The organism is Tychonema sp. LEGE 07196, from assembly GCF_963890365.1.
GTDB lineage: Bacteria > Cyanobacteriota > Cyanobacteriia > Cyanobacteriales > Microcoleaceae > Microcoleus.
Genome location: NZ_CAWPRX010000143.1, coordinates 1 through 57,671, shown reverse-complemented (window position 1 = coordinate 57,671; position 57,671 = coordinate 1). Strand labels below are relative to the sequence as shown.

Here is a 57,671-nt window from a genome sequence, read left to right as displayed (position 1 = left end):
GATGTCGATAGTTTATCACGTTTTTTTGGAATAACTAACCGCGAAGACGCGAAGCGGCGCGAAGAAAGAGTAGAGAAGGAAGAGTAGAGAAGGAAGAGTTTTCACGATTGATTTAAATTTGTTGCGGGTTCGATATTAAGCGGGAACTGTTTGCTGATGTTCCAGCGGCTGCTGTCGTGGTGCAGCAATGTTAATGCCACAGCGGTAAACTCAAAGTGGAGTTGGCGCCCTGAGAATTCCAACCAAGCAGCTTGAAAATTCTCTTTGGTTAAATCGCGAAATCCTACTGTCATGTGCGGTACAAATGGGCGATTCTGATTAACTGGAGGGACAATTCCCAAATTCGCCTCAATATAACTGATCAAATCTGTTTGGATTTCTAGCAATTCGGGGGATTTGACAACATCTACGTAAATGACGCGGGGCGCGAAAGCGGCAAAACCGCATAGGCTAACGGGAATTGACAGCCGGTGTGCGGAAAATTTTTTTAAGCTTTCCTCTAATTTCGGAAATTCCGCCGCTGGCCATTCAAAAGGAGGTTGCAGGGTGATGTGGGGCGGTGACTTCAAGGCACTGCGGCTGTTGTAGTGTTCGGCAAAATACTGTTTAATCTCATTAATCTGCTGTTGAATTTCCGGGGGCGGCACTAGAGCAATAAAAAATCGCTGTTTTGACTGGTTCATAGGGTAGCATCGCAGTAAGGAAGGAGTGGCTGAGTACGGGCGATCGAGTATTTACTCAATTCCTCGTACCAAAAACCTCATTCCCAATCTACAATCCCCAATCTAAAATCTAAAATCCAAAATAAAAAATGCCTTGGTTTGTCAAAATTGAGCAAGGAATTGTCGAAAAGCCTGTATTTGACCAGTATGTGCCCGCTCACAGAGCTTATGTCCGAGAGTTGATTTCTAAAGGACACCGAGCTAAAACTGGCTACTGGGCGAGGCGGGGCGGCGGTATGTTGATGTTTGAGGCGGGTTCGATGGATGAGGCAAGGGCGATCGTTGCTGAAGACCCCCTGGTGAAAAACGGTTGCGTTATTTATGAAATTTATCACTGGTGTGTGGTTGAAGAATAAATAAATGTGTTATACTCACAAATGAACTGGACCCACGCGATTCCAACGCCCAAATCTTGTCAGGACCGGAAGGTAGCAGCAACACGGGATGCTTGTAATAGGCGTGGTCTCCGGTTCACCTTGTTTTATGAGGTGTAGCTCCTATGCCTGGTTTCGGAGATATTTTACAAAAGGCAGTTTATCTTGGTGTCGGGCTAGCTTCCTATGCTGGTGAAAAAGCAGGCAGCAAGTTGACTGAATTGCGCGCTGAATCCCAAAAGCTGGCCGATGAATTAGTCAAGCGGGGCGAAATGTCAACGGAAGAAGCACGCCGCTTTGTCGAAGACATGGTGCAACAAGCTCAGCAGCAGCAACCGCCAGTAGAAGTAACTGGGGACAAAAAACCGGCTGAACCTCGCCGGATTGAAATTGTTTCTGAGGAAGAAGAGGTTTCGGCACCAGATGCTAAAGAAACCGGCGGCGTAGATAAACTCCGCGAACAAGTACAGAATTTACAAGATGAATTGCGAAAGCTGAAGCGCGATTAAGCTCAAAAAAAGCTCGCAAAGCAAAGCATAAAGGGAACTCAAGATAATACTCTTGAGTTCCCTTTACAATTTTAGATTTTTCGATTTTAAATTGGGGATGATTGACTGGATGCGGGTTTGGAGTTGACCTACAGTTGGATTGTTTCAGGAAAATGGTATCCGATGTGGATGGATATAGAGCAATAGGTAATAGAATTGAGAGTAGGTGCGATCGCTTCGCATGAGGCTGGCTGCACTTATCTGTGATAGTCCCGGACGTGGGGGTAGTCAGAAACCGAGTTTTTTTACTACAATACGCCCGTTGCAACCTGATGAGAGTAAAAAACCGGGTTTCTTGGGCTTGATGTGTCCCGGACTATGTTAAATACTTTGCAATAGTAAGCTGTCAAATTCATGGAAGATTGGTCAAAAGGTTTTTTTGAAGTAATGGAAAATGCTGCTTCTGACGTAGAGCATTTTTTCAGCGATGTTAGCGATGAATTTGTCGAAATGCTGGACGTTTTGGCAAAGATTTCGGAAGAGTTTACAGAACAAGTACAAAATAACCTGATTGCTGAATTTGACGGTTATTTTAATGAATTCGACGGTTATCTCAATGAATTTCTAGAACCGATAATTGAAATTGTTCGGGAGTTCGACCCAGAGTTTGATGAGATAGATTGGTCGGTGGTGACTTATGTAGACCCTTCGACCACTCAGCAGCCGGCTTGTCGCGGTTGCACTAACTATCACGGCCAAGTTTACGGCGGAAATTTGTTGGTTTGTGCCATGCACCCTACTGGTGTGGAATCGGAGAGTTGTCAGGATTGGGAAGGTGACAGCGACGTTAATTGATCGGAGTTTTTGAGGGTTTAATCGCTTATGTTAACGTCAATTCAGTCTCCGTCAAAGATTTCTCTGGAAGAGTTTTTGCTACTGCCAGAAACTAAGCCGGCTAGCGAGTATGTTGACGGTAAAATTCATCAAAAAGCTATGCCGCAAGGAAAACACAGTACACTGCAATTCGAGTTTCCATCGATTATTAATCAAGTTGGTAAACCGCAGAAGTTAGCTTATGCTTTTCCTGAATTGCGCTGCACTTTTGGGGGACGTTCTATTGTTCCAGATATAGCAGTGTTCGAGTGGTCGCGCATTCCTCTTAATGCTAGTGGAGAGATACAAAACAAGTTTAAAATTGTCCCTGATTGGACAATTGAGATTTTATCGCCGGCTCAAAATCCAACTCGGGTAATCAATAATATCTTGTTTTGCTTAAATCACGGTGCTAAGTTAGGTTGGTTGATTGACCCGGAAGAAAAATTAATTTTGGTTTTTAAGCCGCAGCAGCAACCAGAGGGGAAGGAGAATCAGGATATTTTGCCGGTGCTCGATGTGCTGTCAGGTTTGCAAATGTCGGCGGATAATTTGTTTGGGTTGTTAAGTTTCGATCGCGTGTAAGCTACATTGGAGTATAGGGACTTTTGCATCTAACTAAATCCATCTAGTTAAATGTAAAATACGACTCGCGAAAAAAACGTTCCTGTGTATTTCTTCCTTCTTCCGACTTCCATCGGACTGATGACGTTGGACGTTCGATTTGGGAACACCGCCCCTACTGACTAATGACTAATGACGGCAGGAGGGCGGGCACGCACCATCCACCGCCCCTACTGACTTCTTCCTTCTTCCTTCTTCCTTCTTCCTTCTTCCTTCTTCCTTCTTCCTTCTTCCTTCTTCCTTCTTCCTTCTTCCTTCTTCCTTCTTCTTAACGGCATTTAAAGGTAAATCGCAATGGCGGTAAATCATTTGCAATCTGGGTTTCCGAGAATGCCGCCATCGCTGGAATTGCGACAATATCAACGGGCGGCGGTTGATAATTGGTTTGCGAATCGGGGACGCGGTACGCTGAAGATGGCGACTGGTAGCGGTAAGACGATTACTGCACTGGCGATCGCCACTGAATTATATAATAAAATTAACCTTAAAGTATTGCTCGTAATTTGCCCCTACTGCCACTTAGTGAATCAGTGGGCGCGCGAATCGGAAAAATTTGGTTTAAAACCTATTTTAGCCTTTGAAAACGCCCGCAGTTGGCAAAATAAGCTGGCTGCGGGTTTGTATGAAGTGCGAGCTATCGAGGGACTATTTCTGACAATTATCACCACAAATGCCACCTTAATGTCGGATAGCTTGCAGTCGCAAATCCGCTATTTCCCAGAAAAAACCCTAATTATTGGAGACGAAGTTCACAACTTAGGCGCACCCCGTTTGGGACAAAGTTTGCCGCGCAATATTGGACTGCGCCTCGCCCTTTCCGCCACCCCACAAAGACACTTTGACGAACAGGGAACCGAATCTATTTTCGATTATTTCGGCCCGGTTTTGCAACCAGAGCTTACCTTAGCCGATGCTATCCGACAAAAAGCCTTAGTACATTATTTATACTATCCGATTTTAGTAGAATTGACAGAAGCTGAAACCCGCAAATATTCCTATTTAACTAAAAAAATTGGATGGGCGCTTTGGGGTGATGAAAAAGTAGCAGAAAACGATATTTTAACAACTTTACTAATGCAGCGCTCTCGGTTAATTGGGGCGGCGGCTAATAAATTAACAGCTTTGCGAAAATTAATGAGTAACCGTCTCGACACGGCCCATACTTTATTTTACTGCGGCGATGGCGCGATCGAAGGAAGTGCGCGCCGCAATAACAACCGCCAACTAACAGAAACCGCAAAGTTATTAGGTGCAGAATTAGGCTATCGAGTTAACACCTACACGGCGGCGACTCCGTTAGCAGAAAGAGAAAGATTGCGCCAGCAATTTGAAAGTGGAGAATTGCAAGGTTTAGTCGCGATTCGCTGTTTGGATGAAGGCGTTGATATTCCAGCAATTCGCAATGCTGTTATTTTAGCAAGCAGCAGCAATCCGCGCCAGTTTATTCAGCGCCGGGGACGCATTTTGCGGCCGCATCCGGGAAAGGAAAGAGCCACTTTATTTGACATGATTGTTTTGCCTCCCGATTTGGGCAGAGAAACCTTAGAAGTCGAGCGCAATCTGCTCAGAAAAGAGTTGAAGCGGTTCTTAGAATTTGCTGATTTAGCTGACAATGCTGGGGAAGCTAGGGTAAAGTTGCTGCAACTTCAAAAGCGTTATGGCTTGTTAGATATTTGACATTTATTCCGGTTCGGTTTATCTTAAAAAGATAAAATTATTTTATTGCAGTTTGAGTTGCTAGTTTCGTGAGCGATCGCACTTACGAACTCAGAAACCCGGTTTCTTCGTAAATTCCTCGTTTTTCGTCACAAAAATCCTAGAAACCTGGTTTCTTTACAGATTTCTCGTGACGCGATAACAACACTCGTAGAAACCCGGTTTCTCACCCCATACGTAACCCTGTAGTTTGTGATTTTTGCAATAAAATAAGTAAATCCACTTAATTAAGCGTCAAATAGAGATGACAAAAAAGCTAACTATAGCCTTTCGAGCGTAACATGAGGTGCTAGGAGTGAGGATAGGGCATAGGCCAAACCGGGCATACCTCACCAAGCTTGAGAACCGCTATATATAAGCATTCTACCTTCTACCTTCTTCCGACGGACTGACATCCGTTACATCCGTTACATCCGTTACATCCGTTACATCCGTTACATCCCGTACATTGCTCGTTGCCGAACTTCCTTCTTCCTTCTTCTAATTATGGCTGAAAATTTGAATGAAAATTTGGTAATCGCTTTTACATATGAAGATAGTGCGATCGCACCCGTACCGATCGGCATTTTAGCAGAAAAACGTTCTGGCTATTACACAGACAAAGACTTGAGCGACGTACAGCAACCGATTACTAGCGCGCCGCCGGAAGTCCGACAAATTATCGAGCGGGTATTGGAACTAGAAAAAGATAAACTATATATGAAATCTCCCCGCTATATTAGCGATGACATTTTAACAATTATTAGGGAAGCAATTGTATGAAGTTAATTTCACTTACTCTGTGCAATTTTCGGCAGTTTTTCGGCAAAAGTCCCGAAATCAAGCTGGCTTGGGGCGAGCAAAATATTACAGTAATTCACGGTAATAACGGTGCTGGAAAAACTGCACTGATGAATGCTTTTACCTGGGTGTTGTACGGAAAATTTAGCACGGCTTTTGCGGCGGAAGAACAATTAGTAAACAAGCGCGCTCTTGCTGAAGCCGAAATGGGAAAAGCAGTAGGTTGTTGGGCAGAAGTTGTGTTTGAACACGACAGCAAACGCTACCAAGCAAGGCGTGTTTGCCGTGCTTACAAAAGTGAAAATGGTGTAGAACACATCAAAGGCGAATTGTTCCTGCAAGTAGCAAAAGATGACGGCCGTTGGATGCCAACAGCCCAGCATCCCGATGATATTATCGGACGAATTTTACCAGTAAATTTACATCAATATTTCTTTTTTGATGGGGAACGAATCGAGCAAATTGTTCGCCACGATAAGAAAGCAGAAATTGCCGAAGCTACTAAGGAATTGCTGGGAGTAGAGGTACTGAATCGCTCGATCCGACATTTGGGAGACGCAAAAAAATCTCTAGAAACAGATTTGAGCATGATTGGCGGTTACGAAATCAAAAAACTTTTAAAAGAAAAGCAAACTTTGCAGAAAGAGGTAGACCAACTTTCACAAAGACAAGTAGAAATTGAGAAAGAATTGACTAATCAAGGCGAATTAAAAAAAGCAGTTAACGGTGATTTGCTGGAACGCAGCGGTGCTGCTGAGTTGCAACAGTTGCGAGACGAATTGGAAAAGCAACGGCGTTTATTTCACGAAGAAATTGATCGGGCTTCATCAGCGCTTCAACGAGCAATTTCCGGGCGCGGTTACGCGGTATTTTTGTCGGATGCTGCGGCTGAATTTAACTCGATTTTTGGAAATTTGCGCGAAAAAGGTGAGTTGCTTTCGGGGATTGGGCGGCCGTTTTTGCAAGAGTTATTAGTGCAGCAGCGCTGCATCTGCGGTACGGAATTAACTCCCGATTCTGTTGCTTGCGAAAATGTGAGTGGTTGGATGGATAAAGCGGTTGTTGGCGATGTGGAAGAAACTACTATTCGGATTAGCGATCGCGTTAATGAAATTGATAGACAAGTGGCTGATTTTTGGGAGGAACTTGACAGCCAACAAGCCAATATTCATCGCGGTAGAACAGAAATTTCGCGGGTGGAAAACCAGTTAGACGATATTCACAGCAAGCTGAAAAATTTCCCTGACGGCGATGTCAGCCGCTTGCAAAAGCGCTTGGATGAAATTGAGGCAAACCTTGGCGATTTGCACCGGGAAACTGGCTCTAACCAGCAGCAGATTGAGAGTTTGAACGCGCAGGTTGCTGCTTTGGACAAGCAAATCGACAAGCAGCAACTGAACGAGCAAAAGCAAGTATTGGCCCAGCGCCGGATTGCTGCGACTCAGGATGCGATCGATCGCCTAACTGAAGTGCGATCGCGCTTAGAAAAACAGTTTTGTTCTCAGCTAGAAAAGCGAGTGCAAGATATTTTTAGTCAAATTTCTTTTACTCCTTACCTCCCCAAATTAAGCGACAAATACGAACTGACGCTAGTAGAAAATACATCGGGAAACGAATCTTTAGTCCCCGCTTCTACAGGAGAAAATCAAATCCTCAGTTTGTCGTTTATCGGCGGAATTATTGAGGGCGTGCGCGAGTGGAGTCAAAAAAATACTTTGATGGGCCCCGATAGCAGTACGTTTCCGATTGTGATGGATTCTCCCTTTGGCAGTTTGGATGAGATTTATCGCAAACAAATTGCGAATAAACTGCCTAAATTAGCGAATCAATTAGTAGTTTTAGTAACAAAAACTCAGTGGCGCGGAGAAGTTGCTAGAGAAATGGAAAGTTCCATCGGTAGGGAATACGTGTTGGAGTACAATTCTCCGAAAGCTGATTGCGAAGAAGATGCGATCGAATTGGGCGGAACGCGCTATGCTTTAGTTAAGCGCAGTTCAGATGAATTTGAATATACGAAAATTGTAGAGGTGGATTATGGCTTCTAATTCGGCAATTACACAGGTTTTGGAAACGGATATTTGGGTGAAGGCGACATGGGAAGAGTTTCTGGCATTCGCTGATGATTTAACTTTGGAAAAGGGAAAATTTTATTATTATCAAGAACAAATAAGGGTAGAAATGTCACCAGTAGGGCCATTGCACGGGCATCAACATTCAATCCTTGCATCTGTAGTCAGTCTGTTTGCTACATTGAAAAATATCCGAGTAGTGCAGTTGATTAATGCCAGTTTTCGGAAAACAGGTATTCATGAGTTTCAACCCGATCTAGCTTACTACATTGGTTCCGATTTAAGACTGCCTCCTAATGACAGCAATTCACCTGTTGATTTAAATGAATACGATCCGCCGAATTTGGTAATAGAAATTGGTGCATCTTCTTTTAACGATGATTTGGGTAGCAAGCGGTTGCTTTATGAAGATGCAGGAATTAGCGAATATTGGGTGGATCGTGCAAATACTGGGGAGGTTTTTGCCTTTGCGATTAATGGCGGAGGTAGCGGCAGGATTCAAGAGTCGCGGGTTTTACCGGGGCTGGAAATCGCGTTAGTTGAGGAAGCTTTGAACCGAAGTCAAACTCAAGATGATGGGGAAATTAATCGCTGGTTGATTCAAACTTTTAGTCAAGGTTAAAGGGAGTTTGACATGGAAAAAGAGTATCATAAGTTGGTGCGCGATCGCATTCCTGAAATTATTCGCCAAAGCGGGAATGAATGCGAGTTTGTCATTTTGTCCGATCGCGAATACCGTCAAGCTTTGCGCCAGAAATTGATTGAGGAAGCGGGGGAAGCAGCGGTGGCTGATGAGGATGATTTGGTGGCGGAATTGGCGGATTTGTCTGAGGTGATGGATGCGGTGACGATCAGTTTTGGCATTTCGGGCGATCGGCTTTTAGCCGAAAAAATCAAGCGCCGGGAAGCCAGAGGAAGTTTTGCCAAAAAAATTATGTTATTACGAACATTCTAAAAACTATCTGCGTTAATCTCTGTTGATCTGCTTGACATCTGCGGTTACTCTATCAATTTAAAAATTACATATTAATCCCAATGGCTGCTAACAGAATTAGAATTGCTAAAGACAAAGCCGATTTAGTGAAATCCTTAACTTTATTGGATAACAACTCCGGCCCTTTTCAGACTTACGCCGATGTCATTGTCTTTGCCGCATCCTTGGGAAATCAGCGGAAAAAGCGATCGCCCTTGGGGGAAATTTCTAAACGAGAACCCGGTGCCATTGATATTGATATTTTTATATCCAGGGGTTACGATATGGCGATCAAGCTAATTGCGATCGCCGAAACTAAAAATCCTCAAATCCTCTCCCATCTCGATGCAGAATTGGAAGCACAGCGCTTGCAAATTTTTGAAGAATATGCTAACGGCGGGCTGGAAATTTTGCGAGAAGAATTTCGAGGTGCGGCGGATTATACCGATCGCCTTTTGTTGTTTTTAATCTCTGAAAGAGACAACCAACATCGGTCAAATGAAGAATTCGATTTAAGCAAGTTCTTATTCTAACAAATTCCCCATGCCGCACCTACCCAAAAATCTCATCAACCGAGGCTTCAAGCAATCTGTAAAAATTTTCGCTTACAGCTACTCAGCATTACTTATTTGCTATTTGATTCTCAAACTAATTTTTTGGGATAGGCTGTGGATTATCGCCTTAATTAGCACTTTTATCCCCTTGATTTTCTTCCCAATTTTCCTGCTTCCCCTCATCGGATTGTCAATTATCAAAAAAAGATGGTTTTCAATAATTTCGGCGATCGGCTGCATTCTCCTAATAAGTTGGTTGCACGTCAAATACTTTTCTCCCGCACCCCTCGACATCACAGATTCCCAGCCCAGCATCAAAATTTTATCCCATAACGTCGGTTGGTATACAACACAGTCACCAACTTTAGTTAAACTCATTCAACAGCAAAAACCCGATATTATATTTTTACAAGAAATCGTTCAAAAACATACCGAAAGAGCTTTCACCTGGCTAAAAACAGACTACCCCTATCAAATTGGCATTCCCCCGGTAGGAATTCTCAGTAAATATCCGATTGTATCCAGCGAAATACTGCACTTAGCAGATCATCCAGAAACACAGCAGCGGGCAGTTATTAACTTTAACGAACACGAAGTAGTGATTTATAATATGCAAGCTACCGGGCCGTGGTTGAAAATATATAAAAAATTTCGTTTTCTCAAAATTCCAGTTTACAAATATGGCAAACGATCGCGCGAAATTCAAGATTTAGTAGCTCGCCTTCAAAAAGAAACTCTGCCAGTAATTATCGCGGGGGATTTTAATATGACAGACGAAACTCAAGACTACAACAACGTGCAGCAAGTCATGCAAGATTCTTTCCGAAAATCGGGATTTGGGTTTGGTTTTACCTGGCCTCACGGTTGGGAACTTAAGTTTTTGGTAAAACGCTCGAATTGGAAATTAAACTATCCGGTTTGTCGGATTGATTATATTTGGTATTCCCAGCATTGGGGTGCAAAATCCGGTGCGGTTTTGGATGCCACTGAGTCCGATCATTTGCCCGTGGGAGCGGAATTGGTTTTGTTAAAATGAAGTGGTACAATATATCTAAATTCAGAGGATAATTTTGGTGCAATCGCGATCCGTAGTAGTGTTCGATTGACAAAATGGGGAGTTTGCTGATGAGCCAAGTTAACTACAACGCAATGTCGAATACTGCATTGAAAAATTATTTTCTCAGACATCGTGGAGATCGAGCCGCTTTTGGGGCGTATTTAGATAGAATCAATCAGCATCCGCTGAGGATTATTGCAACTCCCGGCGATCCTGATTTCGATGAAAAAGTTCAAGCTGCAATCCGTCGCAAATTAGAAGCGGCAAGAAGTCGCAGCAGTTAGCCATCTAATAAAATTGAGAGGCACACCCCATGCAAATTAACCTCACCATTACCGATCGCTTAGAACAGCAACTTCTTGAGAAAGCTAGCCAACTCAACCTGCCGATCGAAACCCTGATTTTGCAATCCCTACGCCAAGTGTTTCAAGAAGACGAAGAAGATATATCTAAAGAAGATATCCTTAACAGCCTTCGGATTGCGCTTCAGGAAGTAGAAGACGGCAAAGTTCACCCAATCGCAGAACTTTGGGATGGTATTGATGTCTGAACTACCCAGCATCCAGGTTCTGTTTGCGGATAGGTTCAAGCGCCAACTCCGAATCCTCGCTAAACGTTATCGTCAGATTCAAACCGACTTGCAACCCCTCCTACAGCAGTTACAAGCAGGCGAATGTCCAGGCGATCGCATTTCCGGTACAGGCTACACTGTCTTCAAAGTAAGAGCCAAAAACAGCGACATCAGTAAAGGGAAAAGTGGAGGCGATCGCATTATTTATCAAGTCACATCAACCACTCGTTTTATCTTGCTCATCATCTATGCCAAATCTGACCAAGAAACGGTTGCTGTAGAAGAAATTAATGATCTTATCGATAGCTTCCGCAATCGGCAACAATCATAATCAAGAAATAACGTTAACTAGGCTCAAAATTAAGGGATCGCACTTTACAATCCCCGTAGATTTCAATCCCTGACGGCTGCCACTATCAGCACATAAACTTAGCTAAGCACCGGCGGCAATCCCACCTCTTGCGGCCGCACAAACCTGCCATTAAAACTAATAGCTTTATCCTCAAAAGTTCTCGCTTGCGCCACAGCTTGCCGCAAATGAGCCCGATCCATATCGTCATCAATTCCCGCCACCAAATATACAATTAACTTCGCTGCTAAATCCCTTCCAGAAACTAACACTCGCTTTTTATTCGGATCGTACAAAATCCCGTACCACGCAGATTCAGGATTGTCCATGTGGCTAAATCCTTCATCCACATCGAATCTGCGGAGTTTGTCGAAAATAGATTTCAGCGAAATTTTCTTTCTAAATGCTAGAATTCCCAAAGCATTAGCTAAGGCAATTTGACCGACTGGACGGAACAAAATATTTCCTTCGCCCCCCGGCTTTTCAAAACTAAATCGGCGCAATTCTAAGGTTTCTTCGCTGCTTTCAATTCTTTGATAGCTTGGTAAAGTTGCTAAATTATCGAACAACTTCTTAAACTCTTCAATTCCCTCTTTTAGTTCATCATCTTCGGGACGCATGGGAATTAAACCTTTTTTTTCCGGCTTCCAATGGGGGAATTTGTATTCTAAATACCGTTCCGACATATCTTGCAGCGCTTGCAATGTTGTGAGTACAGTTGATTTGGCGGCGACTGTGGCGCTGTCCCAATTGACGCGGGGATTTCTGTTATCTTGCTCTTTTAATAAAGGATGGGTGACGGCAATTTTGCGGGCGCAAATTGCAAATCCGTTGTCTTCGTTTAATAATGCTAGCTGGCCCTGACTCAGCGTTACCGCCATGAGGTTAACGTGCACAAAGATCGATCGCACGCGCCGTTGTGCTTGCTGTCGGGTTTCCCCAGCCACAGCCGCCGGGATAAACTCAATCCCGATTTTTTCGTAAGCTAATTTGTGTACTTCGTCGGGGTCAATTTGATACTCTTGGGCTAAATCTTCGAGAGTAATTGCAGCGCCGACAGGTTTTTTATTTTTGTTGTATCTTTGCAGGATTCCGGTTTTAATTAAACTCATTAAACCTTGAATTCCCATCAGCCGGTGCTGGCCGTCTAAGGCAAAAACAGAAATATTTTTAGATATATTCAATAGCCCTAAATTCTCGTTTTTATCAAAGGATGTGAATTCAGCGGCCGATTTGGTTGCTACGCCGTTTTTATCCCATTCTTCTGCTAGAGGGTTGTCTACCCAAGGGGGGCTGACGACTACTAAAACTGCGGGGAATTTGTGGGATTTTCGGGCTGCTAAATATTGAGTTAGTGGGGCTTGGCGCGACCAATCCAAGGGGCGCTGGATAATTTCGTCAATGGTTTCGTCGTCGCGGACAATGTTGTTAGTTTTGAGGTCAAATTTTTGTCGGAAAAGCGGCATTTGTGAGGCGAAACGGACGCGGGAATCTAACCATTCTAGGGTGACTGAACCGATGTAGGCTTCGGTGTTTCCCATGTGGGTTTTTTGTACGAAAATGCGATCGTCTTTTCCTAAATAATTATCTAATAACAGTGCGATTTCCTGCCTTTCGCGATGTTCTTTTTCCAAAAATTGGTTAGCGAGGTCAGCCGCTGGGTTGGTATTCATTCGCAGTTTTTATATAATTACGCTATTTTTTCAAAAATATCATGGGTTAAAATTGATGTCAAATCTTGTTTTTTAAAAAGTTTTGTGAAATACTTGACTTATCTTGCTACAGCCCGGACAAATACCACAAGCCAGACCAAAAGTCAATAAATGTTAATTCCCGATGCCCGGTGCCCGATGCCCGATGCCCGATGCCCGATGCCCGATGCCCAATTCCCAATTCTAAAATATGTCCACTCCTTCCTTTGAATACATTTTGCCGGTAATTCGGGGCATTCAAGCGGGCCGCGAATATTACGTGTCGATGTGTCCGGTGCGTTTTTTGCCGAAGTTGTTTCCTTTAGATTCTGAAGAATTGCCGCCGTTTTTGCGGGCGAAACGGGCGCTTAACTGGGCTAGAATTCCCGAAATTGCTGATTATTTGGTCAATAATTCTGGGAATTATACTTGTGGGGCGATCGCCGCTTCGATCGATGCGGATATTACTTTTGAAGCTGTGGGAAATGAGGCGGAGGAACGCAAAATCGGTCGCTTGCGAGTGCCGATGGATGCTAAATTTACTATTAATGACGGACAGCATCGCAGGGCGGCTTTTGAGATGGCTTTGCAGGAAAATCCGCAGTTGGGATACGAGACTGTGGCGCTGATTTTGTTTCTGGATATTGGGTTGGAAAATTCGCAGCAAAAGTTTTCCGATTTGAACAATTTTCAAGTTCCTTTGGAGTCGTCGCTAAGGGTACTTTTTAATCACCGGGGCGATCGCGCTTTGGTTGTAAAATCGGTTGTTAAGCAGGTTGATGTGTTCCGGTGTTTGACGGAGATGGAGAAGGGGAGTTTGAACGGGCGATCGCCCAAATTGTTTGCGCTAAGTGCGATCGATCGTGCTATCATGGCTTTGCTGTCCAACATTCACAGCAGCAAACAAACAAAACCCTCTCATTCTGGCACTACAAAACAGAAAAAAGAGGAAGAACTTGCTCAACAAATACAACAGGCGGTTAATTATTGGAATGCAGTTAGCAGTTTTATGCCCGATTGGCAGTTAGTTCTGCAAAAGCAAGTTGCGGCGGGGGAAATGCGCCGGAATTGCGTGCACTGTCACAGTGTGGTGTTGGAGAGTTTGGGGGAAGTTGGGGCCGCTTTGTTGTCGGTTTTTCCTGAGAGTTGGGAGGAACGTTTGAGCCTTTTGCTGCAGGTTGATTGGTCGATTTCTAATCCTGATTGGGAGGGAGGAATTTTGTTGAAAGGGGGAATTTCTAAGTCGAGGGCTAGTGTTAGTTGGATGACTGATTATTTGAAAAATCGGTTGGGTTTGGAAACCGCAGATGCAGCCAGAAAGTGATATAATTATCTACGGTTTAGGCTGGAAAATTACTTGTGATTCTGCTGACACTGCTTAACTTCTCTAGTTTCTGCGTTATGGTTTTAGTTTGCGGTTCTTAACTTTTTGTTAAAAAGAGTGTAAAATTTTAGCTCTGATTATATTTAATCATAGTGGGAGGAAAAAATGACTGCAGGAGAAGAGTCCGAAAATAAAAATCTAGCGTACTATCGCAGTTGTTTTTCTCAGATTAAAGTAGGCCAAGTAGACAAGTATACAAAAAGAGTCGAGGCTCTATATCAGCCTATACTACTAATGTCTGTAATTGATTTAATTGCACAAGGTTTGATTGAGGAGAACAAGATTACGATTTCTGATGAATTAACTAACACTTTTAACAAATACTTGTCTGTGCTGAGTCCTAATTCTTCCGAGGAGGTGAGTTTTTCTATTGCGTTTTTTCATTTAAACAATAAAAAGCCTCCATTTTGGTACGTTAAATTTAACCAAGGATACGAAGGAAAGCGTGCTCAATCAATCACCACCTTAAAAAGAAATGTTGACAGTGCCAAACTGGACGAGGAACTATTTAATTTATTACAAGATAGTAATGCCAGAAAAGAATTAATAGATGAACTGCTTTCGGTCTGGTTTTCATCTACAAATAAACAAATTGAAGATATTTTAAATATTAACCAGTCTTTTCAAAATTCAACATTGGATGAATTAGATACTATTGAATCTAGTAATACACACAGACAACCCAAGGTGTATTTTAAACAATCTGTGGTTAGAGAGGCTATTTTTCGTAAATCTGTCGTGCATTTGTATAATTACCGATGTGCTTTTTGTCGATTGAAAGTCACACGTTCACTCAGTCAAAGTATTGTAGATGGCGCACACATCAAGCCCTTCTCCGAGTTTTATGATAATAAAGTAGATAATGGACTCTCATTGTGTAAAAATCATCATTGGGCATTCGATCGAGGATGGTTTGCTCTTGACGACCGTTATCAAATTCTAGTTGCTAGTGATTTAGAAGAGGAATCACCACACTCTAGATTAATACAAGAGTTTCACGGAGAACTTATTCTTTTGCCAAGTTCAGAGCAATATTATCCAAGAATAGATGCAATTCAGTGGCATCGTAAAAATGTGTTTACTCTAAAAGCTAAAGGGAGCTCTAAAAAATGAATGATTTACAACAAATGTCACTATTTCCGCCCCGCAATATTGGCGATTTAATTGCAGACATAGAAATCTTAAAAAAGGAAATTCAAGAGCTTTATTGTCAAGATGAACTCCCACTTGTAATCGGTTGGAGTGGTGGCAAAGATAGTTCGGCAGTCTTACAGCTTATCTGGTATGCGATTGCTGAGTTACCAATTGAGAAACGGCATAAAAAAATTCATGTTCTTACGAATGATACATTGGTAGAAAACCCTATAGTATCTGCTGGAGTACATAATTCTCTAAAACGGATGAAAGTGGCAGCCCAAGAACAGGGAATGCCAATAGAAACTCATTTAACTTATCCAGCCGTTCAAGATACCTTTTGGGCGTGCTTAATAGGTAAAGGATACCCAGCACCTAGAAACCGATTTAGATGGTGTACGGAACGATTAAAGATACAACCAACCGGTTCTTTTATTCGTGAAATAATTAGAACTAGCGGCGAGGTGATTCTTGTTCTAGGTACCCGCAAAGCTGAAAGTGTTAAACGCGCCGCAAATATGGCTAAACATAGGGAGTGGCGGGTAAGCGAACGCCTTAATGCTAATCCCACTCGCCCTAACTCTTATATTTACCTTCCCATTGAAGACTGGCGAACAGATGAAGTTTGGCTTTACTTGATGCAGTGGGATAATCCTTGGGGAAATAACAATAAAGATTTGCTAACTATGTATCGAGGTGCAACAGCAGACAATGAATGTCCTTTAGTTGTTGATACTTCTACTCCAAGTTGTGGAAATTCTCGCTTTGGCTGCTGGGTTTGTACGATGGTAAGCCAAGATAAATCAATGGAGGCAATGATTCAAAACGATGAGGAAAAAGAATGGATGCAGCCACTCCTCGATATTCGCAACGAATTAGATATAAAAGACGATCACCCAAAAAGAGACTTCCGACGCATCTACGGTAGAGTAGAACTGTTTGAACGCAACATGGGCGACGACAAAACCTCCGTCGAACCCATCCCCGGCCCGTACACTAAATTCTGGCGGGAACACTGGCTGAGACGAGTCTTGGAAGCACAAACCCACATCCGCAAAACCGCACCCGAAGAAATGCGCGACATCACCTTAATTACCCCGGAAGAACTTAGCGAAATCCGCCGCATTTGGTTGGAACAAAAGCACGAATTTGACGACAGTTTGCCCCGGATTTACGAAGAAGTCACGGGGGAACCCTTTGAAGATTCCCGCCCCGCCGCCGAAAGAAAACTCCTAGGTAGCGACGAATGGACTGCGATTGAAGAAATTTGCAGCGATGACAAAATGCACCTGGAATTGATGGCTAAACTCCTCGACACAGAACGCCAATACTACACAAAACCCCGCCGTACAGGCATTTATGCCGATTTGGACAAGTGTTTTGAAACCAGTTCGCGATCGCAGGATGAAGCTATTGGTAACGCCCACTATCAACGCAACTTAAAAACAGCGGTGGAAGCTGTTAAAGCAAATCCGACTGAGAACATTCAGCAAGTCAAAAGTGCGATCGCCCAAACCAACACTTCTGCCAAAAATGATACGGCAGATATTGCCAAACTCAAACAAGAACTCGAAAGCAACAGCAGTGAAGGCAGGCAATTGTCTTGGGCGGATCTTAAATATTCAACCCCAAATTCAGAAGAGGGAAATAGCAAAGATTAGGTCGAATAATGTCGATCGGGCGATCGGGCTTACCCGCAGTCCGCCGGGGATTTCAATCCCTGTCGGACTCTCCGACTGTCGGACAAATCGATCGCGCTTACAAACACTCATCCATCTCAACAACATCTACAATGCAATTCCTCGAACTCGTCCTCAAAAACTTCGGCCCCTACACAGGCACCCAAACCATCAATCTCCGCCCCGAAAAAGACGGAAATCCTTCCCCAGTCATCCTATTTGGCGGCATGAACGGAGGCGGCAAAACCACCCTTCTAGACGCCATTCGCCTCGCCCTCTACGGCGGCCGCGCCCAATGTTCCACCAGAGGTAACTTAAGCTACAGCGACTTCCTCAATCAATCCATCAACCGCCACACTCCTGCATTAGAAGATACCCGCGTAGAATTAATTTTTGAACAAGTACAAGACGATAAATTAACTCAATTTAAAATCGTTAGATATTGGAAAAAACTAGATATTAAAGATAGCCTCAGTATTCTCATATACAGCGAAGTAGTAAACGATTGGTGGTCGGACAAAGCCATTACCAACACCTGGGACGAGTACATCGAAACTCTTTTACCAGTCGGTATATCCAATCTATTTTTGTTTGACGGCGAACAAGTAAAAGAACTCGCAGAACTCGAAACACCGCCGGAATTTGTGATCGGGGCGATTAAATCTTTGTTAGGCTTAGAATTAGCAGAACGCCTCGCCGTCGATTTAGAAATATTAGCCAGTCGCAAGCGCAAAGAAATTGCTGGCAAAAAAGATTTAGCCGCTTTAGAAAAAATTGAACAAACTTTTCAGACAATTACTGCTGAAATAGACTTAGTTAAAGAAAAACAAGCTAGCTTAAAAAACGAATTAGATAAAGCTGAAACAAACCAGAAACAAGCATCTGAGAAATTTATTTATCAAGGTGGGAAAATTGCAGCCGATCGCAGTAAACTAGACCAACAGCTAAACGACTACACATACCGGGCAGAAACAACCCGCAAAGCCATGATGGAATTGGCATCAAATACGCTACCACTAGCCCTAATTTCGCCCCTGTTAACTGCAGCCAAAACCCAAGCAGAAACCGAAGCCAGCCAACAGCAAGCACAAATTGCCCAAAATGTTATCCAACAAAGAAGCGATCGCCTCCTGAACTACATCGCCGAAATCTCATTAAATCCCCAACAGCTAGATCGAATACAAGACTTCATCCGCCAAGAAAACCGAGAACTCGAACAGCAAGCAGCCCCAGACAGCCCGCCCTGGCTGAACGCCGACAACAACAGCATCCAGCAACTAGAAAACCTGCTAAGCTACCAAATCCAAGCCCAGCAAACCCTAGCCGCCGAAAAAATAGCTGAAATCAAAAACATTGAAACCGAAATCGACTTCACCGACAGACAAATCGCCGCCGCCGCCTCCCCCGAAGCCTACGAGAAACTAGAAGCAGAGGTGAGGAATGCCCAAAAATCAGTTGCAATTGCAGCCGCCGCCTACGAATCAACTAACAACCGCATCGCGGAATTAAACAAAGAATTAGAGAAAACCCAGAAAGAACTAGAAAGCTACAGCAGCGAATACATCACCATCAGAAACAGCCAACACGTCATCGGTTCGATCGCCAAAGCCCAAGCTACCCTCAAACTATTTAAAGAAAAACTCACCCTCAAAAAACTCAACAAACTCGAAATAGAAATTACCGACTGTTTTCGCTACCTCTTGCACAAAACCGACTTGGTGCACAGAGTTGCGATCGACACTGACACATTTAGCCTTTCGATTTACGATCCAGAAGGTAAACCTGTACCGAAACACCGACTTTCTGCCGGTGAAAAACAATTATTGGCGATCGCCTTTTTGTGGGGATTAGCCAGAGTATCCGGGAGACAGTTACCAGTCGCGATCGACACTCCCCTGGGCCGCCTCGACTCATCCCACAGAAACAACCTAGTCGAACGGTATTTTCCCTCAGCCAGCCACCAAGTAATCCTGCTTTCTACGGACACGGAGATTCGCAAAGTAGAATATGATAAGCTGCAAGAATTAGAGGCGATCGCCCGCAGCTACCTCCTCAACTACGACTCGGCTAAACGCCAAACCACCGTCGAACCCGGCTATTTTTGGGACTAAAAAATCGCGCCAAAATTTTCCGCAACCCCCTTGACTTTTGCCTGGGAGTTGCGGTACTATATATATCATAATGGGATGGTTGCGAAAATTTTATTTTTGCAACCATCCCATTATATTAGGATATATCCTATTACAATTAGAATACCAAAAAACGCTGAATATATCAAGTCCGCGCCGTGTAAAAAATTGTTACTTTTAGTTCTTCAACTCTGTCAAAAAAGGTAATTTGAGAGGCTGAGCTTCCTAGATATTAACACTCTTTACAAAATATCAAAACACTCTCAACCTATGGAACCACCAGTCGATCGCATCCTTTTATCTCAAACAGCCAAAGACCAACTGTCAAAACTCAAACGATCGACTAAAATCGATCGCTGGAACGTGCTGTGCAGGTGGGGGTTTTGCCGATCGCTCGCCGAGCCCAGCATACCATCCCCAGTGCCAATTAAGAGCGACAGCAATGTCGAACTAAGCTGGGATGTTTTTGGCGGCGACATGGCGGATGTCCTGATAATTGCCCTCAAGCAGCGGTGTTACCAAGATAATTTGGGCACGGAAAAGGAAACTCTAGCCAAACAATTTCGCCTGCACTTGCATCGAGGTATTGGTTATTTAGCTGGCGATCCGAATCTTAAGAAAATTGAAGATTTGGTGGCGATCGCTCTTTCGCCTGAAAAATTAAGAAGTTAACTCTCGGTTGACTGTTGACTGTTGACTGTTGATTGTTGACTGTTGACTGTTGACTGTTGACTGTTGACTGTTGATTGTTGATTGTTGACTGTTGACTGTTGACTGTTGATTGTTGATTGTTGACTGTTGACTGTTGACTGTTGACTGTTGACTGTTAAGCAGCCCCAAACAAGTAACAAATAACCAATAACCAATAACAAATAACCAATAACCAATAACCAATAACCAATAACCAATAACCAATAACCAATAACTTCTTACTTGAGTAAAAGCGGGAAGAAATGCCCTACTGGCCCTTGTCCTTCCCCAATATCTAAAGCATATTTCAGAGCATTGGTAACATAATTTTTAGCCAATGTTACTGAGGTAAATAAATCTTTACCTAATGCTAAATTAGCGCAGATCGCAGCACTCAAGGTGCAACCAGTCCCGTGGGTATTTCCAGTCTCAACATTCTCAGTTTTCAACACTTCTAACTGCATACCGTCAAACCAAACGTCAATCCCGCGCAAATCTCCAGCCATCCCGCCGCCTTTGACTAAAACAGCTTTTGCGCCCGATCGATAAATCTCTTGCGCCGCCGCTTTCATATCATCTAGAGAAACAATCTGTAAACCGCTCAAAATCTGGGCTTCAAACCGATTCGGAGTCACCAAAGTTGCCAAAGGAATCAAATTATCCCGCAAAAATGCGATCGCCCCATCGTCAATGAGTCGATCGCCCGATCGAGAAACCATCACCGGATCGACAACCAAATTCCCCATCTTCAAACTCTCCACCTGCGAAGCCACCACCGCCATAATCTCCCGATTCAGCAGCATCCCAGTCTTCACAGCATCCACCCCAATATCCCCAACCACCGCCTCAATTTGAGCCGCCACAGCCTCCGCAGCCATCGCGTCCACCCGCATCACTCCCAAGGTATTTTGAGCCGTCACGCAAGTCAGGGCACTCGTACCGTGGACGCAGTGAAACGCAAAAGTCCGCAAATCCGCCTGAATCCCGGCACCGCCGCCGCTGTCTGAACCGGCGATCGTCATTGCAACTGGTATTTTTGATTTCTTGATTGCCGGCATAATTATCTCAAAAATTAACAACCCATAGAAATCTTAAATCAGATTTTATTGTTACGGTTTTATTCAATTACCGCTTCAGTCAATCCCAGAATTTTTTGTGCTTGTTCAGTTATCCCAAATAGGCGATCGCCATGACAAAAAATTTCCCAAGCACGAATTCCCATAAAACCAATACCAGCAACTGCCAACGGCACCGCAGCAGCGCCTAAAACTCCTGCAATGGGAGGAAATATCATGCAAAGCGCTAACAAAATCCCCGTAATTGCACCGCCAGCAATACCAGCTTTAGCAGTATCTGCAGCCACTTGTTCGATTAATTGGGACTGAGTAATTTTGCCTTCAACACACAACAGCGAGTTTTCTAAGATCGAAAATACTAATTCAATTACTGCTGCTGCGATCGCCCCTTTTGCTACTGCCCCAACGATTTCGGCAACCGCCGCCTTAAAAGCAGCAGCCTCTAAAACTTGCTTAGCGGTTGCTAATTCTTCCGCCGTCATGTCTTTACCACCGCGAGCGCGATTCACCCAAAAATATTCAAAAATCCCGTTAGCAGCTTCGTTTCCCCCTCCATTGACGCGGGCTTGAATGTGACTCCAATCTTTATCTAGACAAAAGTCGCGAATTGCTTCCGGGCCTCTGGCGCGAATTTGGGCGGGGATGGATTCAAATACTTTTGCGGTTTCTAGAACATTTCGCATTCCGTCACGCACGCCCGCCCTAGCAAATTTGACTTGCAGATTTTTGGGCAGATTTTCAAAACGGATGTTGTGCGAGACTTTGAAAGCTTCTTGAGCGGCGATCGTCCCAGCACTAACAATTGAACTTGGTGCTGATTGTACCCACGCCGTTACAGCAGTTGCACTTTCTTGAACTTTACCTGATATTTCGTTATCTAAATTTTGGATTTCGGCAACAGTTTGTTGTACTTTGAGCGTTATAAATTCGAGCGGATTCAGGTTAATTTCCATGTTCCAGCTTGCATTGTTAATGATTCAATTATTCTGAATATAACATTCCTCTGGCGTAGTTATTCTTCGCAATCTTCCAGTCCGCGAAGGCGGACTTTGTTTGTGTAGACCCGAATTCCATTCGGCGGCTATCTTGGCATAAGCTATGATTAAACTAAATGTAAAGAATTATTGCAAACAACTATGAAACTCACCCGAATCGACCTCAACTCCTGGATTTTCCACATCGCCGGCCAAACCATCCTCGTCGATCCGTGGCTAATCGATCCCCTGGTATTTTACGGTCAACCCTGGCTGTTCACCGCCTACCACAACACCCCCGTCGCCTTCACGCCCGACACCTTACCGCCGATCGACCTTATCCTCATTTCCCAAGGCTTAGACGACCACTGTCACAGACCAACACTCTCCAAGCTCGATCGCACCATTCCCGCCATCGCCTCCCCCACCGCCGCCAAAGTCCTCAGCAGTTTGGGCTACACCAATATCACATCTTTAGCCAATTGGCAAGAGTTTAAATTTAAAGAATTATTACAAATAATCGCCGTACCCGGAGCCGAAATCCAGCCCGGACAAGAAGAAAACGGCTATTTGTTAAAAGATTTAAACAGCGGCGAGACACTTTATTACGAACCGCACTTACCCCCCTTAGAAAAAGTCAAACAGAAAATAGACACGGTAGACGTAGCCATCGCCCCAGTCATCGGTCAAATCTTCCCATTCCTCGGACAAGTCATCATCGGCCCCAAAGAAGCCCTCAAACTCGCCGAAACTCTCAAACCGAAGTTTTTCTTACCGACAACAGCAGGAGATATCCGAGCCACCGGTATTTTACCAATGTTAGTGCGATCGATCGGCAGCATCCCCGAATTTCGCGATTTACTTGCAAAATCCGAACTCTCCACCCAACTCCTCGAACCAGAACCCGGACAAACCCTAGATATTTTAGATTTTAGATTTTAGATTTTAGATTTTTTTGGATTTTAGATTTTTGATTTATTCCAAATCCACAATCTCAATAGATTGTAGATTTTAGATTTTTTTGATTGGAGATTTTTGATTTATCCCAAATCCCAAATTCCCATCCCAAATCCCAAATCTAAAATCCAAAATCTAAAATTATTTGGGTGGGCGACGGTTACGCAAAAACTCAGGAATATCTAATCCCAAATCTTGCGGTTTAATTTTCGTATCCTGCGTCTGTTGAGCAGGAGTCACCGGCACTGTTGCAGCGCGCCAAGGAGCATTCACATTTTGAGTGCGCCCCGGAACGGGAGGAGGCGGAACTTCTCCCGAAAAACCAGTAGCGATCACGGTAATCTTAATTTCTCCCTGAAGCCGCTCGTCAATCACCGCTCCAAAAATAATATTCGCATTCGGATCGACAACTTCGTAAATCGTCTCAGCCGCTGCATTCACCTCATGCAGAGTCATGTCAGTACCGCCAGTGATGTTAAACACCACACCTCTAGCGCCCTCAATAGACGAAGCTTCCAGCAGCGGCGAAGAAATAGCCTGCATCGCAGCCTCCCTAGCCCGCGACTTGCCCGAACCCACCCCAATGCCCATCAACGCCGAACCCGCATCCGCCATTACAGCCCGCACGTCAGCAAAGTCAACGTTCACCAAACCGGGAATCGTAATAATGTCAGAAATACCCTGAACCCCTTGGCGCAGGATATCGTCAGCAACTCGAAAAGCTTCTTGCACCGGCATTTGTTCCGAAATCACCGATAGCAGCTTGTCGTTAGGAATCACGATCAATGTATCCACCCGGGTTTGCAAAGCTGCAATCCCTTCCTCGGCTTGGCTGGTGCGCCGCCGTCCCTCAAACGTAAAAGGCCGCGTAACTATGCCCACAGTCAACGCGCCCATTTCCTTGGCTACTTCAGCGACAATCGGAGCCGCACCCGTGCCCGTACCGCCGCCCATGCCGGCTGTGATAAACACCAAATCCGCGTGATTCAAAGCATTAGCAACTTCGTCGCGAGATTCTTCTGCTGCTTTTTGTCCGATCGCCGGATTGCCTCCAGCACCCAAGCCGCGCGTCAGCTTCTGTCCGACTTGCAAGCGTTTGGGAGCATTTGACAGCACCAGGGCTTGGGAATCGGTATTCACGCACCAAAACTCGACCCCAGAAATCTCGCTAGCAATCATCCGGTTAACGGCGTTGCCACCACCCCCGCCGACACCAATTACTTTGATTCTCGCGGCACTGCTGGGCATTATGTCTTTGGGATTCACCATAGGATCGATATCAATACTATCTACATTTACATAACCAGACTTGCGTCTAAACGGATTGGCGGAATCGAGGGCCACCGGAAAATTTTTCACTTCTTCCGAAGGGGGACTGTCTTGGTCAGACCCCTGTCTATTATTAAGCTTCATTAGAGTCGGGGATAGTAGATTACAGCTTTTTAACTTAACTAAACGCCAATTCACATCAACTATAGGCTAAAGTTGCCGAAAAACTAACACAGTTCGAGGCTGAATGTTAGCAATCTCGGATTTTACGGAGTGTCGATCGCCCGTACCTCGCCCCTGCCCCATTCCGGCGCTCGTGCCTTCGGCATTTGTAGGGCTTTGCAGACGAACAAAAAATCGATACTAGCCGGAGACGCTTCTTGAGGGAAAAAAAGCAGGATTTTTTTGCCTAAAGGAGCCGTATCAAACAATTGTCCCTATGTCAAGCCCTGCGTATCTATCCAGAGCGGTAAAAATTCTGCCGGATGACAGATAGTTTCTACCTTCTGTTGACAGAAAATCAATTCTGACCGCGAGTTGGTGGGGGACTTGCACTCTCCAAACTAGGGGGGGGTTCTGGCAAGTGGACGATCGGCGCTGCTGGATTTTTTAAGTCAATGTAGGCTATTTTGCTCGAATCTAGCTGTTTTGGCAATTGTCGCATTCGGTCTAAAACTTTCAGTTGAGTGCCTGTCAAGGAGGAACTGTACGGCCCTAAGTGTACGGTACCGATCTCTGTTTTCAAGATCAAGTTGCTGGGGTCTTGCCAATCTATCTCAAAAACTTTCACAGTCAAGCCGCTTAGTCCTTGGTAAAACTTCGGCCAAGAGGCGCGATACTTTTCCAAAGGCCCGATGACTTTTAAAGTTGGCAAAGAATGCTGGGGCCCCCGGACTCGATCGCTGCCCGGTTCGATCGAACTATTGTGCGATCGCGCCGCTGCAGTATAGCTCTCCAACGGCATCCAACCTCCGCGAGCGTCCAGCCATCCCACTTTTTCCTTGTCGCTTTTGGATCTCAACATCGCCGTCGGCTGCGCCACCGCCACCGGCAGCCTTTCTGCCACTTCCACAGTCAAAGAAGGCGGAAACAAGTTACGAGTCACCTTTGCTTTGGCTATAGGGCCTGTTAACTCCATCTTTTCGGCCAGCGCCTGCGGTTGAATCCCCCACAGCGACTGCGGGTAAGAAAGCGGCACCAAAGAGCGCACCGCCTTGTCTGAGAGCCACTGATTGCCCTCCACATTCACTTGTTCCGATCGGGCAATTAACCAAGTTGGCTGCGCCATCCACCACAACAAAAATGAGGCCATTGAGCTCGCAGCCAAGGTTTGCCACACCAAAGCCACCGCTCGATCGCGACGGAGACGCCGCAACTCTTGGCGCCGGCGCCCTAACTCTGTTTGAGAAACCGCTCCAAAATTAGCCATCTACCTCTTGACAATTTAGTAATTAAGGATTAGCACAAATTCAAAACTGTTTAATCTCGCGCACTGCAGACCCTTTCTCCCCTACCATTTAATCAGATCCCCGCAAAATTACCCAGAAGGAGTGCCAATCTCCGTAAAATCACTTATCCAGCTAGGTAATTAAAATTGCTTAATTAAAAATTCCCAATTCCCGCGCCGCCATGTTGATTAGCAGATAGAGGTTGTTTGGGTATTTAGGGCATTACCCCACAGGGCAAAAGGTGACAAATCAAACTAAACTCAAGGCAAGAAAGTTTAGACTTTCGATTAACTTTTATCACTTTTAGTCGGCTTGAATTGTGATCGCACTCGAATTAGACAGATTTTATAAAGCCTGCAACCCGAGCAAGACCCTCGTCGCGGGAGACCCTGGAGACTATCAATACTACATTGATTTTGGTTCCGTGCGCGGTGGCAAAATCATTGAATCTTTACAGCGAACAATTACCCGGATCTCCCCCGACGAGCCAACCTGTCAGCTATTTACAGGACATATTGGCTGCGGCAAATCTACCGAATTGTTTCGACTCAAAGCTGAACTCGAACAAGAGGGTTTTTGCGTTGTCTACTTCGAGTCTTCCCAAGACTTAGACATGGGGGATGTAGATATCAGCGATATTTTGCTGAGCATTGCGCGCCAAGTCAGCGAAACTATGGAAGCGGCCAAAATCAAACTCAGACCGAGCTATTTTTCTAATTTGTTTGCAGAAGTGGCAGAATTTTTGCAGACTCCGATCGATTTGTCAGCAGAAGCCGAGTTATCTGTAGGCATTGCTAGAGTTACTGCTAAAACTAAAGACTCTCCCAAACTGCGATCGCAACTCAGACAATATCTCGAACCCCGCACCAACAGCATCTTGCAGTCGATCAACGAAGAACTCCTGGACAGAGCAAATGCCGAACTCAAACACAAAGGCAAAAAAGGACTCGCAGTCATCGTTGACAACCTCGATCGCCTCGACCCCTCCCTCAAACCCAGCGGACGCAGCCAGCCAGAATACCTCTTTTTAGACCGCGGCGAACAGTTGAAAAAACTCAATTGCCACGTCGTCTATACCATTCCCCTGACTTTGATTTTTTCCAACGACTTCGGCCGCCTCGCCAGTCGATTTGGAGTCAAACCCAAGGTAATGCCGATGGTACCGGTGCTCCGGCGATCGGGCGACGACCACAAGGAAGGAATGGCACTGCTGCGACAGTTAGTCTTAGCTAGAGCTTTCCCCACCGTCGATCCCGCTCAACGCATTGATTTAATTTCCAAAGTCTTTGATTGTCCCGAAACTTTAGACCGGCTCTGCAGGATTAGCGGCGGTCACGTTCGCAATCTACTGATGCTTTTGTATAGCTGTTTGCAGCACGAAGACCCCCCCTTCTCTCGCGAATGTCTCGAAGGCGTCATTCAAGAATATCGCGACGATCTTCTCGGAGCTATTAATGACACAGAATGGGAATTACTGTTTCAAGTTGTCAACCGACAAAGTGTAACCGGCGAAGAAGAATCTCAAATCTTGTTGCGAAGTATGTTTGTCTTTGAATACCGCGATTTAGAAGGTCGGTGGTTTGGCATCAATCCAGCTTTAGCAGAAACCAGAAAATATCAAGAATGGCAGGAGCGCGATCGCCAAAAATAGTTAGGATTTTGGAGATTGCTTCCCAAATCTCCAAGCCCTCCCCTGCCTGGGATCTATCAAGTTGTTAACTGAGCGTTCACCGTTCAAAACTCCCAACTTTTGCAATCGAATAAAGCATCCAGTCAGCGGTTTTTGCCACTGGCTAATTTTTGTTGATTGCTGGGTGCACGTCGCGACTTTGACGATACAAAAAAAATTACCACCACCAAGGACTTTCTCCAATCTCTACTCTCATATCTGCAAGGCCAGACCCCCTATATAGCCTTTCTCAAAAAGGTGAGGTTGAGATTTTAGATACTTCGGCTTCGCTCACTACAAGTTTTAGATTGAGGGATTGAGGGATTGAGGGATTGATACCTCATTGAGAGTGATACCATTTTTATAAAGTTATGATAGACTTCTATGAAAAGTAAAGGAGAACATTAAAATGTCTGGTCGTCATCATATAAAGATTGCCGAATCTGTAGAAGTATTGCTAAAGATTAGGAAACAACAAAAAAGAATTTTAGCCTATAATAAAGTTCAAATGCTTTATTTATTTATTTCAATCAAAACAAGTAGAAACAGTCCGAGAAGTTTCGTAAATTTTGGGTAAAAGTGAAACCATAATTCATCGCTGGCTCTTTCAATATAAAGAGGGGGGGTCTGGAAAACTTGTTAAAAAATCTGCCGATTTTTGGCAGATTCAAGAAGCTTTCAGTTGAAGTAGTGGCTTCAGTACAATAAAAATTGAGACGCTCCGAAGAATTCTCCACTTATTAATAAGTTCATCTCTGGCTCTGGTTAATCAAGGAGATACCTAGTAGTTCTCGATCTGTATACTCCTCGATCGAGATGGAGTTAAAAAGTAAATTTAAAATCCCCAATTTTCGCAGCCTTTAATCAAAAATAACCGCAGCCCATGAATATAAAAACAACTGTATTATCAATTCAAAGCACTGCTGGCAAAAGCTTCTGACCAAGTAAAATAATACAAAACATTTCTATTTGGACGTAGTGATTAAACTAGATTAGGACTACATACAAGTCAGAAAAAAAGGCTAATATTATGGGTGTAAAACCCTAGGAAGCATTAATAAAAATTTAATTTTTTTTTGCTTGACGGAGCCTTGTCCCATCTACTGAAAGAGTTTTTTTTAGGAGTTCTCCCATTTAGATAAAGTTTGTTTTTAAGCATATTTGGAACAATTATTGCTTCAATATCCAGATTGCATATCATTCAAGTCGATAATGTTCCCGGTCATCTTTTAAGCAGATTTGAATTGCCAGACAATATTATTTTACTATTTCAGCCTCCTCATTGCCCTGAAGTAAATCCAACAGAAAGAGTGTGGGAATACATCAAAGAATTTTAAGCGAAAGTTAGTCTTTAGTAATCTTGACGAACTCCGCGCAAAAGTTCAGGAAATTTTATCATCTTTAACAAATAATGTCATTGGTTTTCTCACAGGATGGTCTTGGATATTACATTCTTTATCTCTAGCAAATCTTTAGAAAAATGGTATGAGAAGTGCTATATAGCAGTTCTCACTCCCATAGCCCTATGCCCATAGCCCTATGCCGGATAGTACCTCATACCAGAACACAGAAAGGCTATATCTATTTTTACCTGTTGCTCTTAGTTCCAACTAATCCCATTGCGGATTACAATTTTTATAGCTTTTATTTCTGAATTCGTGCTACACATGGAGTAAGGTTGTTTGCTAATAGCTAGTTGCCGGTCTTGCTCATAAACTGAGGGTGGATATTTACGGTAGATAGTAGTTTATCTGTAACCGAGAAAAATCAAATTAAGCTAACTTGAATTTTTACTGTCAAGTTTCGCATTCTCGGAGATACAGAGGTATGATGTGTTTAGATTCAACATAAAGAATGTGTAAATTTTCATAAAAGCAGTACGACAAACTACGTATTACTACATATATAAGGCGCCAGACAGGAACGAGCATCTCTAAGTAGATACGGTTTCAGTCACGATCGGCGATCGTTAGGTAATTGATTTCTTCAACAGGGGTGCACGCATGACCGATCTGCTTAAACTACAACAAACTGCCAGCTACAACGAGCGATCGCTCAAAACTCTGGTAAGATCCATCGCCATGTCTCAGCAGCAATTTTCGCTAATTTTGGTGCGCTGCAACTACGAACAGTTGCGGCAGCGCTGGGCGCAGCGGCTGCGAGAAATGTGCCCAGTTCCAATTCAAGATATTGTCCTGCCAGCATCCGTCAAAACCCTCTACACTAATCTGGTGGCTAACACGTTACCAAGCGGGTCTTCGGCTGTTGGTTCCGCCTCGGCCTTGATGGTATTCGGTTTAGAAACAGTCGTGGCGATCGACGAACTGATGGCCTCTACCAATCAAGTGCGAGACGAATTTCGCAAAAACTTTACCTGTCCGGTGATCCTGTGGGTAACAGATGACATTGTTACCAAAATGATTCGTCTCGCCCCGGATTTCAAAAGTTGGGCCGCCGCCACAATTAAATTTGAACTGGCCGTTGATGAATTAATTCATTTCCTGACTGCGCGAGCCGATACGATATTTAAAGTAGGCGAACTCGATCGAGAATTGGGCAGCACCGCCAGCACCCTCGCTACTTTTGCCAGCGACGAAACCGACTGGGAACAAGGCGCACGGGTGGAGGGCAAAATCAGCCCCGGAGAACGCTTTTTCAGCTTTACCTCTCAGCCCCAAAACACGCGAAAATCAGAGGTTCACTCCTATTCGCCCTTGAGTCCCGGCAATACCCTCGATTTGGCGATCGGCTCTTTGTCGCGCCGAGAACTAGAATTAGCTTTAAGAGACTTACAAAATCGCGGTCAAGAATTAGAACCACCCCTCAAAGCCAGCCTGCAATTCGTTCTCGGTCGAGATTACTATGTCAGCGACCAAACCGAAACAGCGTTGATTCACTACCAAGAAAGCTTAATATTTTGGCAGCAGCAAACCGGCAACTGGGAACTCGCTAACTGGGAACATTCCGAAAACCGACAAACCCTCCCCTCATCCTTATTGAATCCTGTCCCCAACATCTTATTTTTAGAGAGAGAAGGGATAGTGCTGTTTCACATAGCTTTGTGTCACCGCCTGCAAGCAGCCAGAAATCCGGTAGCCAACCGCCACCACTGGGAACAAGCTTGGATTAGCCTAGAACAATCTAGAAACGCTTTTTCTCTGGCTTCGCGCCCCGAATTAGTCGCTGAGGTGACAGCACACCTCGGACAAGTGCTGCAGCGCTTGAAAGCTTGGGGAGAGTTGCAAGCATTAGCTGAAAATTCTTTGCAGTTGCACTTCACCTACGGTACTCCCAGCCAACTAGCTCAAGATTACGGCTTTTTGGCAGAAGTTGCGCTGCAACAGTCGAGGTGGAGTCAAGCCCGCCAGCTAGCCGAATTGGCTTTGGCGATTTTGGATCAAACCCCTAACGATTTGAGATTGTTGATAGAAGATTTGAGATTGGGGTTTGAGGGAAATTACCCAGAATTTGTAGGTACTAGCGAGTCTAGTAACGAGCCCAAATCTAAAATCCAACATCCCAAATCCGATCGCAGTTCGTATCTTTTACTGTTGGCCCAAAGTTTGCGGCAGCTAGGCCAGTGGGAAGCGGCGGTGCATTCTTTGGAGTTGGCTCAAACTCAAAGCGAGCCGAAGTACGACCCCCGCCTTTATATTGATATTTTGACCGAACTGCAAGCGGTTTATTTCGAGCAGGGAGAGTATCTCAAAGCTTTTCGGATTAAGAAAAACCAGCGATCGATCGAATATCAATACGGATTTAGAGCTTTTATCGGAGCCAGCCAATTGCAACAGCAGCGACAAGCCGTCAATCCTTCGAGCCCCTCAGCTCAAAATCAAGCGGCGATTGCAGCTTCCATGACAGCTTACTCCCGCCAAAAAGATATCAATAACTTGCTAGAAAGAATTAGCAGGGACGACCATAAATTAACTATTATTCACGGGCCCAGCGGCGTCGGAAAAAGTTCTCTAGTCAACGCCGGCTTAGTACCGGCTTTGAAAAATATTACTCCGGGCGCGCGCGATACCTTGCCCGTAGTAGTCAAAGTTTACAGCGACTGGCTGATGGAATTAGAAAAGGCTTTGAACTGCGCTCTGTACGACAAACAAGCCGAAGAAGAAAGGAAATTAATCGCCAAAGGGGTACAGGAAATCGACAAAAAAAGTTGCTCGGTTGTCCCAGAGCGTCCATCGGAAAACTCATCTTTCATTATAGAGCAGTTGCGCGAAAATGCGGAAAATAATTTGTTGACCGTGCTGATTTTCGATCAATTTGAAGAATTTTTCTTTGTTTCGACTTCCGTGGCACAAAGGCAACTTTTTTATAACTTTTTGCGATTGTTTTTAAATCTGCCTTATGTCAAGATAATTTTGTGTCTGCGCGAAGATTATTTACATTATTTGCTGGATTGCGATCGCTTCCCAGACCTCGACGCTATTAACAATAATATCCTCGACAAAGGTATTCGCTACCAACTGCGAAGTTTTTCGATGAAAGACGCGCGAGCCGTGATCGGACACTTAACAGAACGGGCAGAATATTATTTAGAGCCGTCACTGATCGATGCCTTTGTTAAAGATTTAGCAGACGAACTGCAAGAAGTACGACCGATCGAATTGCAGGTAGTAGGAGCGCAACTGCAAGAAGAAGGGATTACGAGTTTAGCACAATACCAGCAATTGGGCGACAATCCCAAGGCAGAATTAGTCAAGCGATCGCTCGAAGGAGTCATCTCAGACTGCGGCCTGGTGAACGAAGATGCAGCTTGGAAAATCTTGTTTTCCCTGACAGATGAAAGAGGCGTGCGTTTGATTAAAACCAAACACGAACTATCGTTAGTAACAGGCCAGCAGCCCGCAGCAGACGAAGAAAATGAATTGTTGGCCGGCAGTACGAGCCGAATTCCCTTACAACTAAAATTCGCCGAAAAACCCAAAAGCGCACAAAATAAAACCGACAATCTCGAATTAATTTTAGACATTTTAGTCGGTCACGGTTTACTATTTCTGCTGCGGGAAGCGCCAGAAGACCGCTATCAATTGGTACACGACTATTTAGTGCGGCCGATCCGCCAAAGATTCGGCTTAGAAGCCAGACTGTACAAAGCAGAAGCCGACAAAAAGATGAGTCAAGCACAGCTCTACAGAGCTAATACTTTTCTGAAACAACTGCTGGGAGTAGCAGCGATCGGCGTACTGCTGCTGACGAGTTCCACCATCGCCGCTGTAAACTTTTGGTGGCGCGCCGTCGGTCAAAAACAAGTAGCTGTCGCTCAAACTCAGCGAGCCGAAATCAGTACCCTGACAGCAGCTTCTGAAGCCCTTTATTTCTCAAACAACAAATTTGACGCGATGATGGAAAGTTTGAGAGCGGGTAAAAAGTGGAGACAGATCGAACACTCCCAAGAAATACACGCGCTCAAGGACACCGAAATTCTGATTGCTGCTGCCCTCCAGCAGGCCGTTTACGGTGTCAAAGAACTGAACCGCTTGGAGGGACACGGCGATGTAGTTTGGGGTCTGAGTTTCAGCCCAGACGGTCAAACAATAGCTTCGGCGAGCGTAGATAAAACTGTCAAACTTTGGAAAAATGACGGCACTTTGCTGGCAACTTTCAAGGGTCACACTAACAGCGTCGCCAGTGTCGCTTTCAGTCCAGACAGTAAAACGATCGCCTCGGCAAGTTTAGATAAAACTGTCAAACTTTGGAAAACTGACGGCACTTTGCTGGCAACTTTTATAGGTCACACTGATAGCGTTACTAGCGCTGCTTTTAGCCCCGACGGCGAAACGATCGCCAGTGCATCGAGAGACAAAACAGTTAAACTGTGGAAAACTGACGGTACGCTGCTGCGGACGATCGAACAAATAGCTCCGGTAAATTGGCTCAGCTTCAGTCGCGACGGGAAAATAGTCGCTGTGGCGAGCGATGACGGTACTGTCAAACTGTGGAGTTCTGACGGCAGGTTAATCGCGACTCTGTGGCACAGCGAAAACAGAAAACCCTCAAAAGTTTACACCGTCAGTTTCTCCCCGGACGGCAAATTGTTGGCCAGTGGCGGTGAAGACACAACGGTAAAAATCTGGAACATCGCTGGGGCGGGCACGGGGACACCGCCCCTACTCCCAGGAACCAAAAAAAAATCAACACAGGCTAGTGGCGAACTGCTAGCAACTTTGCGGGGACACAGCAAGTGGGTATTTGGGGTTAGTTTTTCCCCCGACGGACAAACACTGGCTTCTGGAAGTGCAGACGCAACTGTCAAACTTTGGAATCTGGCTAATGTGGGTGACAAACGTCTCGCGGATGCTAGCAATATTAAACCGGAAAGCCGCTTGCTGAGAACTTTTGAGGGACACGCCGATCGAGTTACTCAGGTGAGTTTTAGCCCGGACGGCAAAACTTTGGCTTCGGCAAGTTTTGACAAAACAGTCAGGCTGTGGCGGATCGATGACGTGCCGCTAAAAACCCTCGACGGACACCAAAACCGGGTGCAAAGCGTTATTTTCAGCCCGGACGGTCAAAGGCTGGCTTCGGCTTCTACGGACAAAACTATCAAAATTTGGAGCCGCACGGGGGTTTTGCTGGAAACCTTGGAGGGACACACTCAGAAAATCTCCAGCGTCAGTTTCAGTCCCGACGGACAGCTACTAGCTTCTGGGAGTTACGACAAAACGGTGAAAGTCTGGAGTCTCAAAGGTGATGGCGTCAGTAATAGTATTGTCCCTTGTCCTTCTGCTCCGCTGTTCCCCTGTTCGCCTTCTGTGCTGTTCACTCTTGACGGGCACAGCGACAGCGTGATGAGCGTGAGTTTTAGCCCCGACAGCGAGATTGTTGCTTCGGCGAGCAAGGACAAGACTGTGAAACTCTGGACGAGAAACGGCCGGTTGATTAAGACTTTGACTGGACACAAAGGCTGGGTGACTGGGGTGGCTTTCAGTCCCGACGGAGAGATGCTGGCTTCGGCGAGCGATGACGGTACTGTCAAACTCTGGAATCGGGACGGTCGTTTGCTGAGGACTTTTGAGGGGGCTCACAACAGTTTTGTGTTGGGGGTTGCTTTTAGCCCTGATGGCAAAATGCTGGCTTCGGCTGGTTATGACAATTCGGTGAAGCTGTGGAAGGTGGACGGGACTTTGGTGGCGACGCTGCTGAAGGGTTCTAGCGATAGTGTGACTAGCGTGAGTTTTAGCCCGGACGGTTTGTTGGTTGCTTCGGGCAGTTACGATCGCAAGGTGAAGTTGTGGAGCCGCAGCGGGACTTTGCTGAAAACTTTGACCGGTCACAGGGATAGTGTGATGAGCGTGAGTTTTAGCCCGGATGGGAAGGTTTTGGCTTCTGCGGGGCGGGACAACCGGGTGATTTTGTGGAATTTGGATCTTGATGATTTGCTGGTGAGGGGCTGCGATTGGGTTGGGGATTATCTGAGAACTAATCCTAATGTGAGCTCGCGCGATCGGCGTCTCTGTGAGGGGGTAGCGCCTACGCCTAAACCTCAGTTTTAGCCCTTTGATTGTGGCTGTTGGCTGTGAAGCAACGGAGGACAGGGATCTCGCGCAAGTCCTGACTTTGGGTAATATTAATTCCGATGCCGTGGAAGTTTACTCAAAGAGCGATCGTTGGGAGTAGCAGTAGCATCATTAGGATCGGCCAAAGTCCGATCGTAATTATCAGCCCATGTCACATTATTCCCAACCTGAACTTTGGGTTCGTAGAAATCGCTGAAATTTGTGCCGGTCGAGCCAGGTAATTGTAAATTCAAACTCGGCTGGTAGAAATCGTGCGGGTCGATTTCAAACGTACTCACAAAAAGATTGACCTCTTTCATATCCTCCCAACCCGGAGCAAACTGCCATTGAAAAGTATGATTCAGGTCACTTGTTGTTATACCATGCCCCTTCAAATCCAGCCAGTCAGATAGAAACAAACTTTACTGATGCTTTTTATTGAACTGAGATTATCAAAATCGCATCGTCAAATAGCCTAACCTTTTTTTATTCCTTATAATACCTAGAAATTTGTAATATAGTTTAGAAACATGAAGGTTTAACTTCAAAATACCGGATTTAGGCACAACAAACTGATTGTGTGTAATGCTCTTATTAGATGTTAATCTCAAAACATAGTTAGATTTAGCTGGATAGTAGTAGAGATTTAGGAGGAGAGTTATGGACAGAGAAGAATTACTGAGACGATATGCTAATCGGGAAAGAGATTTTTATAGGATCGATCTGACAAATGTTGATTTAACCGGCATTAACTTAAGTCACGCTAATTTTACAGAGTCTAACTTGAGAAATATCAACTTGCTTAATGCCAATCTAAGTCATACCAATTTCTCGAATTCAGGCTGGGAAGAAAGCAATCTGCGAGGGGTGAATTTGAGAGAAGCCAACTTAGAAGGTGTTGTGATGAGAGATATTATTTTAGAGAACGCTGATTTAACTGATATTAACTTGAGCAATGCTGAACTAAATGAAGTTTACCTCATGGGTGCTAATCTAACTGGTGCCAACTTGAGTAATACTTCTTTGTATATTGTGAGTCTGGCATCTGCTAACTTGGAGCAAGCTATATTCCGCAATACTACTCTTGATGAAGTTAGTTTTGATCCTCCAAATCAACGATATATAGAAGTTCGTAAATTGCTCGAACAGTACGCTGCTGGGGAGAGAAATTTTGCGGGAATTAAGGTTAATAACACTGCCATGAGCGGGGTTGACCTAAGTGGAATCAATTTGAGCAAAGCCCACCTTATGACTCTCAATTTGAGCAATGCCAATTTGAGTAATGCTCACTTGCCAGGAGCTAGAATGCTTGGTACTAACCTAAGTGGCGCGAATCTGAGCGGGGCTAATCTAAGAAATGCCGACCTCAGCGGTGCGAATCTGAGAAAAGCTAATCTGAACGATGCCGACTTAAGAGATGCTATTTTGAGTGGTGCTGATTTGACCGAGGCTGACTGCGAGAGAACCAAAACTGAAAATGTTATTTTGGTGGCAACCAACCTGACAGGTGTCAAAGGTTTTGGCAGTGGGATAGGAGCTTTTATCTGTAAAACCATTGAACCAGGGGGAGAATTCGTAGAGGGACCCGATTGGATTGAGTAAATAATCCAGTATTATGACTAACATAATTGAAGACACAACTTATGAACAATCAAGAATCGCTTAAACTGAATTATCAACAATGGCTAAAACGCTTGGAGATATCTTCAGCCCCAGAGATGATAAAAGCCCCAGAGATGATAAAAGGGTTTTCACGTCCCGGATTTGGTATTAGTAAATAGCGACGCACCCTACAGCTAGACTTATTAAGAGCTTACAATGATTATAAACTAAGGACAAAAGTTATGGATGCCGAAGAATTACTAAGACGATATGCTGATGGTGAAAGGGCTTTTGAAGGTGTTGACTTGAGAAGGGTTGATCTATGTAATGCCAATTTGAGCGGTATTAATTTGAAAAATTCTTATATTGAAGAAAGTGGGCTGATACACATCAATTTGAGCGGTGCCAATTTAGAGGGTATTGATTTAAGGGATATTGTTTTGGAAAATGCCAACTTGAGTGCTGTGAATATGATCGAGGCTAACTTAAGTGAAGTCAATCTGATGTGTGCCAATATAACAGATGCAATTTTTAATGGTGCTTGCCTTTCTAATGTCCGCCTTCTCTACGCTAACCTATCGAGAAGTATATTCAGAAATACCAATATGAATGAAGTTGATTTTGATGGTACTAACTTGGCATATGCTGATTTTAGAGATGCTAAAGATGCTTATCTTGATGATATATACATCTTCGATCCCTACCTAAGATATGCTGCCGTTAAGCCTGTTAACCCGAATCTTATTGAGAGAGGAGGGGCTATTTTTTGTCGCACTATTATGCCAGATGGGAGTATCTGTAATGACGGTTGCGATCGAATCAGATCGTGAAACCAGCCACCTATCCTATGGAGAACTACTAACAATAGGATCTATATAGGTGTCTTCATTAGCTTCTATAACCTCTTGAATTTTTGTAGGAACATTTGACCAAAAGTCATATCCAGTCAATTCTTCGAGGTAGTCAGTGCTAACTCTCCAGGTTTGCCAAGTTTGCCACTCATCTAAGCTATTTATAGTTATACTCTTTGCATTACCAGGAAGATTTACAGTATGAGGAAAAGATGTCGGCTCTCCAATATTGGGTGTGATAACAGCAATCATTCGTGTATTGGTTGTAACATCTTCTATACTTTGACCGGGATTATCCAAAACAAGGATGGTTTTCCAAGTGTATTCAGGAACGTTAATTCTGTCAATAAATCCCGGTGGTATTGTGCCTAAAGAACCGTATCCTCCGGCAATAATAGATATCTCCTTGCCTCCTGATGCAACGAGAGTATTCTGGCTATATTTTTCCAAATTTCGCCATGCCGTATTAAATTGATTATTTCTTAAGTGCTGTGGAATTATGTTTGTCATAAGGTAAGTTGAACTTACATCCTTATCACTTCTGCTTCGGTCTGATGAAGCAGCCAAATGACCCTTATCATAAGCAAAGAATTGATCGCCACGGTTTTTGTATTCAAAATCCATAACACGGGGAGTGAAAGGAAGTGTTTCATCGGGTACAAACGATGTCGCTCTATCTCGATTGCCAAGCCAAGACTTATTAACTTGCCAACTTACCCATTTAGGAGTTTTATATAAATTTTGTGCATCATAAGACAAAGAGTATTGTGGCTTTTCTAATAAATAATTACGACGGTCGTTGGTCACGTCAGTCCCGGCGTTACTTGGATTACCAAACTTGAGATTAGTGCTTTTGAAAAAAACATCGTCTAAGTACACGGTGTCATCAGTAACTTCAAATTTGAGTGTTGCTACTTTTCCCCGTAGCTGTTCAGGTATATCTACATGAAAAGTTTCAAATCCTTGCGTTCCATAGCCGACCTTAAGCGTATCTCCTAAATATTGACTTGGCTTACCACCTGCCTTCTCCAAATTAATAGTTTCTGTTTTCTGATACCCATCTGTTTCAATAGTAACTTTGACTTTCCCGCCTTTATTAAGTGCATTGTCAGGTACATGAAGATTAAATCGCAAAGTCCCCCAATCAGGAACAACAAACCGATTGTGCGTAATGCTGTCATCAGGTGTTAATTTCAGAGCATAGTTAGGTTGGGCTGGATCGTACCCTACCAGTGTCCTGTAATTGTCAAGACTAGGAATATCCCTCCAATCAACCAACCTACTTGTCGGCGACGCAATATTCGACGTACCGCCGTGAAAAGACCAGCCCGGAATCGCATCAGAAATAGCATTTCGGAACAAACTACGCGGATTAAAGACAGCATCAAAGTTGCCACCAAAAAGAGTAGGAACCGCGAAATCACCCCGCATCCGCCTTTCCGCTGTATTGTCAAAAGAAAGAGGCACGCGCTCCACATTATTAGTTGGTCGTAAATTAGCGATCTCACCCGTATTGGGATCTTTAGTCAACCCACCTCCCAGAACAGAATAGAACCAACCAGTACCCATACCCTTCCTTTCAGTCAAAAAATAAGGTATTATTAAGAGCTTACAATGATTATAAACTAAGGACAAAAGTTATGGATACCGAAGAATTACTCAGAAGGTATGCTAGGGGTGAGAGAGATTTTACTGGTATTAATTTGAGCCATGCAAAATTGAATGGTGCAGACCTTGGTGGTATCATATTGAATGATGCTGAACTTAATTATGCAAGTTTAAAGGGTGCAAAACTAAGTGGTGCTATGTTGAATAAAACCAATTTTTTTCAGGCCAACTTAAATGGTGTTGACCTCAGCAATACCACCTTAAATGGTACTAACTTCTGGCAGGCAAGTCTGTCTGGTGCGTACTTGAGTGGTCTCTCCTTAGAAAGTGTTAACTTAGAAAATGCCTATTTGACAGGTGTTCATCTATTTGAATGCCGTATTGATAACAGTAATTTAGCAGATGCTAATTTGAGGGGGGCCTATCTGCTACAGGTTTTAATCACAAATACTGACTTTCGCAGAGCCGATTTCAGTGGGAGCAAACTAGAAGATGTTTCTATGGAAAATGTTAACCTGAGTAATGCTTGCCTTATAGGTGCAGAAGGGATTGTTATACGTGGGATAATAAGTCTACGGCTAGAACGGATTAATTTCAACAATGCCACAATGCCAGATGGAACAATCTTTAGTAGTTGTTAGTACAAAATAACAGGTATTGAACATTTACTAAATTAGTGCCAGCCTAGTCACGGAAATTTAGGTAGCCAATCACAATGCTCTTGTGCCATACCAAGTAATGAATCTATTTCCACTTAGCTCCTAAGTGTCTGCACAAGAGCTAGTCAAGATTGGATAGAAGGTCAAGACCGGTAAGACGTTTAAGATCGACAGTCGTAACAGTCCAGGTTTGCCAATCTCTCCACTGAGCCAAGCTTGTTATAGGAGAACGATGTTCCGACGATGGCAACAAACCATTTAGCGGATGCGGTATTGGGGTCGAAAAATCGGTTGGTGCTGGTCTATTAGGCGTTATTACAGAGATAACATTTGTGTTGGCTGCTGTGATATCATTTATGCCTAAACCCGGGTGATCCAAGACCAAGATATTTTTCCAAGTATAATCAGGAACATTGATCATTTTATCGTTAATTGTTCCTAATGTTCCATATCCACCAGCAGTAATGTAAAGTTCTTTACCTTCTAATGCTAACTGGTAGCAATATTCTTCAAGGTTTCGCCACGCGGTACTACTAACATTATTTCCAGGGTATTGCGGAAGTGCATTCGTCATAAGAAATGTAGACAACATATCCTTCTTATCTCGGTTTCGTTGTTCGGAAGTTGCCATGTGACCGCGGTCGTAGAGGTTGTTTGGATAGCCTTTGTAATCCTCACTTGTAACTAGCGGACTAAAAGGAATAGGTAAGGTTTCATCGGACTTGAATACACCGCTTCTTGTTAACTCACCCAGCCAGGAACGGTTTAATTGCCAAGTTACCCATTTGGGATTTTTAGAGTTGTTATCGTAAGACACTGTATATTGTGGCTTCTCTAATAGGTAGTTGTTTTGTTGGGCAGGGTCACGGCGAGCTTCTTCTCCATTGTAAGCAGGATTACCGAATTTGAGGTGAGTGCTTTTAAAGAAGACATCATCTAAGAAAACTTCACCACCATTTAATTCAAACTTTAGTGTAGCTGATTTTCCTCGCAGGTCTTGGGGTATCTCATCTATATGAAATGTTTCAAATCCTGTAGTACCAAAGCCAATCCTGAATCGATCTGAGGGGTAAGAAGTTTGTGAGCTGGAATTTTTATTTTCTGCTGCACTTAGAACAATAACTCCAATAGGTTGATATTCGTCGTACCCTGGTGCATCTCCTTTGATAGAGACCTTAAGTTCTCCGTTAGTGAGTTGAGGAACATGAAGGTTAAAACGTAATGTTCCCCAGTCAGGCACGACAAAGCGATTGTGTGTGATGCTATCTCCCGATGTTAATTTCAAGGCATTGTTAGGTTCAGTAATGCCCAACTGTTCCAGGTAATTTAGTGATAAGTTAGCTCCCTTCTCATTCTTGATGGTACGAGGTTCGTTAAGTGCGGGAATATCCCTCCAATCAACCAACCTACTTGTCGGCGACGCAATATTTGACGTACCGCCGTGAAAAGACCAGCCCGGAATCGCATCAGAAATCGCATTTCGGAACAAACTACCCGGATTAAAAACAGCATCAAAATTGCCACCAAAAAGAGTAGGAACCGCAAAATCACCCCGCATCCGCCTTTCCGCTGTATTGTCAAAATACAGAGGCACGCGCTCCAGAGTATTAGTCGGTCGCAAATTAGTAATCGCACCCGTATTGGGATCTTTAGTCAACCCACCTCCAAGAACAGAATAGAACCAACCAGTACCAATACCCTCATTGGGAGCATTAGCAGCACCCAGAGAAAAGTTAGGTTGCCCGCTATATTTAGGCGTGTACCAGGGGTTGACACGAGGGTCTTGAGGACTTCCACTGAAAGAAAAGTCTCTGTCAAACAGTTGCTCGTAATGCCCATCACCCCGACGCCGCGAGATCGGGTCAACAGGTTGCGTACTAGAAGAATTTTGGCGATACTCAGTTAGTCCCAGGTCAGCAGTCCCCGCATACCACGTCAGGACTCTCCCGTGCGTTCCCCCAGCGAGATCGTCTCTGGTAAACCCAGGTAAACTATTTTCATAACCATCAGCATTGCGTCGAGTACCCAAGAAAACCGTTTCGTCAGGCTTCCCTAGAAGTTCCCCCGCACTGTTTCTGGGAAATTTGAGACCTGCTCTAATCTCTGTTCGCAGAGCATCGGGCCCGCTCAAATTGGGAATGTCTCGACCCGCAGGTGTCAGCGTAGGAATTTGTGGAATGCCTTGGTCTAGCCTGGGCACCGTTTGGTAGTAGTTGTCCGCAAAAGTCACATTCTTCCAAACCTGAACCTTCGGTTCGCGGAAGTCTGCAAATCCCGCTTCTCCTAGAAATGGTAACTGTACCGAAAAACTTGGTTGGTCAAAATCATGAGGATCTAATGTAGTCATCTGGAGGTCGCGAAACAGAGAATTCTCCTTCCCGCCAGCTAGAGGGAAGTAAGTCCCTACACGCTGAATGATTTCGCTATTGACCACAGCCCCCCGACTGAAGCCAACAAAGTGCAGTGGCGAATTGAAAATTGCCCCCTGAGAGCGAACAAAATTCCCTTGGCTGTCGAAGTTAGCACCACCTCCTAGCGATTGATCTAGCTGCACCAGCGAGGCAAAGAAACTATCTGCTGCTGCCTCCGTGAAGCCAGAATCGGGAATAGCTGACTCATTATTTTGAGACCAGTCAGGCAGAAGCACTAATGGTTTGTTGCTTTGGAGGTAGGGAGCTATATAGCTCGACAAAGCAGTACGATAACTGGGAGCGGCTTGGTCAAAACCATTAGGAAAATAAGTTAAATTACTAAAGAAATCACCCAAGACTTGCCCGTATTTATCGACCGGAACCCAGTTACCTGTGGGCGAGTCGTAGCGCATGAGCAATCCTTCACCCCCAGTAGTAGCAATGCTGTCAGCCATTTTGTAGAATTCGCTGGGAATCCCTGGTGCGGTAATGACCGGAGGCTTAAAACCGTGGGTCAGTACAGTGACGCTGCTGAAAGTGCTGTTGCCGTTGAGAGCAGGCGGTGGCGATGTTTTGAACTGCCCAACATCAAGATTTCGCTTTCCATCCTTGCTCAAAGCTTCAACAGCCCAATGATAAGTCTGACCAGCCGTCAGAGTCCGATTATCGGGCAGCGTGAACTGGGTATTGGTGTTTGAAGGGTCAAGGGGTAGACCACCAAGCCCCACCCAGCCTTGACCGGGCTTCCAAGTCGCTGTCAGGATGCGGTTGGGGTTATAGTCTAAAGTGCCGAACTGGGAGTTCCATTTTGCTAGCAAGTTTTGCTGCTGCTGTGGGCTGAGATTATTGAAGTTTGGATTTTGGATATTGGCGAGATCCTCCCATCTATCCTCTGGCAACAAACCCTCCCCTTTATCGAAGGTACTGACAAAAAGATTGACCTCTTTCACATCCTCCCAACCCGGAGCAAACTGCCATTGAAAAGTAGGAGTCAGGTCATTTGTAGTTGCACCAGGCCCCTTCAAATTTAGCCAATCAGTCGGTGCAGAACTCAAATCCCGTAAATTGCCTCCAGTACCGACTGGTGCGCGTGTTGTACCCAACGGCACCCCATAAGTAAACTGATTAGCAGGTCGGTTCTCCTGAAGAATCCCATAGTCAGCAGCAATACTAACCGCCGGATTGATATCATCAATAGGAACCCTTGTGAAATCAGCAGCAGTCACAGACCTCGCCGTAGTAGCATTGAAGAAAGGAGACTTAACACCCCTGTCAAGACTATCAATTTTGAATTGACCGGGATTGTCCAGAGTTTTAATCATTTCCTCAACATCGAAAGCATAAACGCTCCCGCTACCAGTCAGAGAAGGATAAGAGCCATAAAGGTATTTGTTGTCATTAGAAAGCACTAAATCGTTAGTAAGAGCCTCTGGAATCGGTCTGGTAGCACCGATTAATTGAGGATTTGGCCCCAAGGGGTCTTTAATAATCCCAATATTTCCCCCAGAACGCACATCTGCAGAAGGGCCAAGACTTCCAGAATTGCGACCAGCCACAAACCCATACCGCCCATCCCGCGTTACAGTGACAGATACCCCCTCATTCACATCAAAATAATCAGTAGGAAAACCCAAACTTAAAGGGGCATAACTCACAGAAGCAGTAAAGTTAAGAGGATCGTCCGAAGTAATTTCCAACACCCCAAAACCAGGCCCGTCATTCTGGTCAGTATTAATCAGATTCAATCCGTTCGTGAACACCATTTTCGTCGGATCATTCGTAGCTGCTATTCCCTCGGTCTCCGAAATAGTATGAATAACTCCGATTTGTTGATGCCACTTACGAGGATTGGAATTCTCATCCTTCGGTCGATCCTTCGAGTCAATATTGATTGCATAAATCCGACGATTAGGCACTTGCTCATTATTATCAGAACCCGTGCCGAACAGCCGCCGCCCATCACTACTAATTGCCAACTGACTCAATCCTAATGGTGAAGTGACGTTAATAGTCTCAACTACTTTGTGATAAGTTGCCGAGTTAGGGTTGATGTCAAGGACGTAAATTTTCGCTTGATTCAAGTCGCCAATGTAAGCATAATCGTCTCTAGGACTGATGACTATTGACTTGGGTCTAGCGCCCGCCGGCAGGACAATGGGATTGACGCCTGGGGTATTTGGCTGAGTATCTACCTGTCGCAGTACCATTGGATCGACCAATGCCACTTGACCTGAATTCCTCAAGGTTGCGTAAACGCGATTTCCGTCGCTAGTCACGGCTGTTGATTCTGCCCAATCTGTGACACTGCTAGTCCCCACAGGAATTTGAGCCAACAACAAGTCTTTGCTGTTTGTAGTATCAACTACTGATTCGGGGTTTTTACCATTGAGAACCGCTACTCGGTCAGAACCGCCCAAGGCTGCAAAGACGTACTCTGCCCCCTGTGGCAGCCGAATTGGATTGCTATCGTACTGGATTTCTTTGTAGACTGGTGTTGTGCCTTTTTGATCGACGATCTGGTTCTGCTTCCTCTCCAGCACGACGCCTGAAGCGCCCAGCACTACTGTATCAGGCACTTTAACTGCTACTTCATACTGATTGCCTCCAAGAGAGCGGCTGCGTGTCGGTACTACAGTCCCCTCATACATAGAGTTGCCTGCATAGAATTTAACTGTCAAATCTTCAAACTTACTGCCTTTGGAGTCGCTGGCGTTGTTGACCAGAATGTTGCCCCCGGTCAGAAATAAGAGGGGCTCATTGTTCTCAAATGGTTGACCGGAATCATCCTTGAATTTCAGCTCAGCTTTTTGGAGGACAGGAGGTGTTGTGGGGTCAGAGGTAGTTGGGGCTGGCATATTCAAAGCTGCCTTAAATGTGGCAGTGCCGTCGTCGTTTCGCTGCACGCCTACCTCTGTTACCACCGGCAGTCCCACCTTGGGGATTGCTACCACCTGCACTGAAGATATGTCGCGAGTTACGGTAAAGGCTGGAGTGGTAACGAATTTGTCCGGGTCTATTAACTGACCGAGATTTCCCTGGGGGTCAATGATGCCAAAAAATGCTAGGGGGAAGTTGTAGTTGAGGGTAAGCTGACCTTTGACTAAGGTAGCGCTGCCTGTGGGACTGGAGTAGACTACTGCGTATTCGCCTGGTCTGACCACACCTGGATAGGGAGGAGACTGGGTGCGAATGTTGCCGTCATCCCCGACTATGCCTGATTCTTCTTGCAGCCAAATCGGATTCCAAGTGCCGGTTGCGTCAGGAATTGCTCCTTTTCGCAGGAAGTATGCCACAGTTCCAGGTGCTAATCCTTCGGGTGCTGGTATTGCTAACTGGGCGGGTATATTCAGGGAGTTATCGCCAAAGTTTAAGTTGAAGGCTCCTGCAAATTCAAATCCCGGTGGTAGCGGTAGGGACAAGTTTTGTTGGTTGACTGGGGCAATGCTGACGGTTGTATTCTGTTCTAGAGCACCCGGAGGTATCATGACTGCTAGGGTTCCGTCGTTTGAGTTGATGATGCCACCGTCGGTTCCCAAGGCAGTCGTGCCGATTTTCGGTACTTCGACTCGAACTGGAATGGTGGCGGATGCGATGCCGTGAATGGCTGTGACGGTGGCATCGCCAATGCCGACTGCTGTAATGGTGCCGTCGGGACTGACGTTTAGGATGTTGCTGTTGTTGCTAAAGTAGCGTGTACCTGTGCTGGCTGCGGTTAGGTTGGCTTCGGTAAAGTTGGAGTTTAAGCCGAGGGAGAGTTTCCGTGTTGAACCGGGTGTCAGGGAGACGGCATCTGGGTATGGGTCTAGTCCATACATTTCGGCTAGTATCTGATGCAGTTGAGCGTCTGTTGTCGGTGCTGGCATCGTCCCAATTCGGATTGGGGTGACTGCTTGTAGGTTATTTCGACTCGCGCTCAAAATCGAAGTACCGTTGGTTAAACCTGTCACTTTACCCGTTGGATCAATTGGTGCTACTTCTGGATTTATTGAAGTGTAAGTTAAATAAGAATCTGGCAGCACTACACCTTTTTGGTCGGCAAAATCTCCCAGCACAATCAATTCCGTATTTTCTCCTGCATTGAGGAGCGGATTTCGCTTCACAAAATCTAGATTCAGCAGGGGAACGTCGCTGACGTTGACTGTGACTCGCGCGGGAGTTGAACTCCCAAAAGCGTCGCTGGCAAGGAAATCAAAGCTGGCAATACCGGAGAAACCGGGTTCGGGCTTAAACGATGCTTTGTTAGTTAAGGGATTGAAAATTACCGTGCCGTTAACTGGACCCTGGACGCTAATTGTCAGAGGGTCGCCTTCTGCATCTGTGGCAAGATTGTCTAATGAAATAGTTGTCTCTAATTCTGTGTAAGTCCGAGCGCTTGTCGGTGAAACAACGGGCGGATTGTTGTCAGAATTCGGGGGATTGGCTTGGGCGAGCAATTGTTGTCCCAGAGTCGTATTGCGCCACTCTCTGTCAGGGTTGATGACTGTATCCAGCAGCGGTGCGTTTCCTATCGCGCCGCTAATTTTAAAGATTAGGTCGTTGTAGTCGCTGTCCGAGTTCGCTGCCGACATATCTTCGAGGGCGAAGGTGTTGCCGGTGCCGGTTACATCGGCGACCTGCAACACGTAAGATGTATCGTTGGGATTGGCTGTGGCGATACTGAATAAGGGGCGGTTTTCGGGAAACAAATTTTCCGAACACGAAGATTGGAGCGATGACTGTACTGTACCGTTGGGGACTAACATGACGGCAAAGGTATCGCCCGGAGTCATATTGAAAGTTTTTATACCCTGATATTCGCCGCTGCCCCAGTCCCCGTCGAACGGCATCGCACCAGTGAATTTTGCCCCTTCTGTAGCGTCGCTGATGACAATGTGTCCGTTTGTGGAATTGCTTAAAACTCTGCGGGATGCTTCGGCAATGAATTCTGGAGTTCCGGGTATAAATGCGGACATCCCGGTGAGGCTGAAAATGCCGAGTTCGCCTTCGTAGCCGCCGCCGTCAAATACATAGTCGAATCTGACTTTTCCTTGGTTATCTACAAGGAAAGTACCGGGGATTGGTGAGTTGGCTGCTGATGTTATGGATAGATTTATCTGGGGATTGGTATTGGTTTGGAAGTTGCCGGTACTCTGTGTGGAATAAGATTGAGTGTCTGCAATATTGTCTGAAAGTTGAGCAGATTTTTCGGTTGCTGACGCTAGCAAACCGCTGGTTATATCTGCGGATTCCGGCGCAATTTCAGTATCAGAATCCGCAGGTAGAACAGCGACAGTTTCTGTGGGAGTTGAATTGCTATTATAATTGTTTGAATTTGGTTCGGGTGGGGATTTAAGAGTTGAGGGTGCAACGGTTGTTTCGACTTCGGCTTCAGTTATCTGTGTCGTAACTGCTGCTGTCTCTAATGGAGTTGAGAAAAGTGCTGGGCTTTTCTCGGTTTCTAATTCCGCTGCTGTGAAGGAAACAGTAATGTCCCGTTCGATTGTACCAGCAGTGAATTCTGCTGGCTCTAGCAAATCGGTTTTTGTCGGCAATTGTTCGCTTTCTAATTCTGCTGTTATTTCAGGGAAAGCGGTCTCATTTTCCACCGTACCCGAATCGATTTCTGTGGGAATAATCGAATCGTTTTTTGTTGGCAATTGTTCGGCGGCGCTAGAAACGTTGGAGTTGGTTTTTTTGGGTGATTGTTCGCCAACATTAGAGCTGATTAAGTCTGTTTTTGGAGGAGAATCTTCCGCAAGTGGAGCGATAACTGACTCTGTTTCTGCGGGGTGTTGAGAAATGCTTGTAGTTGCACTTTTGTCTGTTTTTATTGATTCAGCCCCTACTGATTCGCTGACAAGAGATTCTGTTTTAACTGGCTGTTTATTTTCCGAAACTGAGTCAGTATTGTTGGGAGATTTTTCTGGGGTTTGAACTGCTGTCGCTGTCGTCACCGCTACATTTTCACTGGCTGCTGTTTTTGGTATGGCAGCAGGTTCGGTTTTTAATGGGTCAACTTTTTCGGAATCATTCTGTTTGTCAGCTAAAGCTTGACTGGCAGTTTGTACTGGGTTTGTTGAATCGGTTGATTTGACTTCGGCGCTGATATTAGTGTCAGATAAAACAGGGTTAGATGGGGCGGGAATTAATGAGGCTGTTGGGGGCTGTGTTGTCGGCGGTTCTTGAGAATCTGAGGTGGGTTTTTCGGTCTGTATTGCATCGACTGTTGGGGATTGTTTGTCTGAGTCTATCAGGGTGCTAGCTTCGGCAACTGGAAGCTGTTTTTCTGAGTTTTTTGTTTCGGAAGTTGAAGGAATTGGAGCTGTTTTATCGGAGTCTATTTTGTCGTCAAGTGTGGCAACTGGGGACTGTTTGTCTGTAGGGGTTTTATCAGTCGAGGGTATGTTTGGGCTAGCGGCAATAGTTTCGGTTAAATTTGTTACTGCAATTGGATCGGATTTTTCTGATGAAGTTGTACTGCGATCTGGTATTATGGTTGATGCAGTTGCAGGTGATGTTTTGTTGGGTTCTGACTCGAAGAAGAGTGTAGCTTCTGAGGATAAGGGTGTTTTTATATCTTCGGGTTTTGAACTTGTTTCAGGGGTTGCGGGTAATGGTGTTTTGTCCGAAGCTTTTTCGCTCGTTGTGGATGTAGTTATAACGGGTGAGGTTATTGGATTCGGGTTGGTCAGGGAATCTCCTGAGTCTGAGTCGAATTTGCCAATTAGGGGGTCAATTTCAGAATTTGCTGTATCTCTGGGGTTGCTGTTAGTTCTGAGCTCGCTGATGGTAGCAGAAGGTATGCTGTGAATATCGGAGGCTTTGTTAGTAATAAAAGCATCGGTTTCGGCTCGACTGAATTCGGATTGTGGCGGCTTTGCGGTTTCTATTAAGTTAGGTTGTTCGGAGTTTTCAGAAGAGCCGGGAGTTTGATATAATAAGGTTTTGTTAGTCTGAATTCCAGGCAGTTGTGGGGCGAAAGTTGGGGCAAGTCCGGGAATTAAGGATTCCACTTCTGTTAAAGGTTCTTTAATCGGGTCGGTTAAAGGCACTCTGGACACTCCTTGAGAAATGGTTAATTTCTTTCAAATAATTCTTCAGCGGTTACTCATCATTATCGGCTAGACTCGATTATAAATATATTCGGGAAAATACAGAATTTCAGATTTTTTTTGGGTGTTGCTAGTCTGTTTGATTTCCCGTATATTTACTGAGAGTTTTTGTGTTTATGCTGAATTTTTATGAAGGTAAGTTTTTTGAGGCAGGAAAATACTTAAATAACCGATCGCACATACGGTCTCTCTCTGTTACGATCGGCTTCAAGTATTATTAATCCTGGACGCACTCGTACCAAAGAAACCGGGTTTTTTACCTCATCTGCTGCTCTCCGTGAAGTATTCTCGTAAAAAAACCCGGTTTCGCACGGGCCCCGATGCGTAAGTCCCGATCGATTAACGGAACTGCGATCGCACCTTAGATGAAAATAGAACGAGACGGACAACCCAAGATACTCGCCCCGTCAGGAAATCGAGCTCTTGTTTAACGACCGTTGGCCCCCGATCGCGATCGCGCCTCTACAGTTAATTGTCAGCCCCTTCCCCGATCGCAAACTTTCTTCCCCCAACTCTTCCCCTTGCTCTCGCCTTCCTGTAAAGTAAATAATTGTAAAGAAATATTAGTTTTCTCTTATCCCTTGGTTAAGACCGCCAGCTACCATTGATACCTGAATTAGAAATTCCTATGTCACAGCTTTTCCCCCGCAAATTTCTAGCCTCTGCTGCTGCCTTTTTCCTGGCTTTGTCCCTGTGGACGATCGCACCTGCGGCCCACGCTTTCAACAATCCCGATTTGTTGCCAGAAATTCAGACACCAATCATTGACCTAGCTAAAGCCCTTACGGATATTGAAGAAGAGGATTTGGCAAAAAGTTTATATGCCTTTGAAGCCGAAACCGGCTGGAAGCTGCGAGTGCTGACTCAGTACGATCGCACGCCCGGTTTAGCCGTCAAAAGTTATTGGGGCTTGGATAGCAAAAGCGTGTTGCTAGTTGCTGACCCCCGAGGTGGCAATTTGCTCAATTTTAATGTGGGCGACTCGCTGTATCCGCTGCTGCCGCGCAGTTTTTGGGTAGAACTGCAAACTCGCTACGGCAATCAGTTTTTTGTCCGGGAGAATGGCGAAGATCGATCGATCATTGAATCTTTAGAGTCGATACAAGGCTGTTTGCGTCAGGGGGGATGTCGTGTGGTTCCCGGTTTGCCGAGGGAACAGTGGGTTCTGACATTAATTTCATCGGTGCTCGGCGGGGTGATCTGCGGGTTTGCCGCTCAGCCCCGGAAACCCGGACAGCTTGTGGCTTGGCAGTGGGCGCTGATTTTTTCGCCGCTGTGGGGGATTCTGTTTTTGGCTTTCGGAATTGGGCCTGTGGTGACTCGGACTTCTGACTGGTTGCCTTTGACTCGAAATGTGGCCGGTTTTGCGATCGGGGCTTTGGTAGCATTCTTAACTCCGGTTTTGGGCAAGTCTCCTTCTGAGGAAAATTAGTTTGGCAGTTGGCAGTTGGCAGTTGGCAGTTGGCAGTTGGCAGTTGACGGTTGGCAGTTGGCAGTTGGCAGTTGGCAGTTGGCAGTTGGCAGTTGACGGTTGGCAGTTGGCAGTTGGCAGTTGGCAGTTGGCAGTTGGCAGTTGGCAGTTGGCAGTTGGCAGTTGGCAGTTGGCAGTTGGCAGTTGGTAGGGGCGGTGGATGGTGCGTGCCCGCCCTCTTAGTTAGTCAACAGTCAATCGTCAACCGTCAACAGTCAACCGTCAACAGTCAACAATCAACTGACAACTGACAAAAAGCTGGTAAGCTGATACTTGATAATTCACAGGCGACAGCTATCCAACAAATGGAATGGCACGTAAGCGATGCCCAGAGTCTGGGATTAATCGATAGCGAAATTGGCGACCACGGTTTTTCAGCGGCGGAGTACGAAATAGTCCGGCGCGTGATCTATGCGACTGCTGATTTTGAGTACAAGTCTTTAATTAGTTTCTCCGATCAGGCTTTGCAAGCCGGGGCGGCGGCTTTGGCTGCTCGAACTACGATCGTAGTAGATGTGCCGATGGTGCAGGTGGGCATTACGCCACAAATTCAAAGTACCTTTGCTAATCCGGTTTATTGTTCGATGGAGGCTTTGACGCGCCCTCAAAAGGAAAAGACGCGGGCGGCTTGGGGGATTGAAACTTTGGCTAAACGCTATCCTGAAGGGATTTTTGTGGTGGGCCAGGCTCAAACTGCTTTGTCGGCCCTCGTCGATTTGATTGAGGCTGAGGAAATTCGACCGGCTTTGGTGATTGGGACTCCTTCAGGGTTTGTGGGGGTTGATGTGGCGAAGTCGCGACTGAACGATTCGATGGTTCCTCACATTCGGATTGAGGGGCGCAAGGGTTCGGCGGTGGTGGCTGTGGCGATTATGAACGGGTTGGTGGATTTGGCTTGGCAAGCCTACGGCCAAGAGGGGAACAGTTGAGAGTTGACAATTAACTAATTCCCAGTGTCAAGCCCTTGTCATTACCCAAAAATCTGCCTAGAAATCGATCAATATTCAGTTTTTTTTCACAGGACTTGCGCCATGAGACAGGGGTTTTCAACCCCTGACTGGTTTCTTCGATGTTGATGCCTAATTGCTATTAGATTTATTACCTCCAAGCCAGTCGCTGCTTGATTTTTCCTGGTAGATTATTCAATTTTGCGCCCAACCAAATCACCAACCATACACCAATTCCCGCACCGAAACTGATTAACAATACCATCACAAAAGGAGGAATTTATGTATTGCTTAATGGTATGTAAAATTTGCGATCGGGCGGGTCTTGTTCGATCAAATAAGGCGCGCCGCTAGCCACTACGCCCACAACTCCTAAACCAAAACCTACTATTTGAATTGTTGCTTCTAATTTTGCGTCGCGATAGGCTTCTTCTATAGCCACTACGCCCCTAATTGCTTCCATCGTCTTGTCTAGCAAGCCGGTGCCGTGTTTGAAATAGCCTAGGTCAAATTTGATTTGTTCGCTGAACTGCGGGCAAGTTTCTTTGCTGAATAATTCTACGAAGCTCAAATCGGCATCACTATCATTATAAATTTTTTGAGACTTGATGTCAAGACTTATTCGATCTAATTTTTTTTGGTAATTTTGGGCGTTAATGGCGATCGTATTTTGCCGATTTTCCAGATCGATCGGCAATCGAGTATACTCTACAGTGCGCGGCGGCATCTCAATTGTCTGACTTTCTAGATACTCTAATTCCTCGGGATTTAAAGCCGCAATCTGGCCTCAGCTATCAGCGAGAGAGACTACAGGTTTTCGGAGTAAAAACCCGGTTTCTGGGTGAGTGGCTGGGGTTGAAGAAACCGGGTTTTTATGGAGGTTTAGGGTTGGTGGTTAATGTTTGGGAGAAAAACCCGGTTTCTGGGTGGCTGGGGTTGGGGAATTTGTTGTTTAATAATCGGCGGTTCGTCTTTTGACTTCTCTGTTTTGATTGTTGGTATCCCGCCCTTTTTTTCTACCTTTTTTAATTTGCTGGCTCATTTCTACAAACAAATCTCTGCGTAAATAAGGATAGTCGCTTACCCAAACGTCGCGGCTGGGAATGTAAATGTCTGAAACTTTGGCAATTGTACCCAAGTCTTCTATATCTGACATGATTAACATTAATGCTGCTTGGCCGGGAACAATTCCCTGATGTTCTTTGCGTAAGGGAGCTCGCAGTGTGGTAGTAAATCCGGTTTTGTCACCAATTTCTAAGTTGATTCGGGGTTCGAGGTTGTCGATTATTACGAGTTGTCCTTTTTGATTGACTGTTTCTTCTTGACTTGTGACTTCATCTGTGATATAAATATCCAAAATTCGTCCTTGCCAAAAACCACAATATTTATGTTTGCGGCATTCTGCATTCCGCAAACTTGCCCACAAGATTGGCCCCCACAGCCAGTACAAACTGGTGATTAATCCGGTAATTAAAACTAGGGGCCCGATATCGGAACCGACGAAGCTATAGATGACTAGCACCAAAATTACGCTGACTGCTGAGATTAACATTCGCCTGAGAAAGTCGGGGGGTTTTCCCCACATATATTTGTATTGCACTCCGGTGGCGACGGCGGGAATTAGTTCTTGAAATGTTTCGCGGGTTAAGGGAATTAGCATAGGAAGAAGGAAGAAGGAAGAAGGAAGAGGGAAGAAGGAAGAAGGAAGAAGGAAGAGGGAAGAGGGAAGAAGGAAGAGGGAAGAAGGAAGAGGGAAGAGGGAAGAGGGAAGAAGGAAGAAGGAAGAAGTTATTGGTTATTTGTTATTTGTTATTGGTTATTGGTTATTAGTGGTGTCCCGGCTGAGCTTTCCGTCCAATGTCATCAGGAAGAGGGAAGAGGGAATAAGTTAATTACCCTACAATAACTCGATCCCCCCTAGCCCCCCTTCTTAAGGGGGGGACAAAATTCCGATCGAAGTTCCTCTTTTTAAGGGAGATTTAGGGGGTTCTAGACTTTGCAACAAGGGAAATTCATCCAATGTTTAAGGCGATTGTCGAAACTAATAATAACTAACAACTGACAACTAACAACTAACAACTGACAACTAACAACTGACAACTGACAACTAACAACTAACAACTAACAACTAACAACTAACAACTGACAAATGACAACTGACAACTAACAACTGATAACTAATTACAGGATTTTTTCTAATCCGTAAACGAGCGATCGCAATTCTATGATTTTTCGCACTGATAATAAAACTCCGGGCATATAACAAGCGCGATCGCTCGTATCGTGTCGTAATGTATAAACTTGACCGGTGCCGCCAAAAATTACTTCTTGGTGGGCAATTAAACCGGGTAAACGGATGCTGTGAATCCGAATTCCTTCGTCGGCTAAAGAGCCTCTGGCACCGGGCAATTTTTCGGTTTCTTCTACTTGGGCGGGATTGAACGTTTTCCCCATTTCTGCTAGCATTTGGGCGGTTTGGATGGCTGTGCCGCTGGGAGCGTCGGCTTTTTGATTGTGGTGGAGTTCGATAATTTCTACGTGTTCAAAGTATTGAGATGCGGTGACGGCGGCTTGTTGCAGCAGCACCATGCCGATCGAGAAATTGGGTACAATCAAACAACCTATGCTGGCTTTGTCGGCAAATTCGGCTAGGTTTTGAATTTGTTTGGTACTCAATCCGGTAGTGCCTACTACGGGCCGTATACCGTAAGCAATAGCCGATCGCACGTTTTCGTAAACTGACGAAGGGTGCGTAAAGTCTACCATCACGCCTAACTGCTTTTCCTGAGCGGCCGCAGCCAGCATTCCTTGCAAGTCGTCGGTGATGGGAACTTCTAACGGGCCGCACCCGGCTAATTCTCCCGCATCGGCGTTGAGGGACTCAGGAGAGCGGTCTACAGCGCCAAATAAGGTCATGTCGCTAGCACTGGCGATCGCCTTAATTACTTCGCGGCCCATCTTGCCGCCAGCACCGTTAACAATCACCGGAATCGGAAGTTGATTGGCCATAATCTCAAAAATATCCAGAAAGTTCGATCGACTAAATTTTAACGCTTGTGGAAACTTGGGGAAACTTGGGGAAACGGAGGAATCCCAGACAGCACTTTTCGGCAGATACTCAGAAACCCAGTTTCCCATCCGAGAAATACTTTGCCAAATCGATTAATTAGCTTACATAAACTCGGTTTCGGCACAAGTTCTGAAAAAATTATACTCAATCTCATAATAAGCTCAATTCTGTAAGAACAAACTTGTGGTTAGCTTTATTTGCACCCGTATATGTTTGCTGTGACTGCCAAATTTTCTCGAAATCTTTGTTCTGTACTGTCTCTGGCAACTGGCCTGAACCGGAGTTCTCAAGGCCGGCGGGTCAGGATTTTGCCTGCTTTGTTGGCAGGCGCAACTGTAACGCTGCTGAATACGGGAGCTCGGCGGTTGGGGTGGTATCAAAGCTTGGAATTGGGAACTTTTGACTCGTTGGTGCGCTTGGAGCCGGATGCGGGCCCAGATCCGCGGATGCTGATAGTGGGAATTTCTGAGGCGGATATTCAAACTCTGGGGAGGTTTCCGATTTCCGACGGGGCGATCGCCAAAACCTTGACAAAACTCCAAAAGTACCAGCCAAAAGTCATCGGTTTGGACTTGTACCGCGATTTGCCTCAAGCCCCCGGACACCAAGAATTGCTGGCGGAGCTCAAGGCGCCGAATCTGGTGGCGATTACTAAATTGAACGATTCAGACAGTGGGGGAGTGCCCGCCCCTCCGGGGATGCCGCCGGATCGGGTGGGTTTTAATGACTTTGTACTCGACGCTGACGGCGTGGTGCGCCGCAATTTGCTCTCAGTCGCGAAACCCGACAATACTGCTGCTTCCTCGTTTTCTTTGCAAGTGGCTTCGCTGTATCTCAAGGACAAGGTGCAGCCGACAGATAGCCGTGTCAATCCCCATCAAATCAACTGGGGGAAAGCAAAATTTGTGCCTTTAGCATCTGACAGCGGTGGCTATGCAAATCTTGATGCTAGAGGCTACCAAATTCTGCTCAAATACCGTTCTGCTGTTGGGGTGGCGCGACAAGTCAGTATCCTGCAGGTATTGAAGGGCGAAATTGATCCGAGTTGGGTAAAGGACAAGATTGTGCTGATCGGGACGACTGCACCGAGTACCAGAGATGTGTTTCTCACGCCCTACAGCCCGGTTAAAAAGCAAAATCCGAAAATGCCGGGGGTGTTGCTGCACGCTCAAATGCTCAGCCAAATATTGACTGCTGTTTTGCAGGGGCGATCGGTGTTTTGGGTGTGGCCAGAATGGGCAGAAATTCTGTGGAACGCTGCTTGGGCGGTGCTGGGCGGGCTGGTGGCTTGGCGGATTCACCACCCATTGCGGGCGGGATTGGTTGTGGGTGCGGCTTTGGTGGGGCTGTTGGGGATTAGTTTTTTGATTTTTACTGAGGGTGGGTGGGTGCCGCTGGTGTCGCCGGCTGTGGGTTTGGTGGTGACTGGTGCGGGGTTGAGCGCTTACAGGAAGCTTTACGATGCTTTTCACGACTCTCTGACTGGTTTGCCGAATCGGGATTTGTTTGTAGAGTGTTTGGGGCGGGCGATCGTCAATACTAGGAACCACCGCAGCTCTCTTTTTGCGGTGCTTTTTTTGGATTTAGACCGATTTAAGGTGATTAATGATTCTTTGGGTCATTTGGTGGGGGATGAGTTGCTGATGGCGGTGGTGGTGCGGTTGCAGGCGAGTGTCAGCATGGCGGATACTGTGGCGCGGGTGGGGGGCGACGATTTTGCAATTTTGGTGAGGAATGTTGATGCCCAGAGTGCGGTGGATTTGGCCGATCGCATTCACCAAGCTTTAATTGTGCCTTTTGAACTCGGAGGCCAGGAAGTGTTTGTCACCGCTAGCATCGGGATTGCGGTGGGTGGCGAGCCCGCAATCGCCGCCCGGGAACAGCCGGAACACTTGCTGCGGGACGCTCACACGGCGATGTACCGCGCTAAGGCTTTGGGAACGGGAAGGTATCAGGTGTTTAATGCTGCGATGCACGATTTGGCGTTGGAGAGGTTGCAGTTGGAGACGGATTTGCGGATGGCTGTAAAACGTCGGGAGTTTTTGCTTTACTACCAGCCGTTTGTGTCTTTGGCCAGCGGCAGGATTATTGGGTTTGAGGCTTTGGTGCGCTGGCAGCACCCGCAGCGGGGCTTGATTTCGCCGGTTAAGTTTATTCCGGTGGCTGAGGAAACGGGGGCGATTGTGCCGCTGGGCGAGTGGGTGTTGGAGGAGGCTTGCCGGCAGTTGCGGCTGTGGGAGGGAATGTTTGATTTCGATCGACCTTTGATTATGAGTGTAAATTTATCTGGGAAGCAGTTTGCTCAGCCGGATTTGATCGATCGCATTCGGGCTATTTTGGGAACAACGGGTTTGAGTGCCCAGAGTTTGAAGTTGGAGATTACTGAGAGTGTGGTGATGGATGATGTGGAGTCGGCGATCGCGGTTTTAAAGGAGATGAAAGCGCTTAATGTCAAGTTGGGAATTGATGATTTTGGTACTGGTTATTCGTCGTTGAGTTATTTGAGTCGTTTTCCTACGGATACTTTGAAGGTTGACAAGTCGTTTGTGGGGCTGATGGAGCTCGAAAGCGAGGGGGAAAATGTGGCGATCGTGCGGACGATTGTGGCCCTGGCTCACGCTTTGGGGATGGATGTGATTGCTGAGGGTGTGGAGACGGCGGCACAATTAGCTCGGTTAAGGGCGATCGGCTGCGAATACGGTCAGGGTTATTTTTTTGCTAAGCCTTTAGCGAGCGAGGCTGCTACTGCTTTGATGGCTTCTGAGCCGCAGTGGTAGTTATTGGTTATTGGTTGTTGGTTGTTGGTTGTTGGTTGTTGGTTATTGGTTATTGGTTATTGGTTGTTGGTTGTTGGTTGTTGGTTATTTGTTGTTGGTCAATACCGTCGCCCGCAAGCCTTGTTTTCGCAGCCGATCGCACTTTTGAGGCGAACCCTCATCGATCTATCAGGTGCGATGACGGTTGGTTTTGTGGGAAACGTGGCTTAATTATCATAAAACTTTACGAAATCATGTAGTGTTGGGAGCGATCGAAAGAGGGTTCTCGACCTTCGCCCGTGAAAAAGTCGTAAAGGGCGATCGCGTCATCTTTCCATACCCCAAGATATTGAATAGACCTCTTGCAAAATTCCTTTTAATCAAATTTTAGGACGGGCTCGCGTGCCCATCCCACAAGAAAAAAGATTTTTGTGGGATGGGCACGCG

The 57,671-nt window shown here is 45.4% G+C and carries 44 protein-coding genes and 1 other RNA gene; 30 read left to right on the top strand and 15 right to left on the bottom strand.

Annotated features, from left to right (window positions below):
• Positions 1–101: 101 nt before the first annotated feature.
• Positions 102–683 carry a 2'-5' RNA ligase family protein gene (locus tag AACV78_RS16510; protein WP_194008816.1) on the bottom strand — a complete coding sequence of 194 codons (582 nt, stop codon included), beginning with the start codon at positions 681–683 and terminating at the stop codon, positions 102–104.
• A 128-nt stretch (positions 684–811) separates the two neighbouring features.
• Here AACV78_RS16510 and AACV78_RS16505 point away from each other — a divergent pair, with 128 nt between their 5' ends.
• The 5 genes from AACV78_RS16505 (at position 812) to AACV78_RS16485 (ending at position 3,042) form a co-directional block, all read left to right on the top strand.
• Positions 812–1,078, top strand: coding sequence for a YciI family protein (locus tag AACV78_RS16505; protein WP_194008815.1), 267 nt, complete (start codon positions 812–814; stop codon positions 1,076–1,078).
• Between the two features lie 23 nt (positions 1,079–1,101).
• Positions 1,102–1,198: signal recognition particle sRNA small type (gene ffs / locus AACV78_RS16500), an RNA gene on the top strand.
• A 23-nt stretch (positions 1,199–1,221) separates the two neighbouring features.
• Positions 1,222–1,605, top strand: a complete 384-nt coding sequence (locus AACV78_RS16495) for a phasin family protein (RefSeq protein WP_194008814.1) — start codon at positions 1,222–1,224, stop codon at positions 1,603–1,605.
• Between the two features lie 393 nt (positions 1,606–1,998).
• Complete coding sequence (locus tag AACV78_RS16490; protein WP_194008813.1) at positions 1,999–2,439, top strand: hypothetical protein; 441 nt, start codon at positions 1,999–2,001, stop codon at positions 2,437–2,439.
• Positions 2,440–2,466: 27 nt separating this feature from the next.
• Complete coding sequence (locus AACV78_RS16485) at positions 2,467–3,042, top strand: Uma2 family endonuclease (protein ID WP_194008812.1); 576 nt, start codon at positions 2,467–2,469, stop codon at positions 3,040–3,042.
• A 168-nt stretch (positions 3,043–3,210) separates the two neighbouring features.
• Here AACV78_RS16485 and AACV78_RS16480 read toward each other — a convergent pair whose 3' ends face one another.
• Positions 3,211–3,390 carry a hypothetical protein gene (locus AACV78_RS16480; RefSeq protein ID WP_194008811.1) on the bottom strand — a complete coding sequence of 60 codons (180 nt, stop codon included), beginning with the start codon at positions 3,388–3,390 and terminating at the stop codon, positions 3,211–3,213.
• A gap of 21 nt (positions 3,391–3,411) precedes the next feature.
• Here AACV78_RS16480 and AACV78_RS16475 point away from each other — a divergent pair, with 21 nt between their 5' ends.
• The 10 genes from AACV78_RS16475 to AACV78_RS16430 all read left to right on the top strand — a co-directional run bounded on the left by AACV78_RS16475 (position 3,412) and on the right by AACV78_RS16430 (position 11,132).
• Positions 3,412–4,758 (top strand): DNA phosphorothioation system restriction enzyme, encoded by a 1,347-nt coding sequence (locus AACV78_RS16475; protein WP_339383683.1) that lies wholly within the window; start codon positions 3,412–3,414, stop codon positions 4,756–4,758.
• A 525-nt stretch (positions 4,759–5,283) separates the two neighbouring features.
• Positions 5,284–5,559 carry a hypothetical protein gene (locus AACV78_RS16470; RefSeq protein ID WP_194008809.1) on the top strand — a complete coding sequence of 92 codons (276 nt, stop codon included), beginning with the start codon at positions 5,284–5,286 and terminating at the stop codon, positions 5,557–5,559.
• The gene (locus AACV78_RS16465) at positions 5,556–7,622 is read left to right on the top strand and encodes an AAA family ATPase (RefSeq protein WP_194008808.1); all 2,067 of its coding nucleotides are present in this window, start codon (positions 5,556–5,558) and stop codon (positions 7,620–7,622) included. Before AACV78_RS16470 ends, AACV78_RS16465 begins: the two co-directional genes overlap by 4 nt.
• Entirely contained in the window at positions 7,612–8,268 is a 657-nt protein-coding gene (locus AACV78_RS16460) for a Uma2 family endonuclease (protein ID WP_194008807.1), read from the top strand. Before AACV78_RS16465 ends, AACV78_RS16460 begins: the two co-directional genes overlap by 11 nt.
• A 12-nt stretch (positions 8,269–8,280) precedes the next feature.
• Positions 8,281–8,601 (top strand): nucleoside triphosphate pyrophosphohydrolase, encoded by a 321-nt coding sequence (locus tag AACV78_RS16455; RefSeq protein ID WP_194008806.1) that lies wholly within the window; start codon positions 8,281–8,283, stop codon positions 8,599–8,601.
• 80 nt (positions 8,602–8,681) lie between these two features.
• Positions 8,682–9,152 carry a DNA phosphorothioation-associated protein 4 gene (locus AACV78_RS16450; RefSeq protein ID WP_194008805.1) on the top strand — a complete coding sequence of 157 codons (471 nt, stop codon included), beginning with the start codon at positions 8,682–8,684 and terminating at the stop codon, positions 9,150–9,152.
• A gap of 10 nt (positions 9,153–9,162) precedes the next feature.
• Positions 9,163–10,209: an endonuclease/exonuclease/phosphatase family protein gene (locus AACV78_RS16445; RefSeq protein ID WP_194008804.1), complete on the top strand. Its 1,047-nt coding sequence runs from the start codon at positions 9,163–9,165 to the stop codon at positions 10,207–10,209.
• 89 nt (positions 10,210–10,298) lie between these two features.
• Positions 10,299–10,514: a DUF6887 family protein gene (locus AACV78_RS16440; RefSeq protein ID WP_194008803.1), complete on the top strand. Its 216-nt coding sequence runs from the start codon at positions 10,299–10,301 to the stop codon at positions 10,512–10,514.
• Between the two features lie 29 nt (positions 10,515–10,543).
• Positions 10,544–10,780 (top strand): hypothetical protein, encoded by a 237-nt coding sequence (locus AACV78_RS16435; protein ID WP_194008802.1) that lies wholly within the window; start codon positions 10,544–10,546, stop codon positions 10,778–10,780.
• Positions 10,773–11,132 carry a type II toxin-antitoxin system RelE/ParE family toxin gene (locus tag AACV78_RS16430; protein WP_194008801.1) on the top strand — a complete coding sequence of 120 codons (360 nt, stop codon included), beginning with the start codon at positions 10,773–10,775 and terminating at the stop codon, positions 11,130–11,132. Before AACV78_RS16435 ends, AACV78_RS16430 begins: the two co-directional genes overlap by 8 nt.
• A gap of 98 nt (positions 11,133–11,230) precedes the next feature.
• Here the strand turns inward: AACV78_RS16430 and AACV78_RS16425 are convergent, their stop codons facing one another.
• Positions 11,231–12,823: a DGQHR domain-containing protein gene (locus AACV78_RS16425; RefSeq protein WP_194008800.1), complete on the bottom strand. Its 1,593-nt coding sequence runs from the start codon at positions 12,821–12,823 to the stop codon at positions 11,231–11,233.
• Between the two features lie 229 nt (positions 12,824–13,052).
• On the opposite strand from AACV78_RS16425, the gene dndB reads away from it, so the two are divergent.
• The 5 genes from dndB to dndE all read left to right on the top strand — a co-directional run bounded on the left by dndB (position 13,053) and on the right by dndE (position 19,839).
• Entirely contained in the window at positions 13,053–14,165 is a 1,113-nt protein-coding gene (gene dndB, locus AACV78_RS16420) for a DNA sulfur modification protein DndB (protein ID WP_194008799.1), read from the top strand.
• A 165-nt stretch (positions 14,166–14,330) separates the two neighbouring features.
• Complete coding sequence (locus AACV78_RS16415) at positions 14,331–15,338, top strand: HNH endonuclease (RefSeq protein ID WP_194008798.1); 1,008 nt, start codon at positions 14,331–14,333, stop codon at positions 15,336–15,338.
• Entirely contained in the window at positions 15,335–17,020 is a 1,686-nt protein-coding gene (gene dndC, locus AACV78_RS16410) for a DNA phosphorothioation system sulfurtransferase DndC (protein ID WP_194008797.1), read from the top strand. Before AACV78_RS16415 ends, dndC begins: the two co-directional genes overlap by 4 nt.
• A 131-nt stretch (positions 17,021–17,151) precedes the next feature.
• Positions 17,152–19,149, top strand: coding sequence for a DNA sulfur modification protein DndD (dndD, locus tag AACV78_RS16405; protein WP_194008820.1), 1,998 nt, complete (start codon positions 17,152–17,154; stop codon positions 19,147–19,149).
• Between the two features lie 288 nt (positions 19,150–19,437).
• Positions 19,438–19,839, top strand: coding sequence for a DNA sulfur modification protein DndE (dndE, locus tag AACV78_RS16400; RefSeq protein ID WP_194008796.1), 402 nt, complete (start codon positions 19,438–19,440; stop codon positions 19,837–19,839).
• Here dndE and AACV78_RS16395 read toward each other — a convergent pair.
• Genes AACV78_RS16395 through AACV78_RS16385 form a run of 3 tightly spaced genes read right to left on the bottom strand, consistent with a single transcriptional unit; the run spans position 19,836 to position 21,886 of the window.
• Positions 19,836–20,090 carry a hypothetical protein gene (locus tag AACV78_RS16395; RefSeq protein ID WP_370528822.1) on the bottom strand — a complete coding sequence of 85 codons (255 nt, stop codon included), beginning with the start codon at positions 20,088–20,090 and terminating at the stop codon, positions 19,836–19,838. The genes dndE and AACV78_RS16395 overlap by 4 nt on opposite strands.
• 6 nt (positions 20,091–20,096) lie before the next feature.
• A complete protein-coding gene (gene thiD, locus AACV78_RS16390) occupies positions 20,097–20,915 on the bottom strand; it encodes a bifunctional hydroxymethylpyrimidine kinase/phosphomethylpyrimidine kinase (protein WP_194008795.1) in 819 nt (272 codons plus the stop codon).
• 59 nt (positions 20,916–20,974) lie between these two features.
• A complete protein-coding gene (locus AACV78_RS16385; RefSeq protein WP_194008794.1) occupies positions 20,975–21,886 on the bottom strand; it encodes a hypothetical protein in 912 nt (303 codons plus the stop codon).
• 183 nt (positions 21,887–22,069) lie between these two features.
• Here AACV78_RS16385 and AACV78_RS16380 point away from each other — a divergent pair, with 183 nt between their 5' ends.
• Positions 22,070–22,849, top strand: a complete 780-nt coding sequence (locus AACV78_RS16380) for an MBL fold metallo-hydrolase (protein WP_194008793.1) — start codon at positions 22,070–22,072, stop codon at positions 22,847–22,849.
• Between the two features lie 156 nt (positions 22,850–23,005).
• On the opposite strand, the gene ftsZ is transcribed toward AACV78_RS16380, so the two are convergent.
• From ftsZ to AACV78_RS16365, 3 genes are all read right to left on the bottom strand, one after another.
• Positions 23,006–24,277, bottom strand: a complete 1,272-nt coding sequence (ftsZ, locus tag AACV78_RS16375; RefSeq protein WP_194008792.1) for a cell division protein FtsZ — start codon at positions 24,275–24,277, stop codon at positions 23,006–23,008.
• A 122-nt stretch (positions 24,278–24,399) separates the two neighbouring features.
• The gene (locus AACV78_RS16370; protein WP_194008791.1) at positions 24,400–24,564 is read right to left on the bottom strand and encodes a hypothetical protein; all 165 of its coding nucleotides are present in this window, start codon (positions 24,562–24,564) and stop codon (positions 24,400–24,402) included.
• 89 nt (positions 24,565–24,653) lie between these two features.
• A complete protein-coding gene (locus tag AACV78_RS16365; RefSeq protein ID WP_194008790.1) occupies positions 24,654–25,562 on the bottom strand; it encodes a cell division protein FtsQ/DivIB in 909 nt (302 codons plus the stop codon).
• 338 nt (positions 25,563–25,900) lie between these two features.
• Here AACV78_RS16365 and AACV78_RS16360 point away from each other — a divergent pair, with 338 nt between their 5' ends.
• On the top strand, positions 25,901–27,232 hold the full coding sequence (locus AACV78_RS16360; protein ID WP_194008789.1) for a P-loop NTPase fold protein: 1,332 nt from the start codon (positions 25,901–25,903) through the stop codon (positions 27,230–27,232).
• Between the two features lie 2,021 nt (positions 27,233–29,253).
• Positions 29,254–34,755, top strand: coding sequence for a WD40 domain-containing protein (locus AACV78_RS16355; RefSeq protein WP_194008788.1), 5,502 nt, complete (start codon positions 29,254–29,256; stop codon positions 34,753–34,755).
• A gap of 74 nt (positions 34,756–34,829) precedes the next feature.
• Here AACV78_RS16355 and AACV78_RS16350 read toward each other — a convergent pair whose 3' ends face one another.
• Entirely contained in the window at positions 34,830–35,078 is a 249-nt protein-coding gene (locus AACV78_RS16350) for a hypothetical protein (RefSeq protein WP_194008787.1), read from the bottom strand.
• A gap of 340 nt (positions 35,079–35,418) precedes the next feature.
• On the opposite strand from AACV78_RS16350, the gene AACV78_RS16345 reads away from it, so the two are divergent.
• Together AACV78_RS16345 and AACV78_RS16340 are read left to right on the top strand one after the other, a co-directional pair.
• Positions 35,419–36,360 carry a pentapeptide repeat-containing protein gene (locus AACV78_RS16345; protein WP_194008786.1) on the top strand — a complete coding sequence of 314 codons (942 nt, stop codon included), beginning with the start codon at positions 35,419–35,421 and terminating at the stop codon, positions 36,358–36,360.
• 242 nt (positions 36,361–36,602) lie between these two features.
• Positions 36,603–37,190, top strand: a complete 588-nt coding sequence (locus tag AACV78_RS16340) for a pentapeptide repeat-containing protein (RefSeq protein ID WP_194008785.1) — start codon at positions 36,603–36,605, stop codon at positions 37,188–37,190.
• 15 nt (positions 37,191–37,205) lie between these two features.
• Here the strand turns inward: AACV78_RS16340 and AACV78_RS16335 are convergent, their stop codons facing one another.
• The gene (locus AACV78_RS16335; protein WP_194008784.1) at positions 37,206–38,780 is read right to left on the bottom strand and encodes a DNA/RNA non-specific endonuclease; all 1,575 of its coding nucleotides are present in this window, start codon (positions 38,778–38,780) and stop codon (positions 37,206–37,208) included.
• Between the two features lie 71 nt (positions 38,781–38,851).
• Here AACV78_RS16335 and AACV78_RS16330 point away from each other — a divergent pair, with 71 nt between their 5' ends.
• A complete protein-coding gene (locus tag AACV78_RS16330; protein ID WP_194008783.1) occupies positions 38,852–39,460 on the top strand; it encodes a pentapeptide repeat-containing protein in 609 nt (202 codons plus the stop codon).
• A gap of 139 nt (positions 39,461–39,599) precedes the next feature.
• Here the strand turns inward: AACV78_RS16330 and AACV78_RS16325 are convergent, their stop codons facing one another.
• A complete protein-coding gene (locus tag AACV78_RS16325) occupies positions 39,600–48,920 on the bottom strand; it encodes a DNA/RNA non-specific endonuclease (RefSeq protein WP_194008782.1) in 9,321 nt (3,106 codons plus the stop codon).
• A gap of 688 nt (positions 48,921–49,608) precedes the next feature.
• Here AACV78_RS16325 and AACV78_RS16320 point away from each other — a divergent pair.
• From AACV78_RS16320 to AACV78_RS16310, 3 genes are all read left to right on the top strand, one after another.
• Positions 49,609–50,412, top strand: coding sequence for a TPM domain-containing protein (locus AACV78_RS16320; RefSeq protein ID WP_194008781.1), 804 nt, complete (start codon positions 49,609–49,611; stop codon positions 50,410–50,412).
• A 1-nt stretch (position 50,413) separates the two neighbouring features.
• The gene (locus tag AACV78_RS16315) at positions 50,414–50,602 is read left to right on the top strand and encodes a hypothetical protein (RefSeq protein ID WP_194008780.1); all 189 of its coding nucleotides are present in this window, start codon (positions 50,414–50,416) and stop codon (positions 50,600–50,602) included.
• A gap of 154 nt (positions 50,603–50,756) precedes the next feature.
• A complete protein-coding gene (locus AACV78_RS16310; protein WP_194008779.1) occupies positions 50,757–51,380 on the top strand; it encodes a precorrin-8X methylmutase in 624 nt (207 codons plus the stop codon).
• A gap of 298 nt (positions 51,381–51,678) precedes the next feature.
• Here AACV78_RS16310 and AACV78_RS16305 read toward each other — a convergent pair whose 3' ends face one another.
• From AACV78_RS16305 to dapB, 3 genes are all read right to left on the bottom strand, one after another.
• The gene (locus AACV78_RS16305; protein ID WP_194008778.1) at positions 51,679–52,125 is read right to left on the bottom strand and encodes a hypothetical protein; all 447 of its coding nucleotides are present in this window, start codon (positions 52,123–52,125) and stop codon (positions 51,679–51,681) included.
• A gap of 225 nt (positions 52,126–52,350) precedes the next feature.
• Positions 52,351–53,058 (bottom strand): phosphate ABC transporter permease, encoded by a 708-nt coding sequence (locus tag AACV78_RS16300; protein WP_194008777.1) that lies wholly within the window; start codon positions 53,056–53,058, stop codon positions 52,351–52,353.
• A gap of 521 nt (positions 53,059–53,579) precedes the next feature.
• Complete coding sequence (gene dapB / locus AACV78_RS16295) at positions 53,580–54,407, bottom strand: 4-hydroxy-tetrahydrodipicolinate reductase (protein ID WP_194008819.1); 828 nt, start codon at positions 54,405–54,407, stop codon at positions 53,580–53,582.
• Positions 54,408–54,776: 369 nt separating this feature from the next.
• Between dapB and AACV78_RS16290 the strand changes: the two genes are divergently transcribed.
• A complete protein-coding gene (locus AACV78_RS16290; RefSeq protein WP_339383681.1) occupies positions 54,777–57,245 on the top strand; it encodes an EAL domain-containing protein in 2,469 nt (822 codons plus the stop codon).
• Positions 57,246–57,671 lie beyond the last annotated feature (426 nt).

What these genes read in the sequence shown, in the direction of transcription:
- thiD (WP_194008795.1), bottom strand. Translation starts at nt 20,915, where the DNA reads ATGCCGGCAATCAAGAAATCAAAAATACCAGTTGCAATGACGATCGCC.
- AACV78_RS16430 (WP_194008801.1), top strand. Translation starts at nt 10,773, where the DNA reads ATGTCTGAACTACCCAGCATCCAGGTTCTGTTTGCGGATAGGTTCAAG.
- AACV78_RS16340 (WP_194008785.1), top strand. Translation starts at nt 36,603, where the DNA reads ATGGATGCCGAAGAATTACTAAGACGATATGCTGATGGTGAAAGGGCT.
- AACV78_RS16495 (WP_194008814.1), top strand. Translation starts at nt 1,222, where the DNA reads ATGCCTGGTTTCGGAGATATTTTACAAAAGGCAGTTTATCTTGGTGTC.
- AACV78_RS16320 (WP_194008781.1), top strand. Translation starts at nt 49,609, where the DNA reads ATGTCACAGCTTTTCCCCCGCAAATTTCTAGCCTCTGCTGCTGCCTTT.
- AACV78_RS16330 (WP_194008783.1), top strand. Translation starts at nt 38,852, where the DNA reads ATGGATACCGAAGAATTACTCAGAAGGTATGCTAGGGGTGAGAGAGAT.
- AACV78_RS16450 (WP_194008805.1), top strand. Translation starts at nt 8,682, where the DNA reads ATGGCTGCTAACAGAATTAGAATTGCTAAAGACAAAGCCGATTTAGTG.
- AACV78_RS16485 (WP_194008812.1), top strand. Translation starts at nt 2,467, where the DNA reads ATGTTAACGTCAATTCAGTCTCCGTCAAAGATTTCTCTGGAAGAGTTT.
- AACV78_RS16475 (WP_339383683.1), top strand. Translation starts at nt 3,412, where the DNA reads ATGCCGCCATCGCTGGAATTGCGACAATATCAACGGGCGGCGGTTGAT.
- dndE (WP_194008796.1), top strand. Translation starts at nt 19,438, where the DNA reads ATGGAACCACCAGTCGATCGCATCCTTTTATCTCAAACAGCCAAAGAC.
- dndD (WP_194008820.1), top strand. Translation starts at nt 17,152, where the DNA reads ATGCAATTCCTCGAACTCGTCCTCAAAAACTTCGGCCCCTACACAGGC.
- AACV78_RS16415 (WP_194008798.1), top strand. Translation starts at nt 14,331, where the DNA reads ATGACTGCAGGAGAAGAGTCCGAAAATAAAAATCTAGCGTACTATCGC.
- AACV78_RS16365 (WP_194008790.1), bottom strand. Translation starts at nt 25,562, where the DNA reads ATGGCTAATTTTGGAGCGGTTTCTCAAACAGAGTTAGGGCGCCGGCGC.
- AACV78_RS16310 (WP_194008779.1), top strand. Translation starts at nt 50,757, where the DNA reads ATGGAATGGCACGTAAGCGATGCCCAGAGTCTGGGATTAATCGATAGC.
- AACV78_RS16335 (WP_194008784.1), bottom strand. Translation starts at nt 38,780, where the DNA reads ATGGGTACTGGTTGGTTCTATTCTGTTCTGGGAGGTGGGTTGACTAAA.
- ftsZ (WP_194008792.1), bottom strand. Translation starts at nt 24,277, where the DNA reads ATGAAGCTTAATAATAGACAGGGGTCTGACCAAGACAGTCCCCCTTCG.
- AACV78_RS16345 (WP_194008786.1), top strand. Translation starts at nt 35,419, where the DNA reads ATGGACAGAGAAGAATTACTGAGACGATATGCTAATCGGGAAAGAGAT.
- AACV78_RS16425 (WP_194008800.1), bottom strand. Translation starts at nt 12,823, where the DNA reads ATGAATACCAACCCAGCGGCTGACCTCGCTAACCAATTTTTGGAAAAA.
- AACV78_RS16305 (WP_194008778.1), bottom strand. Translation starts at nt 52,125, where the DNA reads ATGCCGCCGCGCACTGTAGAGTATACTCGATTGCCGATCGATCTGGAA.
- dndC (WP_194008797.1), top strand. Translation starts at nt 15,335, where the DNA reads ATGAATGATTTACAACAAATGTCACTATTTCCGCCCCGCAATATTGGC.
- AACV78_RS16350 (WP_194008787.1), bottom strand. Translation starts at nt 35,078, where the DNA reads ATGAAAGAGGTCAATCTTTTTGTGAGTACGTTTGAAATCGACCCGCAC.
- AACV78_RS16510 (WP_194008816.1), bottom strand. Translation starts at nt 683, where the DNA reads ATGAACCAGTCAAAACAGCGATTTTTTATTGCTCTAGTGCCGCCCCCG.
- AACV78_RS16385 (WP_194008794.1), bottom strand. Translation starts at nt 21,886, where the DNA reads ATGGAAATTAACCTGAATCCGCTCGAATTTATAACGCTCAAAGTACAA.
- AACV78_RS16460 (WP_194008807.1), top strand. Translation starts at nt 7,612, where the DNA reads ATGGCTTCTAATTCGGCAATTACACAGGTTTTGGAAACGGATATTTGG.
- AACV78_RS16470 (WP_194008809.1), top strand. Translation starts at nt 5,284, where the DNA reads ATGGCTGAAAATTTGAATGAAAATTTGGTAATCGCTTTTACATATGAA.
- AACV78_RS16480 (WP_194008811.1), bottom strand. Translation starts at nt 3,390, where the DNA reads ATGATTTACCGCCATTGCGATTTACCTTTAAATGCCGTTAAGAAGAAG.
- AACV78_RS16505 (WP_194008815.1), top strand. Translation starts at nt 812, where the DNA reads ATGCCTTGGTTTGTCAAAATTGAGCAAGGAATTGTCGAAAAGCCTGTA.
- AACV78_RS16355 (WP_194008788.1), top strand. Translation starts at nt 29,254, where the DNA reads ATGACCGATCTGCTTAAACTACAACAAACTGCCAGCTACAACGAGCGA.
- AACV78_RS16455 (WP_194008806.1), top strand. Translation starts at nt 8,281, where the DNA reads ATGGAAAAAGAGTATCATAAGTTGGTGCGCGATCGCATTCCTGAAATT.
- AACV78_RS16465 (WP_194008808.1), top strand. Translation starts at nt 5,556, where the DNA reads ATGAAGTTAATTTCACTTACTCTGTGCAATTTTCGGCAGTTTTTCGGC.
- AACV78_RS16380 (WP_194008793.1), top strand. Translation starts at nt 22,070, where the DNA reads ATGAAACTCACCCGAATCGACCTCAACTCCTGGATTTTCCACATCGCC.
- AACV78_RS16300 (WP_194008777.1), bottom strand. Translation starts at nt 53,058, where the DNA reads ATGCTAATTCCCTTAACCCGCGAAACATTTCAAGAACTAATTCCCGCC.
- dndB (WP_194008799.1), top strand. Translation starts at nt 13,053, where the DNA reads ATGTCCACTCCTTCCTTTGAATACATTTTGCCGGTAATTCGGGGCATT.
- AACV78_RS16435 (WP_194008802.1), top strand. Translation starts at nt 10,544, where the DNA reads ATGCAAATTAACCTCACCATTACCGATCGCTTAGAACAGCAACTTCTT.
- AACV78_RS16440 (WP_194008803.1), top strand. Translation starts at nt 10,299, where the DNA reads ATGAGCCAAGTTAACTACAACGCAATGTCGAATACTGCATTGAAAAAT.
- dapB (WP_194008819.1), bottom strand. Translation starts at nt 54,407, where the DNA reads ATGGCCAATCAACTTCCGATTCCGGTGATTGTTAACGGTGCTGGCGGC.
- AACV78_RS16445 (WP_194008804.1), top strand. Translation starts at nt 9,163, where the DNA reads ATGCCGCACCTACCCAAAAATCTCATCAACCGAGGCTTCAAGCAATCT.
- AACV78_RS16490 (WP_194008813.1), top strand. Translation starts at nt 1,999, where the DNA reads ATGGAAGATTGGTCAAAAGGTTTTTTTGAAGTAATGGAAAATGCTGCT.